At 65.4% G+C, this 56,998-nt stretch carries 48 protein-coding genes and 1 tRNA gene (1 of these 49 cut by a window edge); 34 read left to right on the top strand and 15 right to left on the bottom strand.

What is annotated here, in order from left to right:
* From BMZ97_RS06100 to BMZ97_RS06075, 6 genes are all read left to right on the top strand, one after another.
* Positions 1–277, top strand: the 3' end of a protein-coding gene (locus tag BMZ97_RS06100; RefSeq protein WP_092166772.1) for an aspartate/glutamate racemase family protein. Its footprint begins 431 nt before the window's first position; only the last 277 of its 708 coding nucleotides appear in the window; its start codon lies off the left edge, out of view; it ends in the stop codon at positions 275–277.
* Positions 274–963, top strand: coding sequence for a glutathione S-transferase family protein (locus BMZ97_RS06095; protein ID WP_092166771.1), 690 nt, complete (start codon positions 274–276; stop codon positions 961–963). The genes BMZ97_RS06100 and BMZ97_RS06095 overlap by 4 nt, the downstream gene beginning before the upstream one ends.
* A gap of 36 nt (positions 964–999) precedes the next feature.
* The gene (gene ilvN / locus BMZ97_RS06090; RefSeq protein WP_092166762.1) at positions 1,000–1,542 is read left to right on the top strand and encodes an acetolactate synthase small subunit; all 543 of its coding nucleotides are present in this window, start codon (positions 1,000–1,002) and stop codon (positions 1,540–1,542) included.
* Positions 1,543–1,565: 23 nt separating this feature from the next.
* Positions 1,566–1,763 carry a hypothetical protein gene (locus BMZ97_RS06085; RefSeq protein WP_139221165.1) on the top strand — a complete coding sequence of 66 codons (198 nt, stop codon included), beginning with the start codon at positions 1,566–1,568 and terminating at the stop codon, positions 1,761–1,763.
* A gap of 98 nt (positions 1,764–1,861) precedes the next feature.
* Positions 1,862–2,608, top strand: coding sequence for a helix-turn-helix domain-containing protein (locus BMZ97_RS06080; protein WP_092166760.1), 747 nt, complete (start codon positions 1,862–1,864; stop codon positions 2,606–2,608).
* Between the two features lie 108 nt (positions 2,609–2,716).
* Positions 2,717–3,442, top strand: coding sequence for a haloacid dehalogenase type II (locus BMZ97_RS06075; protein WP_092166758.1), 726 nt, complete (start codon positions 2,717–2,719; stop codon positions 3,440–3,442).
* A gap of 38 nt (positions 3,443–3,480) precedes the next feature.
* Here BMZ97_RS06075 and BMZ97_RS06070 read toward each other — a convergent pair whose 3' ends face one another.
* Positions 3,481–4,032, bottom strand: a complete 552-nt coding sequence (locus BMZ97_RS06070; protein WP_092166756.1) for a DUF924 family protein — start codon at positions 4,030–4,032, stop codon at positions 3,481–3,483.
* Positions 4,033–4,211: 179 nt separating this feature from the next.
* On the opposite strand from BMZ97_RS06070, the gene BMZ97_RS06065 reads away from it, so the two are divergent.
* From BMZ97_RS06065 to BMZ97_RS31165, 5 genes are all read left to right on the top strand, one after another.
* The gene (locus tag BMZ97_RS06065; RefSeq protein WP_092166755.1) at positions 4,212–4,874 is read left to right on the top strand and encodes a TetR/AcrR family transcriptional regulator C-terminal domain-containing protein; all 663 of its coding nucleotides are present in this window, start codon (positions 4,212–4,214) and stop codon (positions 4,872–4,874) included.
* A 16-nt stretch (positions 4,875–4,890) separates the two neighbouring features.
* A complete protein-coding gene (gene ilvC / locus BMZ97_RS06060) occupies positions 4,891–5,910 on the top strand; it encodes a ketol-acid reductoisomerase (protein ID WP_092166753.1) in 1,020 nt (339 codons plus the stop codon).
* 310 nt (positions 5,911–6,220) lie between these two features.
* Positions 6,221–6,412 (top strand): hypothetical protein, encoded by a 192-nt coding sequence (locus BMZ97_RS06055; protein WP_092166751.1) that lies wholly within the window; start codon positions 6,221–6,223, stop codon positions 6,410–6,412.
* A gap of 40 nt (positions 6,413–6,452) precedes the next feature.
* Positions 6,453–6,680 (top strand): hypothetical protein, encoded by a 228-nt coding sequence (locus BMZ97_RS06050; RefSeq protein WP_092166749.1) that lies wholly within the window; start codon positions 6,453–6,455, stop codon positions 6,678–6,680.
* Positions 6,681–6,721: 41 nt separating this feature from the next.
* The gene (locus BMZ97_RS31165) at positions 6,722–6,859 is read left to right on the top strand and encodes a hypothetical protein (protein WP_175525446.1); all 138 of its coding nucleotides are present in this window, start codon (positions 6,722–6,724) and stop codon (positions 6,857–6,859) included.
* Positions 6,860–6,942: 83 nt separating this feature from the next.
* Here BMZ97_RS31165 and BMZ97_RS06045 read toward each other — a convergent pair whose 3' ends face one another.
* Positions 6,943–7,317 (bottom strand): ComEA family DNA-binding protein, encoded by a 375-nt coding sequence (locus BMZ97_RS06045; RefSeq protein WP_175525445.1) that lies wholly within the window; start codon positions 7,315–7,317, stop codon positions 6,943–6,945.
* Between the two features lie 258 nt (positions 7,318–7,575).
* Positions 7,576–8,100: a DedA family protein gene (locus BMZ97_RS06040; RefSeq protein WP_244546272.1), complete on the bottom strand. Its 525-nt coding sequence runs from the start codon at positions 8,098–8,100 to the stop codon at positions 7,576–7,578.
* Positions 8,101–8,350: 250 nt separating this feature from the next.
* Between BMZ97_RS06040 and BMZ97_RS06035 the strand changes: the two genes are divergently transcribed.
* The 11 genes from BMZ97_RS06035 to BMZ97_RS05985 all read left to right on the top strand — a co-directional run bounded on the left by BMZ97_RS06035 (position 8,351) and on the right by BMZ97_RS05985 (position 19,424).
* Complete coding sequence (locus BMZ97_RS06035; protein ID WP_092168610.1) at positions 8,351–9,175, top strand: ABC transporter ATP-binding protein; 825 nt, start codon at positions 8,351–8,353, stop codon at positions 9,173–9,175.
* Positions 9,172–9,963, top strand: a complete 792-nt coding sequence (locus tag BMZ97_RS06030) for an ABC transporter permease (protein WP_092166745.1) — start codon at positions 9,172–9,174, stop codon at positions 9,961–9,963. The genes BMZ97_RS06035 and BMZ97_RS06030 overlap by 4 nt, the downstream gene beginning before the upstream one ends.
* A 67-nt stretch (positions 9,964–10,030) precedes the next feature.
* Positions 10,031–11,392 (top strand): DUF3592 domain-containing protein, encoded by a 1,362-nt coding sequence (locus BMZ97_RS06025; protein WP_092166743.1) that lies wholly within the window; start codon positions 10,031–10,033, stop codon positions 11,390–11,392.
* A 124-nt stretch (positions 11,393–11,516) separates the two neighbouring features.
* The gene (locus BMZ97_RS06020; protein WP_092166741.1) at positions 11,517–12,551 is read left to right on the top strand and encodes an ABC transporter substrate-binding protein; all 1,035 of its coding nucleotides are present in this window, start codon (positions 11,517–11,519) and stop codon (positions 12,549–12,551) included.
* A gap of 58 nt (positions 12,552–12,609) precedes the next feature.
* Positions 12,610–13,017 carry a nuclear transport factor 2 family protein gene (locus BMZ97_RS06015; protein WP_092166739.1) on the top strand — a complete coding sequence of 136 codons (408 nt, stop codon included), beginning with the start codon at positions 12,610–12,612 and terminating at the stop codon, positions 13,015–13,017.
* A 97-nt stretch (positions 13,018–13,114) separates the two neighbouring features.
* Positions 13,115–13,963, top strand: coding sequence for a pyridoxal kinase PdxY (pdxY, locus tag BMZ97_RS06010; protein ID WP_092166737.1), 849 nt, complete (start codon positions 13,115–13,117; stop codon positions 13,961–13,963).
* Between the two features lie 6 nt (positions 13,964–13,969).
* Positions 13,970–15,094, top strand: coding sequence for an endonuclease/exonuclease/phosphatase family protein (locus BMZ97_RS06005; protein ID WP_092166735.1), 1,125 nt, complete (start codon positions 13,970–13,972; stop codon positions 15,092–15,094).
* On the top strand, positions 15,091–15,993 hold the full coding sequence (locus tag BMZ97_RS06000; protein ID WP_092166734.1) for a PhzF family phenazine biosynthesis protein: 903 nt from the start codon (positions 15,091–15,093) through the stop codon (positions 15,991–15,993). Before BMZ97_RS06005 ends, BMZ97_RS06000 begins: the two co-directional genes overlap by 4 nt.
* Positions 15,990–16,724 carry a hypothetical protein gene (locus tag BMZ97_RS05995; protein ID WP_092166732.1) on the top strand — a complete coding sequence of 245 codons (735 nt, stop codon included), beginning with the start codon at positions 15,990–15,992 and terminating at the stop codon, positions 16,722–16,724. The genes BMZ97_RS06000 and BMZ97_RS05995 overlap by 4 nt, the downstream gene beginning before the upstream one ends.
* 157 nt (positions 16,725–16,881) lie before the next feature.
* Positions 16,882–18,957, top strand: coding sequence for a M3 family metallopeptidase (locus BMZ97_RS05990; RefSeq protein ID WP_092166730.1), 2,076 nt, complete (start codon positions 16,882–16,884; stop codon positions 18,955–18,957).
* 98 nt (positions 18,958–19,055) lie between these two features.
* On the top strand, positions 19,056–19,424 hold the full coding sequence (locus BMZ97_RS05985) for a hypothetical protein (protein WP_092166728.1): 369 nt from the start codon (positions 19,056–19,058) through the stop codon (positions 19,422–19,424).
* Between the two features lie 12 nt (positions 19,425–19,436).
* Here the strand turns inward: BMZ97_RS05985 and BMZ97_RS05980 are convergent, their stop codons facing one another.
* On the bottom strand, positions 19,437–19,808 hold the full coding sequence (locus BMZ97_RS05980; protein ID WP_139221164.1) for a hypothetical protein: 372 nt from the start codon (positions 19,806–19,808) through the stop codon (positions 19,437–19,439).
* A 119-nt stretch (positions 19,809–19,927) separates the two neighbouring features.
* Here BMZ97_RS05980 and BMZ97_RS05975 point away from each other — a divergent pair, with 119 nt between their 5' ends.
* From BMZ97_RS05975 to BMZ97_RS05945, 6 genes are all read left to right on the top strand, one after another.
* On the top strand, positions 19,928–20,410 hold the full coding sequence (locus BMZ97_RS05975) for a hypothetical protein (RefSeq protein WP_092166725.1): 483 nt from the start codon (positions 19,928–19,930) through the stop codon (positions 20,408–20,410).
* A 310-nt stretch (positions 20,411–20,720) separates the two neighbouring features.
* Positions 20,721–22,289: a 2-isopropylmalate synthase gene (locus BMZ97_RS05970; protein WP_069692422.1), complete on the top strand. Its 1,569-nt coding sequence runs from the start codon at positions 20,721–20,723 to the stop codon at positions 22,287–22,289.
* Positions 22,290–22,700: 411 nt separating this feature from the next.
* The gene (locus BMZ97_RS05965) at positions 22,701–23,972 is read left to right on the top strand and encodes a solute carrier family 23 protein (RefSeq protein WP_210188217.1); all 1,272 of its coding nucleotides are present in this window, start codon (positions 22,701–22,703) and stop codon (positions 23,970–23,972) included.
* Between the two features lie 145 nt (positions 23,973–24,117).
* Positions 24,118–24,193 (top strand) — tRNA-Lys (locus tag BMZ97_RS05960).
* Between the two features lie 2,009 nt (positions 24,194–26,202).
* Entirely contained in the window at positions 26,203–31,053 is a 4,851-nt protein-coding gene (locus BMZ97_RS05950) for an autotransporter-associated beta strand repeat-containing protein (RefSeq protein ID WP_139221163.1), read from the top strand.
* Between the two features lie 242 nt (positions 31,054–31,295).
* Positions 31,296–31,541: a hypothetical protein gene (locus tag BMZ97_RS05945; RefSeq protein WP_092166717.1), complete on the top strand. Its 246-nt coding sequence runs from the start codon at positions 31,296–31,298 to the stop codon at positions 31,539–31,541.
* Between the two features lie 12 nt (positions 31,542–31,553).
* On the opposite strand, the gene BMZ97_RS05940 is transcribed toward BMZ97_RS05945, so the two are convergent.
* Positions 31,554–32,942 carry a M20 family metallopeptidase gene (locus BMZ97_RS05940; RefSeq protein WP_092166716.1) on the bottom strand — a complete coding sequence of 463 codons (1,389 nt, stop codon included), beginning with the start codon at positions 32,940–32,942 and terminating at the stop codon, positions 31,554–31,556.
* Between the two features lie 152 nt (positions 32,943–33,094).
* On the opposite strand from BMZ97_RS05940, the gene BMZ97_RS05935 reads away from it, so the two are divergent.
* Complete coding sequence (locus BMZ97_RS05935; protein ID WP_092166714.1) at positions 33,095–34,519, top strand: SNF2-related protein; 1,425 nt, start codon at positions 33,095–33,097, stop codon at positions 34,517–34,519.
* 115 nt (positions 34,520–34,634) lie between these two features.
* Here the strand turns inward: BMZ97_RS05935 and malQ are convergent, their stop codons facing one another.
* A complete protein-coding gene (gene malQ, locus BMZ97_RS05930; RefSeq protein ID WP_092166712.1) occupies positions 34,635–36,698 on the bottom strand; it encodes a 4-alpha-glucanotransferase in 2,064 nt (687 codons plus the stop codon).
* 127 nt (positions 36,699–36,825) lie between these two features.
* Positions 36,826–39,033 (bottom strand): 1,4-alpha-glucan branching protein GlgB, encoded by a 2,208-nt coding sequence (glgB, locus tag BMZ97_RS05925; RefSeq protein ID WP_092166711.1) that lies wholly within the window; start codon positions 39,031–39,033, stop codon positions 36,826–36,828.
* A 185-nt stretch (positions 39,034–39,218) separates the two neighbouring features.
* Between glgB and BMZ97_RS05920 the strand changes: the two genes are divergently transcribed.
* Positions 39,219–39,461 carry a DUF2934 domain-containing protein gene (locus BMZ97_RS05920; RefSeq protein WP_092166710.1) on the top strand — a complete coding sequence of 81 codons (243 nt, stop codon included), beginning with the start codon at positions 39,219–39,221 and terminating at the stop codon, positions 39,459–39,461.
* 50 nt (positions 39,462–39,511) lie between these two features.
* Here the strand turns inward: BMZ97_RS05920 and glgA are convergent, their stop codons facing one another.
* The gene (glgA, locus tag BMZ97_RS05915; RefSeq protein WP_244546271.1) at positions 39,512–41,044 is read right to left on the bottom strand and encodes a glycogen synthase GlgA; all 1,533 of its coding nucleotides are present in this window, start codon (positions 41,042–41,044) and stop codon (positions 39,512–39,514) included.
* 221 nt (positions 41,045–41,265) lie between these two features.
* On the opposite strand from glgA, the gene glgX (BMZ97_RS05910) reads away from it, so the two are divergent.
* Positions 41,266–43,353 carry a glycogen debranching protein GlgX gene (gene glgX / locus BMZ97_RS05910; RefSeq protein WP_092166708.1) on the top strand — a complete coding sequence of 696 codons (2,088 nt, stop codon included), beginning with the start codon at positions 41,266–41,268 and terminating at the stop codon, positions 43,351–43,353.
* 109 nt (positions 43,354–43,462) lie between these two features.
* On the opposite strand, the gene glgX (BMZ97_RS05905) is transcribed toward glgX (BMZ97_RS05910), so the two are convergent.
* From glgX (BMZ97_RS05905) to BMZ97_RS05895, 3 genes are all read right to left on the bottom strand, one after another.
* Entirely contained in the window at positions 43,463–45,463 is a 2,001-nt protein-coding gene (glgX, locus tag BMZ97_RS05905; RefSeq protein ID WP_139221162.1) for a glycogen debranching protein GlgX, read from the bottom strand.
* Positions 45,464–45,468: 5 nt separating this feature from the next.
* Entirely contained in the window at positions 45,469–47,946 is a 2,478-nt protein-coding gene (locus BMZ97_RS05900; protein ID WP_244546270.1) for a glycogen/starch/alpha-glucan phosphorylase, read from the bottom strand.
* Between the two features lie 158 nt (positions 47,947–48,104).
* Positions 48,105–48,299: a hypothetical protein gene (locus tag BMZ97_RS05895; RefSeq protein WP_092166705.1), complete on the bottom strand. Its 195-nt coding sequence runs from the start codon at positions 48,297–48,299 to the stop codon at positions 48,105–48,107.
* A gap of 242 nt (positions 48,300–48,541) precedes the next feature.
* Between BMZ97_RS05895 and BMZ97_RS05890 the strand changes: the two genes are divergently transcribed.
* Complete coding sequence (locus tag BMZ97_RS05890; RefSeq protein WP_092166704.1) at positions 48,542–49,303, top strand: SDR family NAD(P)-dependent oxidoreductase; 762 nt, start codon at positions 48,542–48,544, stop codon at positions 49,301–49,303.
* Between the two features lie 311 nt (positions 49,304–49,614).
* Here the strand turns inward: BMZ97_RS05890 and puuE are convergent, their stop codons facing one another.
* The 3 genes from puuE to BMZ97_RS05875 all read right to left on the bottom strand — a co-directional run bounded on the left by puuE (position 49,615) and on the right by BMZ97_RS05875 (position 51,989).
* A complete protein-coding gene (gene puuE / locus BMZ97_RS05885) occupies positions 49,615–51,036 on the bottom strand; it encodes an allantoinase PuuE (protein WP_092166702.1) in 1,422 nt (473 codons plus the stop codon).
* A 5-nt stretch (positions 51,037–51,041) separates the two neighbouring features.
* Positions 51,042–51,398 carry a hydroxyisourate hydrolase gene (gene uraH / locus BMZ97_RS05880; RefSeq protein WP_092166700.1) on the bottom strand — a complete coding sequence of 119 codons (357 nt, stop codon included), beginning with the start codon at positions 51,396–51,398 and terminating at the stop codon, positions 51,042–51,044.
* 66 nt (positions 51,399–51,464) lie between these two features.
* The gene (locus tag BMZ97_RS05875; RefSeq protein WP_092166699.1) at positions 51,465–51,989 is read right to left on the bottom strand and encodes an Imm50 family immunity protein; all 525 of its coding nucleotides are present in this window, start codon (positions 51,987–51,989) and stop codon (positions 51,465–51,467) included.
* A 113-nt stretch (positions 51,990–52,102) separates the two neighbouring features.
* On the opposite strand from BMZ97_RS05875, the gene BMZ97_RS05870 reads away from it, so the two are divergent.
* Together BMZ97_RS05870 and BMZ97_RS05865 are read left to right on the top strand one after the other, a co-directional pair.
* Positions 52,103–53,338, top strand: coding sequence for a urate hydroxylase PuuD (locus tag BMZ97_RS05870; protein WP_092166697.1), 1,236 nt, complete (start codon positions 52,103–52,105; stop codon positions 53,336–53,338).
* A 171-nt stretch (positions 53,339–53,509) separates the two neighbouring features.
* Positions 53,510–56,011: a hypothetical protein gene (locus BMZ97_RS05865; protein ID WP_092166691.1), complete on the top strand. Its 2,502-nt coding sequence runs from the start codon at positions 53,510–53,512 to the stop codon at positions 56,009–56,011.
* Between the two features lie 162 nt (positions 56,012–56,173).
* Here the strand turns inward: BMZ97_RS05865 and BMZ97_RS05860 are convergent.
* A partial coding sequence (locus BMZ97_RS05860) for an NAD(P)/FAD-dependent oxidoreductase (RefSeq protein WP_139221160.1) occupies positions 56,174–56,998 on the bottom strand: 825 nt, incomplete at its 5' end.

The raw sequence follows: 56,998 nt of genomic DNA, 5'->3' as shown, positions 1-56,998 counted from the left end.
TGCGATGGTGCCCGATGCCGCCCAGCGCGGCGACGTCCATCGCATCATCTATGAGGAGCTGTGCCGGGGCGTGATCGAGCCCGCCTCCAAGGCGCGCTATCTGGATATTGTCGCGGAGGCGGCAGGGCAGGGCGCCGACGGCGTCATTCTTGGCTGCACCGAGATCACGCTGCTGGTCTCCCAGGCCGACTTCGCCATTCCGGTGTTTGACACCACAGTGCTGCATGTCGAGGCGGCGCTCGACGCGCTGGTCGAGTCCGCGAGTGCCGCGGCATGAAACTCCTCATCGGCAACAAATGCTATTCGTCCTGGTCGCTGCGCGCCTGGCTGTTGATGCAAGCCAAGGGCATCGCCTTTGAGGAGGTGCTCATTCCGCTCGACCAGCCAGGCTTCAAGGAGGCGATTTTGGCTCATGCGCCCGGCAGCGGCGGGACAATGCCGATGCTGATCGATGGCGAGGTCGCCGTCTGGGAAACGCTGGCGATTTTCGAGTATCTGCACGAGAAGCATCCCACGCTCGGCATCTGGCCGCGCGATGCAGCCGCGCGCGCCCATGCCCGGGCGGCCGTCAGCGAGATGCATGCCGGATTCATGGCGCTTCGCAGCACCTGCCCGATGAATCTCGGCAAGCGCTTCGCGAGCCGCGACCGGGGCGCGCAGGTCGCCAGGGATGTCACCCGCATCAGCGCGCTCTGGCGCGCGGCGCGCGAGCGTTTCGGCATGCCGGCTGGCGGCCCCTATCTCTATGGCGAGTTCTGCGCCGCGGACGCGATGTTCGCGCCGGTGGCCAGCCGGCTCGACACTTACGGGATCGCGGTGGATTCCCTATGCCAGGGTTACTGCGACGTCGTGCTGGCGCATCCCGCTTATCGCGACTGGCTCAAGGCTGCTCTCGTAGAGCCCTGGATCCTCGATCAGGACGAAGTCGATGAGCCGGCTCTTGTCGATCTCCGCCAATCCTAATCCCTGTTTCCTTCCGCGACGCTCACAGGTTGCCCGATGCCCAACTCCGCCACGCATTACCCCAACGCCCCCAAGACCGAGCCCACCGCCCGGCACACGCTCGCCGTGATCGTCGATAATGAGCCCGGCGTGCTCGCCCGTATCGCGGGCCTGTTCTCGGGCCGTGGCTACAACATCGAGAGCCTCACGGTCTCGGAGACCGAGCACGACAAGCATATCTCGCGGATTACGGTGGTGACGTCGGGCACGGCCCACATCATCGACCAGATCAAGGCGCATCTCGATCGGCTGGTGCCCGTCCATCGCGTCGTCGACCTGACCTTGCAGGGCGAGGCGCTGGAGCGCGAACTCGCTCTGGTCAAGGTCGTCGGCAAGGGCGAACACCGGGTCGAGGCGATGCGCCTGGCTGCAGCCTTCGGCGCGCGCACGATCGACGCCTCGCTGACCTCCTTCGTCTTCGAACTGACAGGATCGACCGACGAGATCGAGCGCTTCATCAAGCTGATGACGGTGGTCGGCCTGACCGAGGTCTCGCGCACCGGCATCGCGGCGATGAGCCGTGGCCCGGATGCGATGTAACGATGCCTCCCGAAACCTTGAATATGGTTGCCCTTGGCCTCGGCGTCGTGGGCTTCTCCTGTTTCGCCTGGCCGATCATCCAGCGCATGAGCGGCAAGGCGGAGCCTGAGGCTCCCGGCAGCGGTAAGAGCCTGCGTTCGCCGCTGTGGTGGGTCGGCTTCATCCTGACGATCGCGGCGATCTTCCTGCAGCGGATCGCGAGCCAGCAGATGGGCGGCTAGAGGTTGTTCGGGACTTCGGCGAGGAGCGGTCTGCCCTTGATCGCTCGCGGTGGTTAGCGGCAAATGGGCCGGCATGATCCCGGGCGCATGGGGACGCTATGTCGGTCCATCTCGAAATCCGAAGCTATTGCGGCGGCGACCGCCATCGCCACGACTTCAGCCAGATCCTGCTGCCGATGCATGGCGCCATGAAGCTCGATATCGAGGGACGGTCCGGCATCGTCTCGAGCAATTGCGTCGCGATCGTCCCGCAGGACTGTGAGCACGATTTCCTGCCGAGCCCGGATTGCAGCATGCTCATCCTCGACGTCGAAACGGCGGCGTTCGCCGGCGAGGCGATGCCGACTTTGCTGTGCAATGCGAGCCCCTCGCTCACGCGGATCGAGCCCTGGCTGTGGCGGATGTTCCGCCAACTCGGCGCCGAGGTCGAAGCCGGTGCGTGCCGGGCTCATGATGCCGCCCGCCTGGCGCTGGCGGGGCTGCGTCTCGTCGAGCCGAGCCGGCGGCCTCGGCCCTGGTCGCGGTCCGAGCACCGTGTCCTTGGCGTCGCTGGAGATGCGCCGACGGAGAGCGTGGCGGAGATGGCCCGGATGGCCGGCCTCGGCCAAAGCCAGTTCCATGCCCTGTTTCGAGCGACAACGGGCCAGTCGCCGAAGCAATTGCAACTCAGCCAGCTGTTCGAGCGAGCCGTCGATGCATTGGTCGGCACGTCCACGCCGATATCGGAGATCGCCTACGGACTGGGCTATCAGAACGCCTCGTCCTTCAACCGGCAGTTCAAGCGGCGCTTCGGCCTCACGCCGTCAGAATTCCGTGCCGCCGGCCGCAACCAGGCGGGGAACTGAGCCTAAGGATCGCAGTTTCGGTTAACTCGTTCGGAGTTTCGCCTCATCACGGCCTTGCAGGGCCCCGCTAAGGTCGAGCCTCATGATGCCGTATGAGGAGGCCTTTCGATGAAGCTGACCGAGTTCAAGGTTCTGACATTCGATTGCTATGGGACGCTGATCGACTGGGAAACCGGGATCTGGAACGCGCTGCAGCCGCTGTTGAGCGCCGGGCAGCTCGATCTGGGGCGCGAGGAGGCGCTCGCCCGTTTCGGGCGCTATGAGAGCGAGCAGGAACAAGCGACGCCATCGCTACGCTATTCCACGCTGCTCTCCGTGATTCATGCGCGCTTCGCCAAGGATCTCGGCGTGCGCATTCATGCCGATCTGAATGAGCGCTTCGGTGCGTCCGTGCCGGACTGGCCGGCCTTTCCGGACTCCGCCGAAGCGCTCGCCTACCTCAAGCGGCACTACCGGCTCGTCATCCTGTCGAATGTCGACCGCCAGAGCTTTGCCGCCAGCAACAGGAAACTAGGGGTGAGCTTCGACGGCATCTACACCGCCGAGGATGTTGGCTCGTATAAGCCTGATCCGCGCAACTTCGCTTATCTGCTCGAACATCTCGCGGCCGATCTGGGCCTCGGTCCGAGCGCGGTGCTGCATACGGCGCAAAGCCTTTACCATGACCATGTGCCGGCCAAGGAGGCGGGGCTGGCTTGTGCCTGGATCGACCGGCGTTTCGGCAAGTCCGGCAGCGGCGCGACCCCGCTGCCTGAACACCAGCCGAAGGTGAACTTCCACTTCAAGAGCCTGGCCGAATTGGCGCAGGCCCATCGCGAGGCCGCCGCAGCCTGATCGCGTCCTGGTTCTCGGCGGTTGGTGTCATGCCTGCTTCAGCCGCTGAAGCCGCCTTCATTGAGGAATGCGTGCTCGGCTTCGGTGGTCGTCCGCCCCAGCACCGGGTTGCGATGCGGAAAGCGGCCGAAATCGCGGATGATGTCGCAGTGGATCTCGGCGAATTTCACGCCGTCGGGATCGTCCGAGGCCGTGCAGAGTGCGATGCAGCGCTCCTGATGTCCGAGATCCTCGGCATGCATGAAGGGCATGTAGATGAAGCGGCTCTCGGGCGGTGCGAAGGCGCGGTCGAAGCCCTTGGCGACGGCGCGCTCGGCGATGCCGAGCGCCATGGCGTCGGTGGCGAAGGCGCGCGGGCTGCCGCGGAAAAGATTGCGCGGAAACTGGTCGAGCAGGATCAGCAAGGCGTAGACGCCTTCAGGCGTCGCCTCCCAATCGGTCAGCTTGCCGGCTGCCGCAGCCTCATGCGTCGCCAGGAAGCGCCGGCGGATTTCGGCGTCGAAGGCGTCGTCCTTGGTGAACCATTTGTCCGGGCCGGCTTCGCGCCAGAAGGCGACAATTTGTGCTGCGGAGGGCAGGTTCACGGGCATCTCCTAAAATCAGGCGAAAGCGTTTGAGATCAGGCGAAGGCTCTTGGCGGGACGGGTAGCCCGGGTTCCGCGCGCGGCCAAGGAGAATCCGCGGCAGTGAACCAAGCCGCTTGCATCGCCGCGCCCGCTCCTGTAGACGGCAGAACCGTAACGTACGGTACGCAATCGCGGCTCCTTTCATGGCCAGTCCCATCGACGCACAGCAGGAAGGCCCGACCGCGCGCCAGCAGGCCGTGCTCGACGCTGTGCTGGGGCTAATGGTGGAGAAGGGCGATCACCTGACCATGACGGCGGTTGCCCGCCGCGCGAGCTGCTCGAAGGAAACGCTCTACAAATGGTTCGGTGATCGCGACGGTTTGTTGACGGCGACCGTGCAGTGGCAGGCGTCGAAAGTACGGGCGGGCAATTACGATCGGCAGACGCTCAATGCGCTTGGCCTGCGCGATAGCCTGACGCGCTTCGCCGCGAACTGGCTCGGCGTGATCTCGAGTTCGACCTCGGTTGCCCTGAACCGCATTGCCATCAGCCAGGCCGGCTCCCGGGCCGGCAATCTCGGCGCCATCGTGCTCGCCAATGGGCGCTTCGCGATTGGCGAGCGTCTGAAGCCGGTCCTCGATGCCGGGCGCGAGGCCGGTCTCCTGGCCTATGACGACACCGAGACGGCGTTTCGCAGTTTCCTGGGTCTCGTCGGCCGCGACGTGCAGATCCGGCTGTTGCTGGGCGATGCGCTGACACTCGGACAGGCCGAGATCGAGCGCGATGCGGAGCGCGCGACGCAACAGTTTCTCACCCTCTACGGCACGGCGAAAAACGATCCGGGCCTGGATAAGACCAACGCGTGACAAAAGGAGACACCCAATGCGCGTTTATTACGATCGTGATGCGGACATCAATCTGATCAAGGGCAAGAAGGTTTGCATCGTGGGCTACGGCTCGCAGGGGCATGCCCACGCGCTGAACCTGCGCGATTCCGGCGTCAAAGACGTCATCATCGCGCTCAAGGCTGGTTCGGCGACGCGCAAGAAGGCTGAAGAGGCCGGCTTCAAGGTGATGACCCCCTCCGAGGCCGCCAAGGTTTCCGACGTCATGATGATGCTGACCCCCGACGAATTGCAGGGCGACATCTATCGCGACGAACTGCACGGCAACATGAAGGAGGGCGCCGCGCTCCTCTTCGCGCATGGCCTCAACGTCCATTTCAACCTGATCGAGCCGCGCAAGGACCTCGACGTGCTGATGGTCGCCCCCAAGGGCCCCGGCCACACGGTGCGTTCGGAATATCAGCGCGGCGGCGGCGTGCCGACCCTGATCGCGATCCACCAGGACGCGACCGGCAACGCCCATGACCTCGGCCTCAGCTACGCCAGCGCCAATGGCGGCGGCCGCGCCGGCATCATCGAGACGACCTTCAAGGAAGAGTGCGAGACCGATCTCTTCGGCGAGCAGGTCGTGCTCTGCGGTGGCATCGTCGAATTGATCAAGGCCGGCTATGAGACGCTGACCGAGGCCGGCTACGCCCCCGAGATGGCTTATTTCGAGTGCCTGCACGAGGTGAAGCTGATCGTCGACCTGATCTATGAGGGCGGCATCGCGAACATGAACTACTCGATCTCGAACACGGCCGAGTATGGCGAGTACGTCACCGGCCCGCGCATCATCACGCCTGAGACCAAGGCCGAGATGAAGCGCGTGCTGACCGACATCCAGTCGGGCAAGTTTACCCGAGACTGGATGCTGGAGAACAAGGTCAACCAGACCTCGTTCAAGGCGACCCGCGCCCGCATGGCCGCCCACCCGATCGAGGAAGTCGGCGCCAAGCTGCGCGACATGATGCCCTGGATCAAGGCCAAAGCCCTGGTCGACAAGACCAAGAACTGATCCAGGTTTCTCCCACGACGGTCCGGCTCGCGCCGGGCCTTTGGGATCAAGGCCAAGGCCCTGGTCGACAAGACCAGGGCCTGATCTGGCGCCTGCCAGCTCGCTGACATGCTGATTCAACGTCTTGTCGGTTTGATTCCGCTTCTCAGTGGAAGGTCTTGGTAAGGTTAAGATAGTCCTGATTTCCGAAGGAGGCGGGCGCAGCGATGCGTCCGCCTTTTTCGTTCCGGAGCGCGGTTTGCAATATCGGGCGGAACCGAGGCGCGCTTGGTGCGTTTCTATGGCTAGCAGGATCAACCGGGGCACGGGCATGGCACGGGAACGGGATTCCAGCGAACGGACCATCCGCGAGCGCGACCGGCAGGCGCGCGAGACCGAGGCCGACCCTGGCGATGTCCTTCAGCAGGAGGGCGGTCCGAATTGGCCATTGCTGATCGCGCTTCTTGGCGGCCTCGTAGTCGCACTGCTCGCCAACACCTTCGTCGGCCTGCTGCCTGATTGATCCGTTAGGGCAATCGCGGCTGGGGAGAAGGAGACGAGAGATGACGACCGCGACAGAGGAACGCACCAAGGCGCAATCCGAAGAGCTGCAGGATGGTGGCCGAATTCCACCGATGCGGGCCGACGATCATTCCGATGCCGATCCCGCGATCGAGACGCCCGTCGAGGCGCGTCAAGGGTTCCTCGGCAAGCCTGTCCTGTTAGTGCTCGCCGTTGCCCTGATCCTGAGCGCCATCGCAGGCATTCTCGTCGGAGCGTTTCCGAGCTGAGCCGTAAGGCTCACGGCCTTCGAGGGGCCAAGAATTTCGACATGAAGAATTTCGACATGACAGAGGAGGGCGACATGACGGTTCTGAAACTGCTCGACTCGCAGACCCTCACGCGCATCGTGCTGGGGCTGTGCTTCGGGCTGATGGCGGCGGTCATCGCTGGCCTGATCCGCGGCTGACCGACTTATCCCGACAGCGAAAAGGCCCGGCGGTGTTCCGCCGGGCCTCGCTTCGTCTCGCTGCCGAACCGGCGCGGGCCGGTTCAGAAGGTGATCTTGTCCTTGATCTCGGCTTCGACATTGGAGGGCAGCACGTTGCGCTTCACCAGATCGGCGAAGTCCTTGAACTTCGCCTTGGCGCGCTCCTCGATGATCTTCTTGGAGCGTGCCTCGCCAATGCCCTTCAGCGTGTCGAGCTCGGCGGCGGTCGCCGTATTGATGTTGATCTTCTTGGCCTGGGCGGGCTGCGCCGCTGTCGGGGCGGCCGGCTTGGCGGGCTGAACCGCGGGAGCAGCCGGGGCGGTGACCGGAGCGGTTGGCTTTGCAGGTGTTGCGGGCTGCGTTGCTGTCTGGGCGAAGCCCTGGCTGGCGGTCAGAGCGAGCGCGGCGAGGGGGATCAGGAAACGGGAGATCGTCATGTCATGGACCTCAGTGTTCGGCCCGGATTGTCGCATCTGACGGAGGCCGGGCCCTTCGCCAGACGACGCCGCCGGCTTGAGGCCGGTCCAGCGTGTCACGGCAGTGTCGAACCGCTCGATGGCGGGGTGCCGACGTGACGACGCCATATCGCGCCTGGCGGCGTGAACCCGCGCTGAATGGCGCATTCAGCCAATTGCAGTGTTTCGGGAGCGGGTTTCCGATCGCGGGAAACCGGCGCTTGCTTGTCGCGGCCCGCGCTATTTCGTCATGAATTCAGCGAGGCGCCCGGCTCCGTAAAGCAGCGCAAAACCCCAGGCGGTCGAGGCGACCCAGTTGGCGATCTGGAAAGGCCAGAACGGCATCTGCACGATGCCGGCGACGATCGCGATGACGGCGCGCAGCGGCCCGAAAAAATGGCCGATCAGGATGCTGGCGACACCCCATTTCTCGAAGAAGGCATGGCCGCGCGCCAAAAGCTCGGGGTTCTTGTTGAACGGCCAATGATGGTCGACGCGGGGGCCGAGCACGAGGCCCGCCCAATAGGAGATCCAGAAGCCGCAGCCGGCGCCGACCGACGCCGCAATGGCGAGTGGGACCAGGTTGAGGCCCGAGGCGCCGGCGGCGGCTCCAAAGGCGGTGAAGAACACCGTTGCCGGCACGAGCCAGGACAGGATCGCGACGCATTCGCAGAATGCGACCAGGAAGACGATCGGGATCGCCCATTCCTGATGGGCCCGCATGAACTCGACGAGCGTTTGCATCCAGAGTTCGAGTTGGGCCATGGCGAGCGTGATCTTTCCGGCGGGGGCATCGGCTTATCGCGTCCGCCACAAGGTTATGCAACCGCAGGCTTTGCGCGAATGCCAGCTTCCTTCGCCGAAGGACGGCTTTGCCTTCGCCGGGGGATCGCATAATCTCGGCTGCAAAGATCAAGGCATGAGCGGCGAGCGCGGATCGATGCGCCAGGCCGACGGGGAAACGGATTTCATGGAGTTGCACCACCCCCCGCAGCACGATGCGGGAGCAGGCGAGATGTCGCCTGCGGTCGCCCTCAGCGGGCTCGACATCACCTTCCACATCGATGGCGGCAAGCGCTACAAGGCGGTCACCGGGATCAACCTCTCGGTTGCCGCGGGCGAGTTCGTCTCGGTCGTGGGGCCAACCGGCTGCGGCAAGTCAACCTTGCTCAACGCGGCGGCAGGTCTGCTCGTGCCCTCGGCCGGCACGGTCGGCATCTTCGGCAAGCCGCTCTCGGGCCTGAACCGGCGGGCCGGCTATCTCTTCCAGGCCGATGCGCTGATGCCGTGGAAGACGGCGCTCGACAACGTCAAGGTCGCGCTGGAGCCGATGGGCGTTTCCGATGCGCAGGCCGACGCCCGGGCACGCGAATGGCTTGGCAGGGTGGGCTTGCGCGCCTTTGTCGATCGCTATCCGCATATGCTTTCAGGCGGCCAGCGCAAGCGCGTCAGCCTCGCGCAGATGTTGATCCGCAACCCGGAAATCCTGCTGATGGACGAGCCTTTCGGCCCGCTCGATGCGCAGACCCGACAGATCATGGGCAATCTCCTGCTCGATCTCTGGTCGAAGGACCGCAAGGCGCTGATCTTCGTGACGCATGATCTGGAGGAGGCGATCTCGCTCTCCGACCGCGTCGTCGTGATGTCGGCAGGGCCCGCCGCCGGCATCGTTGCCGATTACCGCGTGCCGCTGCCGCGCCCGCGCGACATCGCCGAGATCCGGCTGGAAAAAGCCTTCCACGAGATCCATCGCGACATCTGGGCCTCGCTCAGAGTCGAGGTTCAGAAGGCCTATGCGATGGGCGACGGTCGCGAGCTGGTCGAGGGAGACGCGCCATGAACCGCGCCAAGCTTCTCGGTCTGCAGGCGCTGGTCATGGTCGTCTTCCTGCTGATCTGGCACGTCGTCACCGCCTATCCGCTGTTCGGTGAGGTCAAGACGATCCAGTTCTTCTTCTCGACGCCCGCTGCCGTGCTGGGGCGGACCTTCAACCAGCTGATCGGGCCCGACATCTACTGGCATCTCGGCATCACGCTGACCGAGACCGTGCTCGCTTTCGTCATCGGCTCGGCCGCAGGCATCTTCTTCGGCTTCACCTTCGCACGGCAGGAATTGCTGGCTGCGGTCTTCGACCCCTATATCAAGGCGGCGAACGCCTTGCCGCGTGTCGTGCTGGCGCCGATCTTCGCGCTCTGGTTCGGGCTCGGCATCTGGTCGAAGGTGGCGCTCGGCTTCACGCTGGTCTTCTTCATCGTCTTCTTCAACGTCTACCAAGGCGTGCGCGAGGTTTCGCCGACCGTGCTGGCGAACGCCCGCATGCTCGGCATGAACGAACGCCAGCTCTTCCGCCATGTCTATTGGCCTTCTGCGCTGACCTGGATGTTCTCCTCGCTGCACACTTCGGTGGGCTTTGCTCTGGTCGGCGCGGTGGTCGGTGAATATCTCGGCTCCTCGGCGGGCTTGGGCTACAAGATCCACGAGGCCGAGAGCGTCTTCGACGTCACCGGGGTGTTCTCCGGCATGCTGATCCTGGCGATCTTCGTGATCGCGATCGATGCGCTGGTGACGCTGGTCGAGAAGCGGTTGCTGGTCTGGCGGCCAGGGCAGAGTTCGACCACGACGACGTAAGGTCATCTTCGCTTGATCGCCGGCGATCGCGGGCTCATGCTCGTCTCCGCGATGGCGGAGGCCTGCCATGGAGCTGGAACTCAACGGCCGCATTATCGAGGCGCCGAAGCCTGCCGACATCACCGCCGCCATCGACGGGCATGGCGGCGAGTCCGGCTGGTTCGTCAATCTCGGCGACGATGACGGCGATGTCGAAGCCTTCCTGAACGGTGACGGCTCGTTCCGGCTGACCTATCATGACGGCCAGAATCGCTTCACCGCCCCCGATCCGGTCGATGCCGCGACATTGAAGGCGATTCTGCTGGCGGCCCTGCGTGGCGAGGTCGGTTGGCGCCGCGACCGGTCCTGGCTGCGCCAATTGTCGCCGCGGAAAGCGGCCGAGGCGGCGGGCGAGCCGCCGGTCTGGGCGATCGCAGCTGTCATCGCCTCGATCGCGCTGATCTTCCTGGTCACCAATCTGCCCGATAGCTGGCTGGAGACGCTGCCGGTCCCCAATACGACGCTGGGCACGATCGGGCTGATCGCCCTTCCGGTCGTGGTCATGATCATCGCGATGGTCGCCCACAAGGCGATCCAGCTGCGCCGGGCCAAGAGCTGGCTGCCGGCGCAGGGGCGCATCACGAGCTCGCGCATGGCGACCCGCCGCTCCGGGGTGGGCGATGACGCCACCATCGTCAACATTCCCGCCGTCGCTTACAGCTTCTCGGTCGGCGGACGGAGCTATCAGGGCAGCCGGATCAGCATCGGCGACATCAGCGGGCCCTTTGCCGAGGAGGCGCTGGCGCGCTACCCGGTCGGCGCGGCGGTGACGGTATATTACGACCCCGCCGATCCCGAGAGCTGCGTGCTGGAACGGGATGCGCCCAAGGGCGCGGTCAAGGGCTGCGGCGCGGTTCTCCTGGTGCTGGCTTTGCTGGGCGCGGGTGGATACTGGGCACTCACGCAAGGGGCGGAAACACTGCAGGCGAGCCTGCCGCAGGCCGAGGTGCCGGTGATGCTGTTCGCCTTCTGCTTCGGCTGCGCGGCGCTGCTGTTCTTCCTCGCCTATCGCCGCTATCTCGCCCGCGCCAATGCCTGGCCGGTCGTGCCGGGCCGCGTCACCGTGAGCCGCGTCGAGCAGCGCAGGAGCACGGAAGACGGCCGGGCCCGTACGAGCTATGCGCCGGTCGTCGAATTCAGCTATCAGGTTCGCGGCCACAGCTTCAGCAGCCGCCAGATCGCGCTCGGCATGCAGATGTCGGGCTCGCAAGGCAGCGCGGAGAAGGTCGCCGACCGCTATCCGGCCGGGGCTGAGGTCGAGGTGCATTACGACCCCGCAAACCCCTCCCAGGCCGCGCTGGAGAACCCGACCGGCGCGAGCTGGATCCTGCTCGGGATCGCGCTGTTCTGCTTCGGCGTTGCGCTCTATGCCAGCCACATCTTTCGATGAAATCGCCGGCTCGATTCGGCAACGCCTTTGACTCAAGGCGGGGTTGGCGCGAGGCCTGCGACTAATCTAGAACTGCTTCCCAACAAGGCTTTCAAAGCAAAGCATCCTCAGGGAAGGAAACCCGATGAACCGCAGACATCTGATCATGGCGGCCGGCGTCGCGCTGGCGGCCTGGAGCGCTCCGGGCTTTACCCGGGCCGCGTTGGCCCAGAACGCCGAAAAATCCAAGCTGACGCTCGGCGTCGGCGGCAAGCAATTGCTCTATTATCTCCCGCTGACGGTCGCCGAGAAGAAGGGCTTCTTCAAGGAGCAGGGGCTCGATGTCGAGATCAATGATTTCGGCGGCGGCGCCAAATCGCTGCAGGCGCTGGTTGGAGGTTCGGTCGATGTCGTCACCGGCGCCTATGAGCACACCATCCGCATGCAGGCCAAGGGCCAGGATGTGCGCGCCGTGGTCGAGCTCGGGCGCTTCCCGGCGATCACCATCGCCGTGCGCAAGGAGCTCGCCGACAAGGTCAAATCGGCCGCCGACTTCAAGGGGCTGAAGATCGGCGTCACTGCGCCGGGCTCCTCGACGGCGCTGACCGCGCAATACGCCATGGTCAAGGCCGGGCTGAAGGCGACGGATGCGCCGATCATCGGCATCGGCGCCGGCGCGAGCGCGGTCGCCGCGATCAAGCAGGGCCAGGTCGACATCATCTCGCATCTCGACCCCGTGACCTCGAAGCTCGAAGCCGATGGCGACATCGTCACGCTGATCGATACGCGCACCGAGGCCGGCACGCGCGCTCTCTTCGGCGGCTCGAACCCCGCCGCGGTGCTGTATCTCAAGGGTGAATTCGCCGAGAAGAACCCGGTGACGACGCAAAAACTCGTCAACGCCTTCGTCAAGGCGCTGAAATGGCTGGAGACGGCCAAACCCGAGGATGTTGCCGACCTCGTGCCGCCGGAATATCTGCTTGGCGACAAGCCGCTTTATCTGCGCGCGGTCAAGAACTCGCAGGAGAGCTATTCGCGCACCGGCATCTCGCCGCCCGAAGGCCAGCAGAGCGTCTATGACGCGCTGAAGCTGCTCGACCCGGAACTGGCGACGTCGAATGTCGATCTGAAGAAGACCTTCATCGATACCTTCGCGAAGAAGGCGGCGTCCGGCTCCTGACCTCTCGACATTGTCCGGTGCGCTGGTCACACTCGCCTCTGACGCAAGGAGAGGCGAGATGACCGGGCGCGCTGCGATCGAGACCCTGATCAAGGATGCCTATGAGGCGCGCCATCGCGGCGACCTCGACGCCGTGATGGGCTATTTCCATCGCGATTGCAGCTATCGGCTCTCGGGAGCGTCGGCGCCCGCGCCGATGTTCATGCAGCCGACCGGCCATGCCGCTGTGCGCGCGCAGATGGCAGAGCTGATCGGCGCCTTCGTCTTCAGCAATCTCGAGACGCTTGCGCTGACGATCGAGGACGACAGGGCGGCATTGCATTGGCGTGCGGATGTGCTGTGTGTCCCAAGCGGGCGCAGCGCGCCCTTCGAGGTCATGGACCTGTTCACGATCGCAGACGGCAAGATCCTGAGCCTGGTCCAGTTCACTGATACGGCCGGCGTCGCCCAGCTGACTGGCTCGTGACCCTGAAGGATTGATCGCGGCCATCACCGCTTTCGATTTGCGGCGAGGCGGGGCGAGCGGGTAGAGCTTTCGTTTCCGTCACCAAGCGCGTTGCCTCATGAACATCCTCTCGATCCAGTCGCATGTCGCTTATGGTCATGTCGGCAATGCCTCCGCCGTGTTCCCGATGCAGCGCCTGGGCGTCGAGGTCTGGCCGATCCACACCGTCCAGTTTTCCAATCACACCGGTTATGGCGCCTGGAAGGGCCGCGTCTTCGACGGCGGCATGATCGACGAGGTGATGGAAGGCATTGCCGAGCGCGGCGTGCTGCCGTCCTGCGACGGTGTGCTCTCCGGCTATATGGGCTCGGCCGATATCGGGCATGCCATCCTTTCGGCGGTGGAGCGCGTGCGCGCGGCCAATCCCAAGGCGCTCTATTGCTGCGATCCTGTCATCGGCGATGTCGGGCGCGGGATCTTCGTGCGGCCGGGCATCCCCGAATTCATGCGCGAGCAGGCGGTGCCGGCGGCTGATATCGTGACGCCCAACCAGTTCGAGCTGGAATTGCTGACCGATATCGCGATCAAGACCATCGCCGATGCGCATCGCGCGACTGAGGCACTGCGCGACAGCGGGCCGAGGGTCGTGCTGGTGACGTCGCTCTCGACCAATGAAACCCCTGACGACGCCATCGACATGATGGCCTCAGACGCCAAGGGCTCCTGGCGGGTGCGCACGCCGAAACTCGATGTCAGCCTCAATGGCGCTGGCGACGCCATCGCAGCGCTGTTCTTCACCCATTATCTGCGCGAGGGATCGGCGGCAGCCGCGCTCGCTAAGGCCTCGGCCTCGATCTACGGCCTGCTGAAGCGGACCAAAGAGGCGGGTTCGCGCGAGATCCTGATGGTCGCGGCGCAGGACGAGTTCGTGACGCCATCGCACCAGTTCGTCCCCGAGCCGGTCTGAACCGGCATGAAGCTGCGCATCGGCACCTTCAATGTCGAGAACCTGCTGACGCGGCATCGCTTCGGGCCGAGCGGGCGGTTCGAGACCGATGCGGCGCTGTCGCTGTTCCATTTTCCGCGCGCGGACGAACGCGATGCTGTCGAGCGCTCGCTGGCGGTGGCGCTGGAGGACGACAAGCGCCAGATGACTGCGCTCGCCATCGCCGAGGCCCAGGCCGATCTCTGGATGCTGCAGGAGGTCGATTCACTCGCGAGCCTGCAGGCCTTCTTCGCCAACTACGTCCATCGCAGCTCTGACCATCGCTATGGCCATTTCGCATTGCTCGACGGCAATGACCGGCGCGATATCGACATCGGCTTTGCGGCGCGGCGCGACCTGCTGGCGCCGCAGGCGGTTACGGTGCACTCCCACAAGGACCTGACCTTCGCGCAGGCTGGCGTGCATGACCGCGATCTCGCCGCGCTGGGCATCGGCCCCGATGGCAAGGTGTTTGCACGCGATTGCCTGGAGGTCGCGCTGGATTTCGGCAGCTGCAAGCTCAGCCTGTTCGGCTGCCATCTGAAGTCGATGGACAATGGCCGCGAGGATGGCCGCCAGGCGACGCTGCCGGTGCGCTGCGCCGAGGCGAGGGCGGTCAAGCATCTGGTCAAGACGCGCTTCGGCGGCGGCTGGCGCGAGGCGAACTGGATCGTGCTCGGCGATCTCAACGCCTATCGCTATGGGCTCGGCCCTCTGGCCGAGATCGTCGACGAGGGCGAGAGTGGCATCGAGCCGTTGCTGGAGGATTTCGCCGTCGATCCGATGGAGGCGCTGCCTGCGTATGAGCGCTGGACGCATTTTCGACGCTTCTGGTCGGAGAGCCAGCAGAGGCTGATCGACAGTCACATGCCGCTCGACCACATCCTGCTCTCGCCGGCGCTGGCGGCGGCGAATCCTAAGCCCGCGATGCAGATGATCCGGCGCGGCCTGCCTTATCGCGTGCCGCTCGATCCGCGCGCGCCCGACCGCTCGATGGCAAGGCTCGCGACCTGCGCCGACCGCTATCCGCGCGTCGGCTGGGACCGGCCGAAAGCCTCCGACCATAGCCCCCTGACCATTGATCTCGTCATTCCCGAGGGACCGTCTCCATGAAGCGCCGCTTCGTCACACTCGACGTCTTCACCACCCAAGCGCATGCCGGCAATCCGCTCGCCGTGGTGCTCGATGCCGAGGGGCTCGATACCGAGGCGATGCAGGCGATCACGCGCGAATTCAACCTGTCGGAGACGGTGTTCGTGGCGCCGCCGGCTGAAGCCGGCCATCGCGCCGCGATCCGCATCTTCACGCCCGGCCGGGAGCTGCCCTTCGCGGGACATCCGACGGTCGGCACGGCAGTGCTGCTCGCCTTGCGCGATGCGGCCGACGGTATGGGGGCCGATCTCCTGGTGCTGGAGGAGAAGGTCGGGCTCGTGCCTTGTGCGGTCTCGGTCGACGGGCCTCGTTCTGGCCGTGCGGTCTTCACCATGCCGCGCCTGCCGCAGGAGATCGAGGCCGCGTCCGCCAACGCCGCGCTCGCGGCCGTGCTCGGGCTCGAGGAGAGCGAAATCGGGTTCGAGGCGCATCGTGCCGCTGTGTTCTCGGCAGGTGTCCCCTTTACGTTCGTGCCGGTGGCCGGCCTCGATGCAATCGGCAGGGTCAAGCTCGACCTGTCCCGCTGGGACGCGGTGATGAAGCCTGCTGAGCATCCCAACGCCTTCGTCTATTGCCGGCAGACCGTTGAGACGGGACATCACTATCACGCACGCATGTTCTGGCCCGGTGCCGGCATCGCAGAGGATCCTGCGACCGGTGGGGCTGCTGCCGCCTTCGCCGGCGTGGTCATGGCCTTCGACAAACCCGCCGACGGCGAGCATCGCTTCGTCATCGAGCAGGGCTATGAGATGGGCCGGCCCTCGCAGATCGTGCTGGAACTGACGGTCGCAAGCGGAGCGCTGGTTTCGGCCCGCATCGGCGGCTCGGCGGTGCTGGTCAGCGAGGGCGTGCTGCTGTGACCTCTCTCGGACAGAACGGCATTGTCGATGGCGCGATTGTCGAGCTTGCCGGCCTGGAGGCGCTGATCGAGCCTCATGACTGGATTTTCGCGCGGGAGCGTGCGGACGAGATCGTGGCGCATTGGGGCCGAATCAGCGCCGGCAAGCCGGCGATGTTCAACGGCAAGGTGATGCTGCAGCACCGCGCGGCGATCGTCGACGGCGTCTTCCGGGCTGGCTATTTCGAGACCGATTATGCCGCTTTCATCAGCTGGCGCGATTTCGGCCATCCGGGTCCGGTGGTGCGCAACGGCTTTGCAATGGCGGCTCTGCGTGCCGCGGACGGTGCGTTCCTGTGCGGCGTGATGGGGCAGCACACCGCCAATCCCGGCAAGGTCTATTTCGCCGCCGGCACGCCCGACCGCGAGGATGCGCGGCCCGACGGCACGCTCGATCTCGCCGGCAGCGTGACGCGCGAGCTTTGCGAGGAGACCGGGCTGACGCTTGACGAGATCACGGTGGAGGAGAGCTGGACGGCGGTGATCCTGCCCGGGCGTATCGCCTTCATGCGGCCCGTCTCCATCGCCATGCCGGCCGAGGCGGCGCGCGCGCTGATGCTCGCGCGCATGGCGACGCAGGATGAGCCGGAGCTTGCCGATATCGCCATCGTCCGCGGCCCCGAGGATGCCGAGCGTCTCGACATGCCACTCTTCATGCGGCCTTATCTTGCCCATATCTGGCGGCGAGACTGATCCTTCAAGAGCATTTCCGCGTTTCTCCGAAGCGCGAGAATGCTCTACCTTCTTGTTTTATCGCATTTTCTTCACGCGAACCGGTGTCCACTTCGCTCGAAAATGCTCTAGTCTTGTGCGTCCGCGTTCTACGCCCTCAATTCAACCGGATACCCCGATGACGCTTGCCCCCGAAGCCCTGTCGCTGCCCGCCAACAATCCGTTTTCGCGTGTTTGGGACACGCCCTTTGGTCTGCCGCCTTTTGCCGCAATCGCGCCCGAGCATATCCACCCGGCCTTCGAGGCAGCACTCTCCAAGCACAGATCCGAGATCGACGCGCTGACCACTGAGGCCGCGGCGCCGGACTTCGCCAACACCATCGAGGCGCTGGAGCGCGCGGGCAGGGCGCTCAGCCGCGTCGGCGGCGTGTTCTACAACCTTGCGGGAGCCGATACGAACGAGGCGCTGCAGGCGATCGAGCGCGAGCTGTCGCCGCTTACCTCGCGGCATTGGTCGGCGATCATGATGGATCCCGCGCTGTTTGCCCGCGTCGATGCGGTGTTCGCCAGGCGCGAGACGTTAGGCCTGGACGCCGAGCAGGCGCGGCTCCTGGAGCGGACGCATCGCGGCTTCATCCGTTCGGGCGCGCAGCTCGGCCCAGAAGACAAGATGCGGCTCGCCGCGATCAACGAACGCCTTGCGGGGCTCGGCACGCAGTTCAGCCAGAACGTGCTGAAGGACGAATCGAGCTATGCGCTGATCATCGAAGATGAGGCGGGGCTCGCCGGCCTGCCGACCTTCCTGATCGCGGCGATGGCGCGCGCCGCTACCGACCGCGGTCATGCGGGCAAACATGCGGTGACGCTGTCGCGCTCGATCATCGAGCCCTTCCTGACCTTCTCGACACGTCGCGATCTGCGCGAGGAGGCCTTCATTGCCTGGAGCAAGCGCGGTGAGAATGGCGGGGAGACCGACAACCGCGCCATCGTCGCCGAGATGGTGAAGCTTCGGGCGGAGAAGGCGAAGCTGCTTGGCTTTCCGACCTTCGCGCATTTCAAGCTCGACGATTCCATGGCGAAGACGCCGACCCATGTCCGCGACCTGCTCGAACTGGTCTGGAAACCGGCCAAGGCGCGCGCCGCGCGGGAGGCAGCCGATCTCGCCGCGCTGGCGCAGAGCGAGGGCGAGAACGGACCGATCCGCCCCTGGGACTGGCGCCATTATGCCGAGAAGGTGCGCCAGCAGACCTATGCGCTCGACGAGGCGGTGCTGAAGCCCTATCTCCAGCTCGACCGCATCATCACTGCGGCCTTCGATGTCGCTGGCAAGCTGTTCGGGCTTGCCTTCGAGGCGAAGCCTGACCTCAAGGGCTATCACCCGGATGTGCGGATCTGGGAGGTCAAGGAGGTGGCGAGCGGCCGGCATATCGGCCTGTTCCTCGGCGATTATTTCGCCCGCGCCTCGAAGCGCTCCGGCGCCTGGATGAGCGCCTATCGCGGCCAGCGCAATTTCGACGGCGAGGTTCGGCCGATCATCGTCAATGTCTGCAATTTCGCCAAACCGGCGGAGGGCAAGCCGGCACTGCTCTCGATCGATGATGCGCGCACGCTGTTCCACGAATTCGGCCACGCCTTGCATGGCTTGCTCTCGGATGTGCACTACGGCTCGCTTGCCGGCACTTCGGTCTCGCGCGATTTCGTCGAACTGCCCTCGCAGCTTTACGAGCACTGGTTCCTGACATCAGAGGTGATGCAGGCCTATTGCCTGCATGCCGAGACCGGCGAGCCCATCCCCGCGGCGCTGATCGACAAGATCAAGACGGCGCAGACTTTCAACCAGGGGTTCTCCACCGTGGAGTACACCTCATCGGCGCTGGTCGATCTCGCCTTCCATTCATTGGAGGATCCGGGCGAGATCGATCCGCTCGCTTTCGAGGCGGCGGAGCTTAAGCGGATCGGCATGCCGGACGAGATCATCATGCGTCACCGCACGCCGCATTTCACCCATGTCTTCTCCGGAGACGGCTATTCGGCCGGCTATTACAGCTATCTCTGGTCGGAGGTGATGGATGCCGACGCCTTCAACGCCTTCATTGAGGCTGGCGACGTCTTCGCGCCTGCGGTTGCGAACAAGCTGAAGCGCTACATCTATTCGGCCGGCGATACGCGCGACCCGGCCGAGGCTTATACGCTGTTCAGGGGCAGGCTGCCGACGCCGGATGCGCTGCTGGAGAAGCGTGGGCTCGCCGCGTGAGTGCGGCAGACTTTGCAACCTCAGGCAAGCCCTTGCGTTATTTGGCTAAATGAGCACGATTGACCCAAGGGGAGGATCTCTCCCCACCGGGGGGATCCATGCTGCGACACTGCCTTGCGGGCCTGCTGACGGCCGCCGTTCTGATGCCGTCGGCCGCATCCGCCGACGTCATGACCTGGAAGCTGCGCAGCTTTTCGGCCAATGCGATCGAAGTCGCCTTCTACTCGCAGAACCGGCGTAATGAATGGCCGGGCGGCGGCAAGGTCTATGTCAACCGCACCTATGACACGGTGAGTTACCCGCTGACCTGCATCAAGGGCGAGAAAATCTGCTACGGTGCCTGGCTCAAGGGCAATGCGGCGCGTTACTGGGGCATGGGCCAGGGCGGCAAGCAGGCATGCACCGAGTGCTGCTACACTTGCGGCGGCAACACCACCACCAAGGTCCATAACCTCAACGAGCGCTAAGGCTCTCCGGCCTCAGCCCGGATAGCCGAACCTCGTCTTGGTCGCGTGGATTTGCCCCATCGCGCCGCCTTCATTGCCTGCAGTGCAGGTCGAGCGGGCGGTTGCGATCTCAGCGCTGACGCGAGCGTGGACGCCCTTGGTGGTATGCCCGGTGGCGAGGTCGTTATCCATCACGGCCTGGAAGCGCTCGACCTCGCCGGAGCATCCCGAACCGCCCGGCATATGGAAGGTGCTCGGCGTCACGCCGGGATAGGCCTGCTCTGGCGGCGGCGCGGGCGGAGCGACGGGCCGAGTCTGACAGCCGGCAAGGGCGATGCCGAGGGTAGCGAGGAGAGCAAAAGCGCGCATGGCGGCATGTCCGATCGACGAAAGACGCGTGACCATGACCGATTCCGGGGCGGCCAACAACATGCCGGCTGCGTGGCGCGACACACTCTCGACATGGTCGCGCTGGAGGTTGCTGGCGCTGTTGCAAGACCGGCGCAGTTTCAAGAGGAGCGCCCATGACGACGGAGACCACGATCGAACTCGCGATCTTCGCCGATTATTTCCAGTTCTACATCCAGGACGAGACGGCCAATGACGATTTCGGCTCGCTCTGGACGGACGAGGCCGTCGAGCGGCTGTTCGCAGCATCGGTGCAATCCATCGGTGTCGGCACAGTGCGCAACATGACCGTGCCGGTCGTCGTCTCGCTCCATGCGCTGGCGCCTCCCGCCGATTTTGGCGAGTGGGACATGGTCAATGAGGGCTCCTTCACCGTCCGCTCCGGCAACGTCGCGATTGCCGGCTGCACGGATTATCTGCCCGATGCGCCGCGCCTCAGCGTGCCGCCGGGAAGCTACCGGGTTCGTGTCTCCTATGCCGGCCTCGACACGCTGAGCGAGGACGGGCTCGAGGGTGACGATTTCTATCGCGTCCAGCTCTGGCCCGCGCCCACGGCGCCACTCGCCGTGGTCAAGGCCCGCAGCAGCGCGGCGGCGTGAGTGCGGATAAGGCGAGATGGAAAACCCTGCCTTGCCTTGCCCCCCTGCTATCGGTTATGCAGTTTGGGTCGATACGAGGAACGCCTGTGGCCGCATCCGCCACCCATGCTCTGAGCCAGAACCGCGCTGCTGCGCGGGCTGCCGGCATGCGCGCTCCGCTCGGTCTTGGACTGCTTCTTCTCCTTAGCCGCCCCTGAGGGCCGGCCGGGCATGCATGCCTGGGCGCTCAGGGGAGTGACGAGAACCGCCTTCCAGACATTCTGCGCCTGCCTTCAACCATAGCGGCGCGGCCCTCTACAGGATCACGACCATGACCGATGCGACCCGCAACGCCTCCTCCTCCAAGGACCGCGTGCTGATCTTCGACACCACCTTGCGCGACGGCGAACAGTGCCCCGGCGCCACCATGACCTTCGAGGAGAAGCTCGAGGTTGCCGACGTACTCGACGCGATGGGCGTCGACATCATCGAGGCCGGCTTCCCGATCGCATCCGACGGCGATTTCGAGGCGGTCTCTGCCATCGCCAGGCGGATCAAGCGTGCGACGGTCGCGGGCCTCGCCCGCGCGATCAGCGCGGACATCGCACGCGCCGGCGAGGCGGTCCGCCATGCCGCCAAGCCGCGCATCCACACCTTCGTCTCGACCTCGCCGATCCATCTGGAGCACCAGATGCGCAAGAGCGAAGACGAGGTTCTGGAGATCATCACGAAGACGGTGGCCCAGGCCCGCAACCTGGTCGAGGATGTCGAATGGTCGGCGATGGACGCGACCCGCACCCCGATCGACTATCTCTGCCGCACGGTCGAGGCCGCCATCAAGGCAGGCGCGACCACGATCAACCTGCCCGATACGGTCGGCTATGCTGTGCCCGACGAGTATCGCGCCATGTTCCGCCAGATCCGCGAGCGCGTGCCCAATGCCGACAAGGCGATCTTCTCGGTGCATTGCCACAATGATCTGGGGCTGGCGGTGGCCAATTCGCTGGCCGGCATCGAGGGCGGGGCGCGTCAGATCGAATGCACCATCAATGGCATCGGCGAGCGTGCCGGCAATGCCGCTCTGGAAGAGGTGGTGATGGCGCTGCGCGTGCGCGGCGATGTCCTGCCCTACGACACCGGCATCGACGCCTCGCTGCTGACGCGCGCCTCGAAGGCCGTCTCGACCGCCTGCTCCTTCCCGGTGCAGTACAACAAGGCGATCGTCGGCCGGAACGCCTTCGCCCATGAGAGCGGCATCCACCAGGACGGCATGCTGAAGAACCAGACGACCTACGAGATCATGACGCCGGAATCGGTCGGCGTCTCCAAGACCTCTCTGGTGATGGGCAAGCATTCCGGCCGCGCCGCCTTCCGCTCCAAGCTGAAGGAGATGGGCTACGATCTGGGCGACAACCAGCTCGAGGACGCCTTCACGCGCTTCAAGGCCTTGGCCGACCGCAAGAAGCATGTCTATGACGAGGATATCGAGGCGCTGGTCGACGAGAATCTGGCCTCGGCGCATGACCGCGTCAGGCTGGTTTCGCTGACCGTGATCGCCGGCACGCGCGGGCCGCAGCGCGCGACCATGAAGCTCGATGTCGATGGCCGCTTCGTCACCGAGGAAGCTGAGGGCAACGGGCCAATCGACGCCGTGTTCAACGCCATCAAGGCGATCGTGCCGCATGAGGCGGTGCTGGAACTCTACGACGTCCACGCCGTGACCGAGGGCACCGACGCGCAGGCCGAGGTGACGGTCAGGCTCTCGCATGAGGGCTCGTCGGTGACCGGGCGCGGCGCTGATCCCGATACGCTGGTCTCCTCGGCCAAGGCTTATCTGGTGGCGCTCAACAAGCTCGTCGCCAAGGGCGTGCGCCTGCATGCGCAGGCCGCGGCGGAGTAGGGCGCCGCGTCATCCCGTGCGCGCTGCGGCATTCATGCCGCGGCGCAGACACGGGACCGCGCGACGAGAAGGCGCCTGTCCTGATGACGGTCCCGCATCTGCGCAGCAGCACTTCGTGCCGCAGCGCGTGCGGGATGACACGCTACGCCCCCTCACACCGGCTAGCCCTTGTCCGGCTTGATCGTCGTCGGGACGAAGGAGGAGCGCATGTCGGCGATGCCGGGCAGCGTGCTGCAGCGCGGCGACGGCAGCCATCACCTTGCTGAGATCACTTCCTGAGGGTGCTGCAGGCTTGGTTTTCCCCTGAAATCGCGCATGCCACGCCAGGGTGCACTTGGCGTGGACAGGATCTTTGCCTGTAGTTCGGCCTCGGCGCGGCCGAAAGAGCGCGCGCCCGCTGGGGAGCGCGCCATGTCATATTTTCCGAACTGGACCTTGAAGACCTCCGGCGCGGTGATGCCGGATGAGCGTCTATCGACCGTCCAGACCTTCATCGCAGGTCTGCAGCATGTCGTCGCCATGTTCGGCGCGACCGCGCTGGCGCCGATCCTGATGGGGTTCGACCCCAATGTGGCGATCTTCTTCTCCGGTATCGCGACGCTGCTGTTCTTCGTGATCACGCGCGGGCAATTGCCGAGCTATCTCGGTTCGTCCTTCGCTTTCATCGGCGTGGTGATCGCGGCGAGCGGCTATGCCGGTTCGGGACCCAATGCGAATATCGGCGTGGCGCTTGGCGGCATCATCGCCTGCGGTGCGGTCTATGCCGCCATCGGGCTGCTGGTCCAGGGCGTCGGCACGGCCTGGATCGAGAAGCTGCTGCCGCCGGTCGTCACCGGGGCGGTCATCGGCGCGATCGGGCTCAACCTGACGGCGGTGGCGATGGGCATGATCTCGGCGAGCCCCTACACCAAATGGATCGCGTTGTTCACGGTCGTCGCGGTCGCGCTGGTGGCGGTTTATGGCCGAGGCCTCGCACAGCGCCTGCCGGTGCTGATCGGCGGTGCCGGCGCCTATATCCTCTACGCGGCGACGGCGCCGAGCTTCGGCGCCCCGGCGGTCGATTTCGGGCGGATCGGAGCCGCCGCCTGGCTCGGGATGCCGAACTTCGTCGCGCCGGTATTCGATTTCAAGGCGATGGCGCTGATCGCTCCGGTCGCGCTCATCCTGGTTGCGGAGAATCTCGGGCACATCAAGGGCATCGCCGTGATGACCGGGCGCAATCTCGACCCGCTGATCGGGCGCGGCTTCATGGCCGACGGGCTCGCCACCATGATCGCGGGCTCCGGCGGCGGCACGGGCGTGACGACCTATGCCGAGAACATGGGCGTGATGGCGGTGACGCGGGTCTATTCGACGCTGGTCTTCGTCGCGGCGGGAATCATCGCGCTGGTGCTCGGCTTCTCCCCCAAGTTCGGCGCGGTCATCGGCACGATTCCGGTCGCGGTGCTCGGTGGTCTGGCGATCGTCGTGTTTGGTCTGATCGCCGCCACGGCGGGGCGAATCTGGGTGGAGAACCAGGTCGACTTCTCGAACCCGAAGAATCTGCTCACCGTCGCGACCGCGTTGATCCTGGGCGCGGGCGATCTGAAGCTGCCGCTCTTCGGCTTCGAGCTCGGTGGAATCGGCACGGCGACCTTCGGGGCTATCGCGCTCTACCACCTGCTGAATCGCCGTCCGGGATGAGGCTGTCTTGCCCATCGCCGAATTCATTTCGGCGGCTTGGCATATTTCTGTCGCAGATGGGTGGACAGGGCGGGGGGCGTTTGCTACATCGCCGGCCTGCCTGACGCGGCCTTGGCCGCAGCGACGGCGACGCTTCGTGGCGTATGGGTGATTAGCTCAGTTGGTAGAGCAGCTGACTCTTAATCAGCGGGTCGTAGGTTCGAGCCCTACATCACCCACCACGGAAACTTCTGCGAGATCGAAAGCATAGACAGATCGGCCGGCGAGACAAAGCCGGGACGGTTTGCGCGGTTTGCTTTTTATTTTGCAATTTCCATACGCCGAACGCCGAAACGGCACGGTTGATCGCTCCGGCGATCTTGCCCTATGGCAGCTTCCGCCGTCGCGATGGCGGCATTCATCGGCGGCTGCAGAAGTATCGACGTGGCGCTGGAGCGCTCTCGGCGACCGGGCCGCGGCTCGGCGAGGCTTGAATGCAGCGCAACCTCCCCGATAAGTTGAGTGGAACGATTCGACGCTCTTCGCGTTATTGGTTGCCCGCCTGATGTGGCACGAGAGGATTCGATATGAATAGGAAGTCTATCTTTGCCGGCTTCGTCGGTGCCATTGCTCTCGCGAGTGCTGCGATTTCTGCCTCAACGGCGGTTCATGCGGCCGAGACATTGCCGGCCACTGTGGCTCATCAGCTCGACGGGCAGGCTGTAGAGTTCACTATGACCGCGGCCAAGCAGCGCCGCCTCATGATTATCGAGGAAACCCAGCGCCAGCAGCGATACGGGCGCAGAGGTTATGGGCGCGGGCCTGGCTACGGGCGCGGACCTGGCTACGGATACGGGCCGCGACGCGGCTATGATGGCCCGCCTCCCGGCTACTACCGCCGTTACGACAGATACTGATCGGGCGGGGAGCCCTGTAACGGCGGGGCATGGTTTCGCTGCACCGTTTGCGGATTGGGGGAGCGCGTTCAGCGCTCCCCTTTTTTGTTTGAGACAGGAGCCGAACCACATTCGATCACGGTCTTTCGCATTCGGACGGAAGCGCCCGAATGCGAAAGACCGTGATCGATTCTAAGAGCTCAGAGCATTGCTCTTGCAAAAACGGGCGTCCACTTTTTCGCCAATGCTCTAGGCGGCTCACGGCACGGAGGTGGCACATATGCCGCGTGGCGGTGCTGGCTAGCATCGCGCCCGCTCGAATCACGCTTTTGCGGCGATCAGGCGCCGAATGTGGCGAGACGCGCGCTCCGTGCGGCGCGCCGGGGTTCGCCGCCAGGCGTAACTTGACCCTGTTGGATGTTCGCGCGGCCTCGATGTCAGAGGCGCGAATACTGCCGGATGCGTGCTCCGGTCAGGTATGTGTGCCGGCAACGTTGAGAAACCAGCGTAAGTTGAGAGATTCACGTCGATTTTCTCTGAATTTGCCAAAACGGCGCGGGCGGCCCGCATGCTGATGAGCGAAGTGAGACGCTGTCATGGGTCGATAAAACGTCGTTTAGCCGGCGTTTGCGTGGTATTTCTGTAACGCGCCTACAAAAACGGCCGCTGTGATCTCGCTCGAGTTCGCAAGTGCGTTGCCGGTTCTTGAGGAAAATGCGGCAACATTTTGATTTAAAAAGAATAAGCCAAATATCGCACTTGCGTCATACGCGCGCAATGCTGGCCACGCCGGCCTCTGACTGTCGGGCATGGTATTGACTTAAGGGGAGCAAACAGGGGATGGATTCAGGTGAAATTTTGTCGATTTGGCGGCCGCCTTGTTTCCACTTCGCTTCTATCTGGCGCCAGGCCGACGAATACGGACACGCTGCAAATACGACTTGAGGTCCTAGATGCTGAAGACGGCCGACGTTCTGGACGCTCGCAGACTGAGCGCGTCTATGCCGACCGGGACCGCTAGCGAAGGTTTGCGGCGACTCGTAGCGACAACCGCCCTGGCGACGGGCGTGATCGTTGGGCTGGTGGGTTTTGCGCCGACTTCTTTGAGCCCGATCGCGACGGCTTTCGCGCAAGGCGGCGCGGCCGGTGCTGCCGGCGGGGGCTCCGGGGGCGGAGGCGGCAGTGGCGCTCTTCCTGGCGCGGGCGGGAACGGCGGCGGCGGTAGCGCTACCGGCGGCGCGTCGCAGGCGACGGGAGCTGGCGGCGCCGGCAACGTTGCTGGTGGCAGCAGTGGCGGCGGCGGCGGCGGGGCCGGACAGACGTTCGGCGCTGGCGGTAACGGCGGAGGCGGCGCCTTGGGTGGCGCGGCGGTCGGCGCCGCAGGTGCTGCCGCAGTCGGAAATGGCGGCGGCGGCGGCGGTGCGGGCGGCGAGCATGGCTCGGTTGCTGCAGGGCTGCCCGGCGCGTTGGTGACCGGTGTCGCCGGCGGCGCGGGCGGCGGCGCCAGCGGCGGCGCGTTCGGCGATGGCGGCGGTGGCGGCGCAGGCGGATTCGGCGCGGTCATCACAGGCCCCATCGTCGCAGGCTCGCTAGCCGGAACGGTGACAGGTGGTGCGGGTGGCGCCGGCGGGACGACAAACCAAACGGGTGTCGGCGTTGGCGGTGGTGGTGGCGGCGGCGGTCTGGGTATCTTGTTCCAGGGCAGTGTCACCGGCCTTACGATTGGCCAGGCCGTTCTGGGTGGCGCCGGTGGTGCTGGCGGCAACACGACGGCAAGCGTCGGTGACGGCGGTGGTGGTGGTGGCGGCGGCTCGGGCGCCACGTTTGCAGCAACTGCGACCGGTATCGTCGTGAGTGCGAATGTGACCGGCGGCGCCGGCGGGAACGGCGGTAGCACGACGGCCGCGACCGGCAATGGCGCAGGCGGTGGCGGCGGGGGCAGCGGTATTGACTTCTCTGCCGGGGGCTCGATTACGGTCAATGCGGCGGTCGCGGGCGGAAATGGCGGAACTGCCGGAACCGGTGGTGTGCCGAAGCCTGCAGGCGTGGGCGGCGTCGGCCTCTCGGGCTCTGGTGTTGCCGTCACACTCGGCGCGACCGGTTCTATCGCCGGCGGTCTTGCGAATGGCGGCGCGGGCGCACGGGCCTTCGCGATCGATTTCACCGGCGGTGCGAACAGCATCACATTCGGTGCTGCGGTGTCCAACCTGACAGGCGGCGTCAACATTGCGGCTGGAGCCACGGCGCAATTGAACGCTGCGGCGGGTGGCACGACTGTTGCCAACGTGATCAGCGGTGCCGGCGGCGTCATTCAAAACAGCGCGAACACGCTGACGTTGACGGGCGTTAACACTTACTCCGGCGGCACAACAGTTGGCGCCGGCCAGCTCACTGCGGGCAACGCTAGCGCGCTCGGCAACGTTGCGAACGCGACGACAGTGACGGGCGGCGTGCTCGATCTCGGCGGCTTCACGGTGACGCAAAATGGCGGGCTCGTGCTCCAGGGCGGCACAGTCCAGAACGGCACATTCGCATCGAGCGGAACATTCGATTTCCAGAACGGGGCGGTCACCGCTATTCTCGCGGGCGCCGGAGCGGTCAGCAAGACAACCGCGGGCACTGTCACGCTGTCCGGCGCCAACACTTATACCGGCGGCACAACGGTTGGCGCCGGCCAGCTCACTGCGGGCAACGCCAGCGCGCTCGGCAACGTTGCGAACGCGACGACGGTGACGGGCGGCGTGCTCGATCTCGGCGGCTTCACGGTGACGCAAAATGGCGGGCTCGTGCTCCAGGGCGGCACAGTCCAGAACGGCACATTCGCATCGAGCGGAACATTCGATTTCCAGAACGGGGCGGTCACCGCTATTCTCGCGGGCGCCGGAGCGGTCAGCAAGACAACCGCGGGCACCGTCACGCTGTCCGGCGCCAACACTTATACCGGCGCGACCACGATCAATGCCGGCACCCTGGCGGGCGGCGCGGCGAATGCGTTCAGCGCGGCGAGCGCGACGGCGATCAATACGGGCGGCACGCTCGATCTGGGCGGCTTCGCGCAGACCATCAACGCAGTTTCGCTCGCGGGCGGCACGCTGACCAACGGCACGCTGACCGGGGCCGTCACTTCGACGGGCGGCACGATCAACGCCATCGCCGGCGCTGCCACAGTGACCACGACGGCCGGGCTGACGACCGCAACGGGCGCCAACACCTATACCGGCGCGACCGCGATCAATGGCGGCGAGTTGCGGGTCAATGGCTCGCTCGGCGCGACTGCGGTGGCGGTCAACAACACCGGCACCTTGTCCGGCATCGGCACGATCGGCGGCGCCGTCACGGTCAATGCCGGCGGCACGCTCTCGGCCGGGCAGAGCCCGGGCACGCTGACCGTCGGCTCGCTGACCCTGAACGCCGGCTCCAACTCGGTGTTCGAGCTCAACACGCCGGGCACGGTCGGCGGCGTCACCAACGATCTCGTGATCTCCAACGGGCCGGTCCAGCTCGGTGGCACGCTGACCGGGACCGCCGCATCCGCGGGCTTCTATCGGCTCATCAACGTGGTCGGCGGCGGAGCGATCACCGGGAACTACGCCACGGTTAATGTCGCGGGCTTCACGGGGCAGGTCTACACCAACGCTCCGGGGGCGGCCGAGCAGGTCAACCTCGCCGTGCTCGGTGCCGGGCAGATCATGCAGTTCTGGGATGGGGCCGACACGCTCGGCAACGGCACGGTCGATGGCGGCCCGGGCACCTGGAACGCCACCGACACGAACTGGACCGGCCTGCCGGGGCAGGCCGGGGTGAACGCCGCCTGGCTGGGCTCCGTTGGCGTATTCCAGGGCACAGCCGGCACCATTACGGGCTCGGGCACGCGGGCTTTCGACACGCTGCAGTTCAATGTCGACGGTTATGTCCTGAATGGTGGCCAGCTCGGTATCGGCGTCGCCGGCGGAGGCACGATCAACGTCAACGGTACGGGCCTGACGGCAACCATCAATTCGGCGATCGTCGATGGCGTGGGGACGAGCCTGAACAAGGTCGGCGCCGGCACGCTCAATCTCGGCGGCGTCAACACCTTCACCGGCGGCACGACGGTCTCCGCCGGTACGCTCGGCCTTCTCGCCGGCGGCGTGCTGGCTTCGAATGTGACGGTGGGCTCCGTCGGCACCTTCAGTAATGCCGGCACGGTCAACGCCTCGGTGATCAATAGCGGCACGCTGACAACGACGGGCACGATCCAGAGCGGCGTCACCAATAGCGGTACGGTGAGCGCGGCCGGCACGATCAATGGTGCGATCGCCAACAACGCCGGAACCTTCACGGTGGCCGGCGTGCTTGCCGGAAACGGCGCCTTCGGCAATGCCGGTGGCGCCTTCCTTGCCGTGAATGGCGGCAATTTCACGGGGCTCGCCAGCCTCGTCAACGCCGGCTCGATCACGATCGGCGCCGGGCGGACGCTGTCGGCCGGTACGATCAACAACAATGCCGGCACGATCGCGCTTGATGCCGGCGCGATTCTGCAAGGCACGGCCAACACGCTGAACAACGCCGCGACGATCAATGTCGGCACGAACGGCGCGATCCTCGATGCGGGGGCGATCAACAACCTCGCCAGCGGCGTGATCAACTTCAACGGGCCCGGCGGGACGGCGACGCTGAGCAGCGGCCTGCAGATCAACAATGCCGGCGCGATCAACCTCATCAGCGGCAATCTCAACGTCGTCGGCCCTCTCAGCAACAGCGGTCAGGTGACCATCGCGAACAATCTCGCGGCCAATCTCGCCTCGCTCTCGAATGCGGGCAGTGTCAGCCTCGGCCAGGGCGCGAGGCTGACAACCTCCGGCAACCTCGCCAACACCGGCATGATCGATCTGCGCAACGGTGCCACCAACAACCTCGTCACGGTCGGCGGTGGCTGGTCCGGCAATGGCCGGGTCGGGCTCGATCTCGACATCGTCAACGCAGCCGCGGACCGGATCAGCGTCGTCGGGGCGTCCTCGGGCCTGACGACGGTCAGTTTCGCACAGCTGACCTCGACATCGGCGGTGCTCAATCGCGACGTCCAGGTGGTCAACGGCGCGGCCGGCGCCCAGTTCGTCGCCGCCAATGCGCTGCCTGCGAGCGGGCCGAGCCCGTTCCCGAATGGCGCCGGCCAGCTCATCACCAATAACGGCCTGGTGCAGTACTGGTTCGGCGAGGCTACGCCGGGCTCGGGCAATTATGTCGTGCGGCCGGATCTCAACGTCGTCGCGGCCACGGGCTTCGTCGCCTCCGTGTCGAGCGCCTTGTCCTCGATCAACGCCTTCAGCGAGCCGGCCTCGGCTTTCATCAACGGCCCATCCGACCCGCAGCCTAACACCTTCTCTCTCGGCACCTGGGGGCGTGCGCGCGGCGGGCATTTCGACATCACTTCGAACAGCACCGTCGGCAGCCTCGGCGGCGTCTCGCGTTCGTTCCGCAGCGTCAACGAGGCAGGCTTCAGCGGTTTCCAGCTCGGCATCGACGCCGGCCTCTACAACATCAACGGCACCGGCTGGACCGCCAATCTCGGCGTCCATGGCGGCAAGGTCGATGCCAAGGTCACGACACCCGATACGCGCCTCGAGGTCGAGCAGCCCTTCTATGGCCTCTACGGCGCGGTCCGGAGCGGCTCGGGCTTTGCCCTCGACGTGCTGGTGCGGCGGGACAATTTCGACCTGAAGCTGAATTCCGCTTCAGCCGGCATCACCAATGCGAAGTTCAAGGCGGATGGCTGGAGCGGTCTGGCCTCGATGAGCCAGCGCTTCAACATCACCGACAGCATCTATATCGACCCCTCCGTCGCGCTGCTCTATTCGCGTGCCGAGGTCGACTCGCTGCGGACGCTGCAGGCCAATGTCAGCTGGCAGCCGATCGAGAGCGTCACCGGCCGCATCGGCGTGCAGCTCGGCACCTTCATCCAGCCGACGGAGACGATCGTGCTCGCGCCCTATATCGCGGCCAGCGTCTGGCGCGAATTCGCCGGCAAGAGCAAGGCGACGGGCGAGATCGGCGGCCTGAGCTTCCCGACGAGCACGGACCGGGTTGGGACCTATGGGCAGTTCAGCGCGGGTATGGCCGTCTCCTCGACGACGCCCGGCTTGTCGGGCTTCGTACGCGCCGATCTGCGCTTCGGCGAGCGGGTCGAGGGCTACGCCTTCAACGGCGGATTGCGCTACCAGTTCTGAGCGGCTTACGATCCGCCTCGAGATGACGGCCGCGCTCCAGCGCGGCCGTTTGCTTTTCTGCCCTGGCGCAATTTCCCATCCGACTGGACCGTTAAAATGCTCCAGCTCCTTGTCTTAACGCGTTTTCTCCGCGCAAACGCTTCGCGTTTGTCGCGGGGGGAACCGGTGGCCAATGCGCTCGAAAACGCGCTCGTTGCGAACCTTCGGCCGGATCAGGCGTTTCCTCCGGCGGAGGACAGCACATGATCGATTTGCTCCGACACAGCGCCGCCGATCCAGGCGGCACGCCGGCGGCGCCGAATCCGCCACCCTTGACGCCGACCGAGATTCCACCGGCGCCTCCGGTCGAATCGCCGCCGATTGAGGCGCCGGCCGGCATCCCGACCGAGCCGCCGCCCGAGCTGCCGCCGGACGCGCCGCCTGAAGGACCGCCAGCGACGCCGATCGACTTGCCGCCCGGCCGCGATCCGCGCCGGCCGCAGGAATAGGCGCCCGAACCCTCAGACCGGAGGGGCCGAGCCGCTGCCGATATCCCAGTAGAGACCGGCCATCAGCGTCAGCCCCTCGCGGGCGATCGCCACCGGCAGATGCTCGTCCGGCGCATGCTGCGAGCAGCCGGGATAGGAATGCGGCACCCAGATCGTGCGCAAGCCCAGCACATCCGCGAAGATGTCGTTGGGCAGAGAGCCGCCGAGATTGGGCAGGAGCGCCGGCTTCTTATTGGTGCTCCTGGCGATCGAAGCGAGGGCGAAATCGACCCAGGGGTCTTCCGGGTCGAGCCGGGTCGCGCCGAAGATCGCCTCGCGCGACAGCGAAACCTCGACCATCGGGAAGCCGTTGCGCTGCAGGTGGCGGCGCAGGGCCGGCACGATGTCGTTCTGATCGATGCCGACGACGAAGCGCAGCTGGCAGCGCGCCCAGGCGCTCGGCGGCACGGCGTTGACCGGTGTCTCCGGCACGCCGGACTTCATCGCCAGCACGTCGAAGGAGCACCAGCCGAAGACCTGCTCGGCCGGGGTCAGGCCGGGCTCGCCCCAATTGGGGTCGATCGTCGGGCCGTCGGGGCCGCCATCGATCTCGCAGCCGACCAGCGCCTTGCGCACGGCTGCCGGCAGCTCCTTGGGCACCCATTCATGAATGCGGATCTGGCCGTTGGGGGAGGTGATCGAGGCGATGGCGTGGGCGAGCTGGATCGCCGGGTCGGAGAGGATGCCGCCCCAATTGCCGGAATGATGGCCGCCTTCGCGCGCGACGATCGAGAGATCGAAAGTGACGCCGCCGCGCGCGCCGAGAAAAACCGTCGGCCGCTCCGCATTGAGCCGCGGCCCGTCGGAGGCGATCAGCACGTCGGCCTTGAACAGCTCCTTCTGCTCGGCGCAGAGCTCGCGCAGTCCCGGCGAGCCTGATTCCTCACCCATCTCGATCAGGTATTTGACGTTGAAACCGAGCTTGCCGCGGGTTTCGAGCACGGCGCGCAAGGCGTTGATGTTGATGACGTGCTGGCCCTTGTTGTCGACAACGCCGCGGCCATACCAGCGCCCGTCCTTCTCGACGAGCTGCCAAGGCGAGAGCCCTTCGCTCCATTGCGCGTCGAGTCCGCGAATGACGTCGCCATGACCATAGCCGAGGATTGTCGGCAGGGCCGGGTCCTCGATGCGGGTGGCGAGCAGGAAGGGGCCGCGCGACAGCGGATGGGTCAGCGTCTGGCAGGTGAAGCCGAGCCCTTCCAGCAGCGGGCGCATCTCGGTCTCGAGATACTCCGCCAGGACCGGGGCGCGGTCGGGATTCTGACTTTCCGTCGGCATGGCGACGAGCCGGGCAAGATCGGCCTTGAAGTGGCCGGAGTCGAAATAGTCTTGCGCATGCGCGATCGCCTGGGCGCGGGTCATCTGTGGTCTCTCCATCGGGATCGGCCGCGCCTGCGCGCGGTCGGCGGCGACTTTGCCGGTGGACGCGCGTCTCGGCCAGTGCAAAAGAAGGACGGCACAGTCTCATCCACGCATCGCAGCCGGCGGCGGCGCCTCATTTCGCAGCACAGAGCATGGCCGACGACGGCGTTTCCCCTCGCTTGATCCCCCACGCCCATCAGCTTGTCGCGCGCGACGCGATTCTGGCCGCGCGCGACAAGGCTGCGCCGGGCTTCCTGCTTGGTGACCTGACCGGGCTTGGCAAGACGCTCTCGGCCTGGCTCGCGCTTTCCGCGATGCCGGAGGAGGAGGTGCTGGTGATCTGCCCGAAGGGGGCGATCCCGCAATGGCGCCGGACGATGGCGTTGTCGGGCCTGCCAGCCAAACGCGTCACACTGATGAATTTCGAGCGGACGAAGTCGCTGCTGGCAGCCCCGGCAGATAGCAAGAAGCGCTCGATCCGGGCAAAGAACAATGAACTCGCCAAGCATGGTGCGCCCAAGCGCGTCTGGCCGCTCGTCGTGATCGACGAGGCGCATCGCATCCGCAACCCGAATTCGCAACAGGGGCTGGTCTGCCGCCAGATGGCGGCAGCGGCGCGCTTCACGATCTATATGAGCGCCACCGCGGGCCAATCGCCGCATGAGCTCTCCTATCTCGGGCCGCTGCTGGCGCGGGCAGCGGGCATGCCGAGCGCCGATCTCGACGGGTTTCGCGTGCTGATGAAGCAGCTCAGGATCGGCCGGGCGAAAGGGCGCTGGAAGAACTGGAGCTGGGAGCCCAACGAGGCCGATCGCAAGGTGATGGCGTCTCTGCTCTATCGCGGCGAGCGCGCCATCGGCCTGCGCCGCCGGCCCGAAGAGATCGCGGGCTGGCCGGAGGTGCAGCGCGAGCTTGCGCCGGTGGCATTGGATAGCGCGGCGCGAAAACTCTATGACGCGACCTGGCGCGAATTCCGGCGCGAATTGGGCCTGGCTGGCGGGAGCACGCGCAAGCCGCAGGGTTGGGCCGCCGATCTGCGCTTCCGCCAGAAGGCAAGCCTGCTGCGAATTCCGGGAACGGTCGATTTCTGCGACGATCTGCTCGGCAATGACGAGCAGGTCGCGGTCTCGGTCGCCTTCCTGGAAACCAGCGCGATGTTGGCCGAGGCCTTGCGCGGGCGCGGCTGGAAGGTCGGCGAGATCAATGGCGAGCGCTCCGGCGCGGTCAATGAGGAGACGCGCATCGCCTTCCAGACCGGCCGCCTCGACGCGGTGATCTTCACCGTGACGGAATCGATCTCGCTGCATCGCGGCGAGATGCCGGGCGGCGAGCGCGAGCGCTCGCTGGTGATCCACGACATGCGCCACTCGGCGATCCAGCTCCAGCAGATCGAGGGCCGCTGCCATCGTGACGGCCAGCACGCGACGATCTTCTATGCCTATGCCGAGGACACAGTCGAGGAGGCGGTCGCCGGCACCGTGATCGCGCGCATGGCGGCGATGGAGGGGCTGGCAGGGGACGATACGCGCATGCTGGAGGCGATAGCGGGCATCGTCGAGGCACGGGCGGCGGCTTGAGAGCGGCTACAGAGCGCCTCACCGTCATTGCGAGGAGCGCAGCGACGAAGCAATCCAAAGGGACTGCGCGAGACCTCTGGATTGCTTCGCTTCGCTCGCAATGACGGGTCGTGCGTCACGGTTCCTCGCGCGGCGGGCCGAGGTGGCGCAACCTTGCCTGCACTTTTGGATCATCGAGCAACTGCCCCGCCTTGCCGTCGAGCCGATGCCGCCAATTCGGCTTCTCGGTTGTCGTGCCGGGCACGTTGGGCTGCGTCCTGATGCCGAGTGCGTCCTCGATAGGCAGCATTTTCAGCGTGCAGGGCGTCCGGGCGATATAGCGGATCGCGGCGTCGACCACCGGGTCTGTGTCGTCGGGCGCCGGGCGCTCGCCCTGGACCAGCCCGGCATTCTGGAAGGCGCCCCAGAGCACGCCGCGATCCCAGGCGCGCAGGTTGTCCGGGTCGATACTGTCACCGCCGGAATCGATGTCGGCTCCGGCCCACCAGCCAGCGGTCGGCGGCAGGTCATGGGTCGTGGTCAGGGCGACCGCACCGGCATCCCATTGCTCTGGCGGCACATAGCTGTGCTGCGTCTTCTCGAAGCGCAGCACGCGCAAGCCTGCGACGCCCTGCGCGCGAAGATCATCGCGAAAACCGTTTGGGAGCGTGCCGAGATCTTCGCCGATGACAATCGCGCTGTGCCGCCAGGATTCGAGCGCGATCAGGCGAAACAGTGTCTCCGAGGGGAAGCTGACATAGGCGCCGTCGAGCGCGCCCGCGCCTTCGGGGATCAGCCAGAGCCTGCTCATGCCCATGACATGGTCGATGCGGATGCCGCCGACATAGCGCAGGCTCGCGCGCAGCGTCTCGATGAAGGGCGCAAAGCCCGATGCAGCGAGGCCGCGCGGCGAGAAGGTGGTCAGGGCCCAGTTCTGCCCTTCCGCAGCATAATAGTCGGGCGGTGCGCCGATGCTGAGGCCGCCCAACACCTCGTGCTGGCGGCTCCAGGCGTGGCTGCCGGATCCGTCCATGCCGATGGCGAGATCGGCGATGAGCCCGACATTCATGCCGCTCTCGCGGCAGACCCGCTGAGCCTCGCCATAGGAACGGCCCGTCAGCCATTGCAGGAAGATCTGATAGGCGACGTCGTCCTGGTGCTCGGTGGCGAAGGCGGCGACTTCGGGGCTGTCGGGATCGCGATAGGCCGGTCGCCAGTCGCGCCAGTTCCTGGCGGCCGGGTCGCGGCGCAGCTCAGCCGCGTGCAAGACCTCGAAGACGGCATGGGCCTTCAGAAGTGGCGAGGCTTCAGCCAGATGGCGTTCGAAATCGGCTCGCGGAGCCTCGGCCGCGCAGGCGGGATCGCGCAGGGCGTCGAACAGAGCGCGCAGCAGCGTCCAACGCTGCGCTGTCGCGGCAAGCCAGTCGACCTGCGGCAGGGATCCGAGCTTCGCCATCTCGTCGGCGAGGCCGAGCTTCGCGATCACATCCTGAACCAGATCGCCTGGAAGCACGGCTCCGGGGTCGGCGTGAAGCGGATTGTAGAACAGGCGCGTCGAGGGTGAGTAGGGACTGAAGAGGGCGGGTTCGGCTCCATAAAGCGCATGGACAGGACTGATCGCCAACGCATCGGCTCCCCGCCTGGCGGCGCTGCGGCCCAAGGCCGCGACGCCGGCGAAGTTGCCGATGCCGCCATCGCTGGCTGTTCGCAGCGAATAGATTTGCGCCGCCAGCCCCCAGCCGGGGGGGTCCGCATTAAGGTCCGCGAAGGTGATACAGCGCTCGGGCGCGGTCGCGACGGAGAAATCGCCCTCCGAGGTCCGGACGGTATGATAGCCGGGCTCGGCGAAGGCTGGCAGCGTCAAAGCGCCATCATAGCCCTCCTCTGAGGTCACGACACGATGCGCGCCACCCTCCAGCATGATCTCGACCGTCGTCCCGCCCGGTGCGCTCAGCGGCAGGCTGACCGGCTGGCCGACACGCGCTGTGGTGAAGCGCGAGGTTGCTGCCGCATTCACTCCGCTCTCCAGCACCGAGAGCGAGTTGCGCAAGGCTGAATCGCTGTCGGCCGGCAGGCCGAGCGCCGACAGAATGGCGCGCAGGCTCTCGGGCGAAACCGCGCGCTCCGCCCCAGTCTGGTCTGTCCAATGCGGTGCGACGCCGGCCTTGGCCGCAAGTTGGCGCAGGGTTTCGTCGCTCATCGAAATCTCCGCAAGGGTGGTCCCGCGCAGTCCTTGCTTCTGCGAGCAGCGCTGCGGTCAGAGGTTGCGGGCTTTTCGCCAACGCGAAGGCCGAGGATCACGGTGGATGGTTCCAGTTCAACCATCTCTAGGCGCCGGTACTTTCATGCTCGAGCACGAGCAAGCCGAGCGGCGGCAGGGTCAGGGAGAGGCTCTGGCGCTGGCCGTGCCGGGCGGTCGGACTCGTCCGGCATTGCCCGCCATTGCCGATATCGGCGCCGCCATAGGCGCCGGCATCGCTGTTGAACCGTTCGCGCCAGAGTCCGGCCGCTGCGACTCCGATGCGATAATCATGGCGCGGGACCGGCGTCATATTGGCCACCACCAGCAGCGGTGGCGCACCGTCCCCGGCCGAGCGCGTGAAGGCGAAGACCGAGTTGGCGCTATCGTCGGCGATCACCCAGGCGAAGCCTTCGGGCGCATGGTCGAGGCGGTGGAGGGCGGGCGTCGAACGGTAGAGCGCGTTGAGATCGCGTACGAGTTGCATCGCGCCGCGGCGTCGCGCGTCATCGGGGCGAGGCCAGGGGAAGGGAGCGTCGACGTTCCACTCGTCCTCGGCTCCGAACTCGCAGCCCATGAAGAGCAGCTTCTTGCCGGGATGGCTCCACATCAGCGCCAGGCAGAGGCGCAGATTCGCGAAGCGCTGCCAGTCGTCTCCCGGCATGCGCGCGAGCAGCGAGCCTTTGCCGTGCACGACCTCGTCATGCGAGATCGGCAGCACGAAATTCTCGGAGAAGGCGTAGAGCAGCCCGAAGGTGACGTCGTCGCCATGATGGCCGCGATGGATCGGATCACGCGCGAAGAAGCGCAGCGTGTCGTGCATCCAGCCCATGTTCCATTTGAAATGGAAGCCGAGCCCGCCATGGTGGACCGGCGATGTGACGCCGGCCCAGGCGGTCGATTCCTCGGCGATGGTGACTGCGCCGCGCCCGCGCGCGCCGATCAGCGTGTTGAGCTCCTGGAAGAAGCTGACGGCCTCCAGATTCTCGCGGCCGCCATATTGGTTGGGGACCCATTCGCCCGGCAGGCGACTGTAGTCGCGGTAGAGCATCGAGGCGACGGCATCGACGCGTAAGCCATCGAGATGGAAGGTCTCGACCCACCACAGCGCCGAGGCGATCAGGAAGCCGCGCACCTCGCGCCGGCCGACATTGTAGATCAGCGTGTTCCAGTCGCGGTGGAAGCCCTCGCGCGGATCCTCATGCTCGTAGAGCGCGCTGCCGTCGAAGCGGGCGAGGCCGTGCTCGTCTGAGGGGAAATGCGCCGGCACCCAGTCGAGGATCACGCCGATGCCGGCGGCATGGCAGCGATCGACGAAGCGGGCGAAGGCCTCGGGCGGGCCGAGCCGCGCGGTCGGGGCGTACATGCCCAGCGGTTGGTAGCCCCAGGAGCCTCCGAAAGGATGCTCGGTGATCGGCATCAATTCGACATGGCTGAAGCCCATATGTTGGAGATAAGGGATCAGCCGGTCGACCGCCTCGTCCCAGGAGCCCATCTGGCCCCATTGCGTGCGCAGCCAGGAGCCGACATGGACCTCGTAGCAGGCCATCGGCTCGGCCATCGGGTGGGCGCGCTCGCGATGTGCGAGCCAGGCTTCGTCGCTCCAGTTGAACTCGGCGGGAGCGGCAACGACGGAGCCGGTGCGCGGTGGCGCCTCGGTGCGGCGAGCCAGCGGGTCGGCCTTCCAGGGCAGGTGTTCCCCCGACGTCGCGTTGATCGCGTATTTATAGACCGCGCCCGCCTCGACGCCGGGGATGAACAGTTCCCAGACGCCTGGGCCGAGCCTGCGGCGCATCGGATGGCGGCGGCCGTCCCAGCCGTTGAAATCGCCAACGACCGCGACATGGGAGGCGTTGGGCGCCCAGACGGCAAAGAGTGCGCCCTCGACGCCGTCGATCATGCGCAGATTGGCGCCGAGCCGCGTCGCAAGGTCGAAATGGCGGCCCTCGGCGAAGAGATAGATGTCGTCTTCGGAGAGCAGCAGGCCGAAGCTGTAGGGGTCGGCGCTCTCGGTGATGCCGCCCGGCCAGGCGACCCGCAGCCGGTATGGCCCCTCAGCAGGGGCGGGCGCTTCGAACAAGCCCGTGCCCTGGCCGACCATGGCAATGGCGTCGCGGCCTTCGCCGAGGATCAGCTCGACATAGTTCGCGCCGGGCAGGAAGGCGCGCACGACAGTGACGTCGCCCACGGTATGGCGCCCCAGCACGGCGAAGGCATCGGGGTGGCGCCCCTCTTCCAGCAGGGCGAGATCGCGCGCCGGCAGGCTAGGGAGGCGGAGCTGAATCTGGCGCGTCATCTATCCTGGTCCCATCGTGAACCGAACCCCGCCAACGGTGCGGAATTCTTGATGATGCAACGCAACAGAGTCACCTTGCGTTCCGCGCTGGGGAGATTGTGTTCGGTGCCGCGCTGGACATGGAACCAAGCTTTGCAATTGCGGTTGAGATACGGCGCGGGCGGCGCGCGAAAGGGAGACATGCGATGAGCCGAGAACAGATCGTTCGTGACACGGCCTATGCGATCTGGGAGGCGGAAGGAAAGCCCGAGGGGCGCGATCTGGCGCATTGGCAGCAGGCCGAAGCGCGCGTCGCCGCGAGCGCGGCTGCGAAAGTCAAATCCGTGGCCAAGGGCAAGGCGCCCGTCTCTGCCGCGAAAGCCCCGGCCAAAGCCGCGCCACCCGCCAAGGCAGCTGCAACCAAGGCCGCGCCCGCCGGGAAGGGCTGAGCTGGAAAGTGCGATAGGCTTCTGTCCGGCGAGCCAAAGAGCGGGCAAATTCAAGCCGCGAGTGCCCTGGCATAAACATCGGCATAGCGATGGGTCGGGCGGGCCCAGTCGAAGCGCTTGGCCATGGCGTGCTCGCGCATCTGCTTGAAGGCCCGCTTCGTCTTGAACGCCTGCAGGGCGCGCGTCACGGCCGCGGTCAGCCCGGCGCCGGTCGGCGAGGAGAACAGGAAGCCGGAGAGCCCGTCCTCGATGGTGTCGACCAATCCCCCGGTGCGGTATGCGATCGGCAGCGTGCCGAAGCGCTGAGCATACATCTGGCTCAGCCCGCAAGGCTCGAAACGTGACGGCATCAGCAGGAAATCGCTGGCGGCGAAGATGCGCCGCGCCTCGGCATCGTCGAAGCCGATGCGGGCGGCGATGGCATGCGGATTCTGCCGGGCGAGCCGCTCGATCGCGTCCTCCAATCGCGGCTCCCCGCGCCCGGTGACGATGAGCTGGCCGCCATTGGCGACGATGGTCTCGGCGGCCTCGATCGACAGGTCGATGCCTTTCTGGTGGACGAGCCGGGAGATGATCGAAAAGAGCGGACCGCGCGATTGCGGCAGATCGAAGGTTTGGCGGATATCGGTCGCGTTCTTCTGCTTCCACTGGCGGATCAAACGCGCAGGCGTCTTTTCTCCGGTGATCGGCGAGCTCCAGCTATCGTCGATGCCGTTGACGATGCCGGTCAGGCGGCCTTCGTCCATCCGTGTCTTGAGCAGGCCCTCGAGGCCGCAGCCATGCTCGGCAGTGGTGATCTCGCGGGCATAGGTCTCGCTCACCGTGGTGACATGCGAGCCATAGAAGATGCCGGTCTTCAGGAACGAGATCTTGCCGTGGAACTCGGCGCCGTTGACCGAGAAGGCGAGATCGGGAATGCCCAGCGCACTCATGCGAGCCGGCTGGTAGAGCCCTTGATAGGCCAGATTGTGGATGGTCAGGATCGAGGGGGTGCTGAGCCCCTTCCAGCGCAGATAGCCCGGCGCCAAGGCCGACGGCCAGTCATTGACGTGGATGATGTCGGGCTTCCAGTTCGGATCGGCCTCGCCGGCCGCGATCTCGGCCGCGGCCAATGAAAGCCTGGCGAAGCGGATATCGTTGTCGGTGAAATCGCCGCCCGCGAAGGGGCCATAGGGAGAGCCTTCGCGGTCATAAAGCTCGTCGCAGAGCACGGCGTAGATGGTGAGCCCGTCAGACGTGTTGAATCGGCCGAGCGACCAGGGCGGCAGGCTCGCCGTGCGCGGCAACTGCGCGACGATGTCCATGGCCGGCTTGGCAGCGCGCACCTTCCTGAAGCCGGGAATGAGGACGCGAACATCGCAGAGCGCGCGCAATTGGCGTGGCAGGGCCGAGGAGACCTCGCCGAGGCCGCCCGCCTTGATGAAGTCGCCCATCTCCGAGGTTACGAAGAGAAGTCTGGTGGCCGAGGGCAGGGCGGAACGAGGATCGGGGGCTCCGCCCTTGACTGCCGCGGCATAGGTCAAAGCGTGGCCGGAGGTTGCGGAACTGGTGTCGATCACGGCCTGCATAGGCACTTCGGACATCGTCGCAATTCCCGCCTGAACGCTGTTTTGAGAACACTTCGGAAAGGTTAAGGTTCCATGTTGCAATGCAAAATATTGATGCAATTTCTGGGCCGATCTCCGGGAACCGCTTGGGCGGGGAGACGTTGCAGATCTCGCGGCAGGTGTAATGCACGATGCGGCGGATAAGGAGCAGTTGCCGCTGCTACTGTCGCCGCGCCTGCTCCGCCAAGAGGGCAGGCATGGCTGACAATAATGGCGCGCGCTTCGATATCGAGGCTGGGCAGGCGGGAGATCTGGGCGCTGTCTTCGACGGAGGCGGCACGAATTTCGCGCTGTTCTCGGCGTCTGCCGAGCGCGTCGAACTTTGCCTTTTCGATGAGGGCGGGCAGAGCGAGATCGCCCGCATCACTCTGCCGGAATACACCAATGAGGTCTGGCACGGCTATTTGCCGGGCGTGAGGCCGGGGCAACGCTATGGCTATCGCGTCCATGGCCGTTTTGCGCCGGAAGAGGGCCATCGTTTCAACCCCAACAAGTTGCTGCTCGACCCCTATGCCAGGGAATATGCCGGCGATATCGCCTGGAACGACGCCCATTACGGCTATGACGTCAACGCTGAGGTCGACAAGGATTTGAGCTTCGGCGAACTCGACAGCGCGCCATTCACGCAAAAATGCGTCGTTTGCGATCTGTCAGCCGATTCCGCGGCGCCGGCGAGGCCGTTGATTCCGTGGGATCGGACGATCTTCTACGAAACCCATGTGCGCGGTTTCACCAAGCTGCATCCGGCGGTGCCCAAAGACATGCGCGGAACTTTCGACGGGCTCGGGCAGCAGGCGATCGTCGACTACATCAAGAGCCTCGGCGTCACCTCGGTCGAGCTTCTGCCGGTCCATGCCTATCTCGACGACCACCATCTCGTCGCCAAGGGCCTGACCAATTACTGGGGCTACAACACGATCGGCTTCTTCGCGCCCGAGCAGCGCTATGAGGGGCGGGCTGGATTGGCGTCCTTCCGCGACATGGTGCGCAAATTCCACGATGCCGGCCTCGAGGTCATTCTCGACGTCGTCTACAATCACACTGCCGAAGGCAATGAGCTCGGCCCGACGCTCTCCTTCAAGGGCATCGACAACTTCTCCTATTACCGCACACTGCCGGACGAGGCGCGCTTCTACATCAACGACACCGGCACCGGGAACACGGTCAACACCAGCCATCCGCGCGTTCTGCAGATGGTGCTGGATTCGCTGCGCTACTGGACTGAGGTGATGGAGGTCGACGGGTTCCGCTTCGACCTCGGCACCATCCTGGGCCGCGAGCCGCACGGCTTTGACCAACGCGGCGGCTTTTTCGATGCGATCGGCCAGGATCCGGTTCTGCGCAAGGTCAAGCTCGTCGGGGAGCCCTGGGACATCGGGCCTGGCGGCTATCAGGTCGGCGGTTTTCCGCCCGGTTGGGCCGAGTGGAACGACAAATATCGTGACACCACGCGAGCCTATTGGAAGAGCGAAGAGGGCATCATCCGCGATCTCGCGGCGCGCGTGACGGGTTCGGGCGATGTTTATGATCTGCGCGGGCGCAGGCCTTGGTCGAGCGTCAACTTCATCACCGCTCATGATGGTTTCACGCTGAACGATGTGGTCTCCTACAACGAGAAGCACAACGACGCGAACGGCGAGGACAACAAGGACGGTCACGGACATAATCTGTCCTTCAACTTCGGCGTCGAGGGACCAAGCGATGACGAGAGCGTCATCGCCGCGCGCGAACGCCAGAAGCGCAATCTGCTCGCGACCCTGCTGCTCTCGCATGGCACGCCGCTGATCCTGGCAGGGGACGAGCTCGGCCACTCGCAGGATGGCAACAACAACGTCTACTGCCAGGACAACGAGCTCGCCTGGATCAAATGGGACAAGCTAAGCGAGCGCGACAAGGCGCTGACCGCCTTCGTGCGGCGCGTCAGCAGCTTGCGCGCAGAGCACGCGATCTTCCGTCGCTCCAGCTTCCGCGATGGCTGCGTGCTGCGCTGGGTCAATCCGGCCGGCGGTGATCAGCAAGAGGAGCATTGGGACGATGAGGGCGTGCGCGCCATCGGGCTCCTGATGCACACGCCAGACGTCGAGCAAGGCGGCGACGAGGCGCTGATCCTGTTCAACGCCTTCGACGGCGAGGTGGTGTTCAAGTTGCCGGCGCGAGTGAAGCAGGGGGCCTGGTCTGTTGTGCTCGACACCGAGACGGGACCGGGTTCGGACGAGGGACGCAAAGGTTTGAAGGCCGAGAGTGAACTGACGCTCTCGGCAAGGTCCCTGATCGTCCTGATGTAAGCGAGCATCCGAGCAGATCTGATCAGAGATTCTCAGGTCTGCGCGGAGTTTATCCTTGGGCCGATCGAAGATCGGACCCGAGGGCTTCGCCCGAGAATGATGGCGGAGGTCAGGAGATCTCTGCGAACAGCGAAACGCCGCGTGGCGGCAACCGGGCTGCTTCTCCAGCAGAGGAGCTGCAGAAGACTTGACGCCAGGCTCTTCCCGCCAAGGCGTCCGGCGGCGCAAAGATCGTCGGTTCATGCCGGCGATTGAACGCGATCAGCACGGCATCATTGGGACCCGTAAGCAACAGCCCAAAAACATCGAGCCCGCGCCAGTCGGCGTCAGTGAGAGGCGCCCCATCGGCGCGCAGCCAGGTCGCGTCTGGACGCTCCGAGCCCTCCGAAGGCTGCCCCGTCAGAAAGCTCTCGCCACGGATCAGGGGGTACTCTTCGCGCAGGGCGGCCAGCCGGGCGACGAAGGCGATCAGCTCCTGATCCGCTCCGGCCCAATCCAGCCAGAACCTGTCATTGTCCTGGGCATAGGCGTTGTTGTTGCCGAATTGAGTCCGGCCGAATTCGTCGCCGGCCGTCAGCATCGGAATGCCGCGCGAGAGAAACAAGGTCGCCAGCAGCGCGCGGATGTCGCGATCGCGCGCGGCCTTCACTGCCGCGTCGTCGTTGACGCCTTCGATGCCGTTGTTCCAGCTGTGGCTGTCATTGTCGCCGTCGCGGTTGTCTTCGCCATTGGCCTCATTGTGCTTGGCGGCGTAGGCGACGAGGTCGGCGAGTGTGAAGCCGTCATGGGCGGCGATGAAATTGATGCTGGCATTGGGGCCGCGATGCCGGCCGGCGAAGAGATCGGCCGAGCCCGACAAGCGCGTCGCTAGCGCGCCTGCCGCTCCTTCGTCGCCGCGCCAGAAGCGGCGGATATCGTCGCGATAGCGGCCGTTCCATTCGGCGAAGGGAGAGGGGAATTCGCCGAGCCGGTAGCCGCCGGGGCCGATGTCCCAGGGCTCGGCGATCAAGAGGGCGTTGGCGAGATCGGGATCCTGCAGGAGTGCGGCGAACAGCGGCGCTTCGGCTGAGAAGCCGGTATCGGAGCGGCCCATCACCGTGCCGAGATCGAAGCGGAAGCCCGCGACGCCGCAGGCCCGCCAATGCCGCAGCGCATCCGTCGCCATGCGCAGGACCGGCGCGCGGTCGAGCGCCAGCGTATGGCCGCAGCCGGTGTCGTTGATCAACTTGCCGGGATCGTCCGTGGCGTGACGGTAATAGACAGCGTTATCCAGGCCGCGCAGGCAGATCGTCGCGCCATGCTCGTCGCTTTCCGCGGTGTGGTTGAGGACGATGTCGAGGATGACGCCGATGCCGGCTTGGGCGTAGGCCGCGCAGAGCGCGCGCAGATCGGCCTCGCCGCCGGGAGCGAGGCGCGGATCGAGCGCAAAGAAATTGACCGGGTTGTAGCCCCAGGCATTGCTCAGCCCGAGCGGCGGCAGATGGCGCTCATCCATCCAGGCTGCAACCGGCATCAATTCGACATGGCTGACGCGGAGCCGTTGCAGATGGGCAAGGACAGGTTCGGCGGTGAGCGCCGCCAGCGTTCCGCGCAGAGGCTGCGGGACGCCGGGATGGCGCATCGTCAAGGATTTGACGCCGAGTTCGTAGATGAAGGCGGGCGTAGGCTCTCGGCCCGGCCTGATCCAGGCTGGCTCGGATCCGGTGATGATGCAGCGCGGCACGAATGCGGCCGTGTCTATTCCGGCCGAGGGTGGAGCCGCCAAGGCGAGATCCCAGCGAAAGGGCCGGTCGATCAGCGTCGCATACGGATCGACCAGCAGCTTGGTTGCATCGAAGCGGTGGCCGCGTTCGGGCTGCCAGGGCCCTTCGACACGCAGGCCATAGCGCAGGCCGGGCTTCGCGCCCGGCAGCAGGCCATGATGGATATCGCCACTGCGGCAGGGCAGGGGCTGGCGGGCGATCTCGCGCTCGCCGTCATCGTCGAACAGGCAGAGCTGAACGCTGTCGCTATTGCGGGAGAACACCGCGAACGCGACGCCGTCCTGCGTGAGGCTCGCGCCCATTCGCGCCGGCAGGGCGCAGGGCGCGGTCCGCCAGGCGTCGGCCAAGTGGGTCAGCCTTGCGGTGCCGGGCGCGCCGGCACATGCCAGATGCGCTCGGCATATTCGCGGATCGAGCGGTCGGCGCTGAACCAGCCGCAATGAGCGGTATTGATGACGGAACTCTTCCACCAGCCCGCCTGGTCGGCCCAGAGCGCATCGACGCGGCGCTGCGCCTGACGGTAGCTCTCGAAATCGTTCAACACCATGAACCAGTCATTGGCGCGCAGGCCCGCGACAAGGCCCTGATAGCGGTCGCGCTCGCGCGGCGAATAGGCGCCGTCGGCGACGGCGTCGAGCACGCCTTCGAGATGCGGGGCGGAACGGATGATCTCCTCGGTCGAGCGCGGATTGCGCTTGGCGGCCTCGACCTCTTCTGCGGTCATGCCGAAGATGATGATATTGTCGGCGCCGACGCGCTCGCCGATCTCGATATTGGCGCCGTCGAGCGTGCCGATGGTCAGCGCGCCGTTGAGCGCGAACTTCATGTTGCCTGTGCCCGATGCCTCCATGCCGGCAGTCGAGATCTGCTCGGAGAGGTCGGCGGCGGGAATGATGACCTCGGCCGCGCTGACATTGTAGTTTGGCAGGAACACGACCTTCAGCCGGTCGCGGGTGGTGATGTCGTTATTCACCACATTGGCGACGTCGTTGATCAGGTTGATGATCGCTTTCGCCGTGCCGTAGTTCGAAGCGGCCTTGCCGGCGAAGATCTTCACGCGCGGTGCCCAATCACGATAGGGCTCGGAGCGGATCGCGTCATAGAGCGCGATCGTCTCTAGAATGTTGAGCAGTTGGCGCTTGTATTCGTGGATGCGCTTGATTTGCACGTCGAACAGGGCCGCAGGATCAACCACGACGCCGGTCTCGTGACGGATCATCTGCGCCAGCTTCAGTTTGTTCTGGCGGCGGATTTCAACCAGGCGCTCATGCAGGGCGGTCTCTCCGGCATGGGCCGCGAGCTTATGGATCTGGGTGATGTCGTCGCTCACGCCTGGGCCGCAGACATCCTGCAGCAGCTTGGTCAGGCCCGGATTGGCGCTGAGCAGCCAGCGGCGCGGCGTGATGCCGTTGGTGACGTTGGTGATGCGGTCGGGGAAGATGGCGTGGAGCGGCGCGAAGACCGTTTCCTGCATCAAACGCGAATGCAGGGCCGAGACGCCGTTGACCGTATGCGAGCCGACGAAGGCGAGATGAGCCATCCGCACGCGCCGGCCATGGGATTCGTCGATCAGCGAGATGGTTGAAAGCTCGACCTTGTCGCCGCCGGCCGAGCGGCGGACGCCGTCGAGAAAGCGCGCATTGATGCCGAAGATGATCTGCATGTGGCGCGGCAAGAGCCGCTCCATCAGGGCGACGGGCCAGGTCTCCAGGGCCTCGGGCAGAAGGGTGTGGTTGGTGTAGGAGATCGTGCCGTTTGTGATCGTCCAGGCGTCCTCCCAGGCGAGGCCGTGCTCGTCGACCAGCAGGCGCATCATCTCGGCGACGGCGAGCGCCGGATGGGTGTCGTTGAGCTGGATCGCGACCTTGTCGGGCAGGTTGTCGAGCTTGCCGAACTGGCGGTAGTGCCGGCGCACAAGGTCCTGCAGCGAGGCCGAGGTGAAGAAGAACTCCTGACGCAGGCGCAATTCCTGTCCGACCGGCGTGGAATCGTTCGGATACAGAACCTTGGAGATCGCCTCGGCGCGGTTTCGCTCGGCGACGGCCCCTATCAGGTCGCCCTGGTTGAAGGCGTCGAGTTTCAGCGGGTGCATCGCGCGGGCGCGCCAGAGCCGCAACGTGGTGGCGTCGCGGCCGCGCCAGCCGATGATCGGTGTGTCATAGGCGACGGCGAAGACCGTCTCTTCCGGCTCCCAGACGACCTCTCCCGGTTTCTCCGTAGCGGCGACCGAGCCGCCGAAGCCGATCTGATACGCGCTTTCGCGGCGTTCGAACTCCCAGGGGTTGCGGAAGGAGAGCCAGTCTTCGGGCACCTCGACCTGCTTGCCTCCATCGATCACCTGCTTGAACAGGCCGTGGTCGTAGCGGATGCCGTAGCCGAGTGCGGGAACACCGGTAGAGGCCATGGCCTCAAGATAGCAGGCGGCCAGACGTCCCAGGCCGCCATTGCCCAGCGCCGCGTCGGGCTCGATCGTCTCTATCGCGCCGAGATCGACGCCGAGATCGGCCATCGCCTGCGCCACCGGGCCGGTGAGGCCGAGATTGTTCAGCGCGTCGGCGAGCGAACGGCCGATCAGGAATTCGAGCGAGAGATAGTAAACCCGCTTGCGCCCGGTCTGGTAGCTCTCATGGGTCGAGCGCTGCCAGACATCGACGACATGGTCGCGCACGGCGAGGATGACCGCGGTCACCCAGTCATGCGGCTGCGCGACGGAGGGGTTCTTGCCGAGCGAATAGGTCAGCTTCCTGACGATCTCGGCCTTCAGCGTTTCGACCAGATCTTTCGATTCAGCGGCGGATGTCGGCCTTGCTTCGGCGGCTGTCTCGGTCAAGCGTGGAATCCCAGCTGTTTCGCTGCCGCGAGTGTCGAGGCAACGCCCGATCAAGTCCAGCCGAAACCACCGCATTGCAGCATCTTTCGCGGCGGGCTCGGCCAGGCGGATGAGAGCCGGCGACCATCCGGCTGCCGGTTTTCGCGCATGCGCCCCGCTCAGTTGGTCTGGCTGCGGGGTTCCTCGCGCGCTGTCTCGCCCATGTTTTTCTCGCCCATGTTCTTGGCGTTGGTCACTGCTGAATCGGCGAGGCCGACGATGCTGACCCAGGCGCTACGTGTATAGGCGCCCTGATGCACGACGGCGTCATAGCCGATCGCGAGCACAGCGATGATTAGAAGAAGACGGAACATCAACTATCCCTCCCATGTCCACCCAGTCCGATCAACGCGCCCCGGCCGGGACGGTTCCTTTTCGCCTAGCCCGGCGGGAGCGATTTAACGATCCAATTGGATCGCTCAATTGCTCTAATCTTTTGTTTTAGCGCGTTTTCTTCACGCGAACCGGTACCCACTTCGCTCGAAAACGCTCTAGCTGGTTGACCCGCCCGGCCTCGCGGTGTCCCCTCGCTGCGGGGATGAAACAGGGAACCGGCATGTTCGAGGATTTGAAGGGAAAGCGCGTGCTGGTGACGGGCGCGTCGTCGGGCCTGGGCGCGCATTTCGTCACGCTGCTGGCGGGGCAGGGCGCCGAGGTCGTCGCGGCCGCACGACGGCTCGACCGCCTGAGCGCGCTGGCGCGGTCCTGCGAAGGCCTTCCCGGCACGGTGAGGCCGCTTGCCCTGGATGTGTCCTCCGTCGCTGCGATCGAGGTCGGGCTTGCCGAGGCGAGTGCGGCGATGGGTGGGCTCGACGTGCTGATCAACAATGCCGGGGTTGCCGCGCCGGAGCGCGCGCTCGAGCTCAGCGAGGCGCAATGGGATGCGCATCTCGACGTCAATCTGAAGGGCTGCTTCTTCGCCGCGCAGGCCGCAGCACGGATCATGGCCAGGCAGGATGGTGGTGGTGCGATCGTCAATATCGCCTCGATCCTGGGCGAGCGGGTCGCCATCTCGGTCGCGCCCTATGCGGCGGCGAAAGCCGGCCTGATCCAGCTCACCAAGGCGCTGGCGCTGGAATGGGCGCGCCACAAGGTCCGGGTGAATGCGCTGGCGCCGGGCTATGTCATCACCGATCTCAACCGCGATTTCTTCGAGACCGAGGCGGGACAGGCGCTAATCAAGCGCATTCCGATGCGCCGCGCCGCCGATCTCGGCGATCTCGACGGAGCGCTGTTGCTGCTTTGCGCCGATGCCTCGCGCTTCATGACCGGGTCGGTCATCGCTGTCGACGGCGGGCATCTGGTCAGCGGGCTGTGAGTTTGTCGCAATGGCGGCGAGGCACGGAACCGCGGGGAACCCTCTCCAATCCAAGTCGGATGCTTCCGACTTGGAGCACTATCTCTGCCAATCTCGGGCAAGCCCGAGATTGGTGGGAGAGGGCAGGGTGAGGGGTCGGCCGTTTGACGTTTGACCGCCCTGACCACCGCTCCATCGTCATTGCGAGCGCAGCGAAGCAATCCAGGAGGCCTCGCTCTACGTCCCCTGGATTGCTTCGCTGCGCTCGCAATGACGGCAAGGGCGTCACGTGACTGGTCCAGGGGCCGGCACTTCACTCCTGTCCCTCTCCACTAAACCGGCAGCAACTCCTTCAGCCGCAACAGCGCGATCTTTTCCACCTGTCCGAGTGCTGTTTCGAATTCCTGTTCCGGCGAGCTCTTCAGGCGCGCTTCGAAAGCCGCGACGATCTCGTCTTTGCCCATTCCCTTCACGGCGATGATGAAGGGGATGCCGAAGCGGGCCTTGTAGGCCTCGTTCAATGCGGTGAAGCGGACGCGCTCGTCGCTGGTCAATCGGTCGAGCCCGGCGGAGGCCTGCTCCTGACACGATTCTGGCGTCAGTTCGCCTGCAGCAGTGAGCTTGCCGGCAAGGTCGGGATGGGCGAGCAGGAGCGCCTTCCGCTGGTCGCGCGAGCCGGCACGCATCGCTTTCGCCATCGCCGCATGCAGGCCGGTGGCGCTGTCCTCGCTCGCAGCCAGGCCGGCGTCATGGGTGGCTGCCGCGACCCAGGGCGAATGCTCCCAAACCCGGCCAAAAACCTCGATAAAGAGCGCCTTGGGCAGTTTCGAGGGCACGTAGTCGCCGGCAGGCGGATGGTGCCTGATCCAGTGCCGAGCGATCTCGAGCCTTGTTGCGACCCAGACGCGATCATGGCTCTGAACGTAGTCGAGGAAGCGCGCCAGCGCTGCGGCGCGTCCGGGTCGGCCGACAAGCCGGCAATGCAGCCCGACCGACATCATCTTGGGCGCCGTCTCGCCCTCGGCATAGAGCGTGTCGAACGAGTCCTTCAGATAGGCAAAGAATTGGTCGCCGGCATTGAAGCCCTGCGGCGTGGCGAAGCGCATGTCGTTGGCGTCGAGCGTATAGGGCACGGCGAGCTGCGGGCCGCTCGGGCCGGCGAGCCAATAGGGCAATTCGTCGGCATAGACGTCGGCCGTGTAGAGGAAGCCGCCTTCCGCCATGGTGAGCGGAATCGTGTTCTGCGACGTGCGGCCCTGATAGCAGCCGAGCGGACGCTCGCCGGTGAGTTCGGTCTGGATGCGGATGGCCTCGAGAATGTCGGCGCGTTCGCGCTCTGCGGGCACATCGCGATAGTCGATCCATTTCAGGCCATGGGTCGCGATCTCCCAATGGGCTTCCTGCATCGAGGCGACGATCTCGGGATAGCGTGCGAGTGCGCTCGCCACCGCGAAGACGGTGACCGGCATCTTCCGTTCGGTGAACATGCGCCAGAGCCGCCAATAGCCGGCGCGCGAGCCGTATTCGTAGATCGACTCCATGTTCATGTGGCGCTGGCCGGGCCACGGCGCCGCGCCGACGATCTCGGACAGGAAAGCCTCCGAGGCTGCGTCGCCATGCAGAATATTGTTCTCGCCGCCTTCCTCGTAGTTGATCACGAACTGGACGGCGATGCGGGCCTGGCCCGGCCAATGCGGATTGGGGGCGTCGCGGCCATAGCCCTTGAGGTCGCGCGGATAGGCGGTGTCGGTCATGAGGGTCAGCTGCCGCGATAGGTGGAGTAGCTCCAGGGCGAGGCCAGGAGCGGGACGTGATAATGGCCTTGCGCGTCGGCGATGCCGAAGCGCAGCGGCACGATATCGAGGAAGGCTGGCTCGGGCAGGGGGGCCCCCAGCGCGCGGAAATAGGCGCCGATCGCGAAGCTCAGTTCATAGGTGCCGATGGTGAGCCCGTCTCCGCTCAGGAGCGGCGCATCGGTGCGGCCATCGGCATTGGTCCGGGTCTCGACGAGGCGGCGGCGGGAACCATCCGGCAGCAGGCGGTCGAGCGTGATCGCTACGCCCGGCGCCGGCCTGCCGTTGACCGTGTCCAGCACATGGGTGGAGAGGCGTCCCATTCAGCCTTCCTTCCGGCTTCTCATCATCAACCCAGAGAACGAGTTACGCTGTCCGTCGTAAAATGCCTACGTGCTGCCAGCGCCAGCGCCAGCTTCTGGCTTTGAAGGTGGCAATGAACCGACCGGGCGAAGGGGCTCGGGTCTGCCTGAGACTAGCGACAATCTCACGGATCTCGCTCGAATTTTTCCGGACAGCCCATAGCAGGGATCCAATTCGATCTCGTAGTCGTCAGGCGACGAGTCGATGCCGAAGTAGGGAGCTCGTTCAGGGTTCGGCTTGGCCCGTCCTAGCCTGAGACCAAAGATGACGTTCTGAGGGCTGAAGCCTTCGAGGCTGAGATCTACGATATGGTCGAATTCGAACGTGATGATCGCGTCGCCGGTGGGTTCTAGGACATTGGGCTTGAACATAGGCGATTGTTGCAGGCGAAAGAAATAGACGTCCAGCCGACTGGGGCCTCCGCGATCAAGCTTCAAGCCGACTATCTCAGCGTCGTGAAAATCGGGAACAGCGCCGAACCATGAAATGATTTCGTTGCCGCCGGGCAGCTCTGACCAAAGGCTGAGTTCTTCCGATTCGTCCTTCTTCATCCCGGCTTCCTCGCTCACTCAATGAGGCCCGTTGCGGACGAGCCCTTTCATGATTCTTCCGAACGGCCCCATACTCGCTATTGAAGGGCAAACTGGTCCAGGCTGGAAGTGCGATGCTTGACGCCTATCTCGTCGAATGGGGCGGCATGCTGCTGCGCTGGCTGCATGTGATCACGGCGATCGCCTGGATCGGCTCGTCCTTCTTCTTCATCCATCTCGACGCCAGCTTGCGGCCCGCGGCGGACATCCCTCCTGGAGAGGGCGGGCGCGCTTGGCAGGTCCATGGCGGCGGCTTCTACGAGATGCGCAAATACCTGGTTGCTCCCGCTGTGATGCCGGCCGAGCTGACCTGGCATAAATGGCAGAGCTACTGGACCTGGATCTCGGGCTTCTTCCTGCTGGTCTGGGTCTATTATGCGCAATCGGAGCTCTATCTGATCGATCCGGCGGTGATGTCGCTGTCGCCGCTCGCGGCGGGTGCGATCGGCATCGCGGCGCTGGCCTTGGGCTGGCTGTTCTACGACTTCCTGTGCAAGTCACCTTTGGGCCGGAACGATGCGCTGCTCGGGCTCTTCGGCTTCGGCTATGTCGTCGCCGCGAGCTGGGCTTTCGCCAGCGTGTTTTCCGGGCGCGGCGCATTGATCCATACCGGTGCGCTGATGGCGACAATCATGACCGCCAATGTCTTCTTCAACATCATGCCGGGCCAGCGCAAGGTCATCGCGGCGCTGACGGCGGGCGAAAGGCCCGATCCGAAATACGGCAAGGCGGCCAAGCAGCGCTCGACGCACAACAACTACATCACCCTGCCGGTGCTGTTTTTGATGCTGTCGAACCATTATCCGGTGACCTACGCCAATTCGGCGGTGATCCCGGCGCTTGTGGCGCTGATCATCGTCGCGGGCGCGCTGATCCGGCATTTCTACAATCGCCGCCACGCCGACCATGCGAAGTCGCCCTGGTGGTGCTGGGGCGTCGCGATCCTGGCGCTCTGGCTCGCCTTCTGGCTCGCGATGGCGTCCTCGCCGGGCGGACGCGAGCGGCTGGGGCTTTCGCCGCTGGCGACAGCCAAGCCCGTCCTGCTGGCGGGAATGGCGTTGCCGCCGGTCGAGATCAGCAACATCGTCAGCGGGCGCTGCGCCATGTGCCATGCGCCGGAGCCGTCCTGGCCCGGCATCCAAATCGCGCCCAAGGGTGTGCTGCTGCACGAGCCGGAACTCATCGCCGCCCATGCCCGGGCCATCAGGGTGCAAGCGGTGATGACGCATGCGATGCCGCCCAATAATCTCTCCGGCATGACCCAGGATGAACGCCGGGTGCTGGCTGCCTGGCTTGGGAATACCCGCTGAAACGGATGATGGCGCTCACCAAGCCTTGACCTTGTCGGGCGGAAGCTGAACGCCGCGCCGATTTCATTCAGTTTCGGTTCACGTCGACCACTGCATTTTCCCCGCACTGACAGAATGGAGGCTGGTTCCGAATCCGGGATCGTCCAGTACTGAGGGGACCGGGGGGTCCGCTTGAACACTTTTCTGAAGAAGGGCGTCAGCTATCGGCTGGCGGCCGTGGGTTTTGTTTGTGTCTGGGTGATCCTGTGCTGGCCATGGCTTTCAGGTTCCGTCACGATTCCGTTCGACGCCAAGGCGCATTTCCAGGCGCAGATCCAGTTCCTGGCGCAGGCGCTGCACAGCGGCCAGTCACCATTTTGGACGCATAACGTCTTCGGCGGCTCCCCCCAGGTCGCCGACCCGCAATCGCTGATCTTTTCGCCCGCGATCCTGCTCGCCTTGCTGACCTCCTCACCGAGCTTCCGCGAGGTCGATGCCTATGTGCTGGCGCATCTGCTCGCGGGCGGCCTTGCCCTGCTGATGTTCTTCCGCGACCGCAAATGGCATCCCGCCGGCGGCCTGCTTGCGGCGATCGTATTCGCTTTCGGCGCCTCGGCCGCCTGGCGCGTGCAGCATGTCGGGCAGATCGCGAGCCTTGCCTTCTTCGCCATCGCGTTCTGGTTGACGGCGCGCATGCTGCAACGCTCCTCGCTGCTCTCCGGCGCACTCGCTGGCCTCGCTGGCGGCATGATGGTGCTGGAGCCGGACCAGGTTGCGATGTTGGGCGCCTATGTGCTGATCGGCATGGTTCTGGCGCACTGGCTCTCGGGCGGTTGGCCGGCTGTCCGCGCCAGTCTCGCGCCGATCACGGTCGCGAGCGTGGCTGGTATCCTGACCATCGCGCTACCGCTGCTCTGGACCTGGCTCTTCGCCGAGGCGACGACGCGGCCGGAGATCGATTTCGTCGAGGCAGGCCGTGGCTCGCTGCATCCGGCCTCGCTGCTGACCGCCTTCGTTGCAGATCTGTTCGGCGCACGTGATCCCGCGGTCGACTTCTGGGGCCCCTACAGCCCCGCCTGGAATGCCAAGGAGCTGTTCCTGTCGCAGAACATGGGGCAGGTCTATATCGGTGCACTGCCGCTGCTGCTGCTGATCGCGCCCGGCCTGACGCGAGGCTGGCTCTGGGACAAGGCCGTCCGGCCGTTCAGCCTGCTCTTCCTCTTCATGGTGCTGTTCGCGCTTGGCCGCTACACGCCGGCCTTCCACCTGTTCTACGAATATCTGCCGGGCGTGAAGGCCTTCCGCCGGCCGGCGGATTCGACCTTCCTTATCGGTGGGCTCGGCGCGATCCTCGCGGGCTATGTGCTGCATCGCCTGCTGTCGGAGGAGAATCTGAGCTCGCTGAAGCGCGATTTCGCGATCGGAGCCGGAATTGTCGCGGCAATGATCATGCTGGCGCTCGTGGTCTCGGCCGATGAGCAGCATCTGAGCGATGCCTGGTGGCCGGCAGCATCCGCCGTGGCGTGGTTCGGCGCGTCGCTTCTGGTGGTGGGCGTCCTGATGCGCTGGCGCAATGGCATCGGCCCGCTTGCCGCGGCCGTGCTGGTCACGGGCGTCATCGGCGCCGATCTCGGCCGTAACAATGGCCCTAATGAATCGACCGCATTGTCGCCCGACATGTATGACGTGCTGCGCCCCGACACGCAAAACGAGACCGTCCGGGCGCTGAAGCGGCTCGTCGCGCAGCCCGCGGGCTCGTCGCGCCGCGACCGGGTCGAGCTGCTCGGCATGGGCTTCGAATGGCCCAATGTCGGCATGGTGCACGGCTTCGACCATACGCTGGGCTATAATCCCCTGCGGCTGGCCGATTTCTCCGAGGCGGTCGGTACGCGCGATTCGATCGGCGACCCGAAAGAGCGCAAGTTCACGCCGCTTTTCCCGTCCTATCGCTGCCGCCTCGCCGATCTGCTCGGCCTGCGCTATATCGCGACGCCGGTGCCGATCGGCCAGGTCGATTACAAGCTCCATGACGGGGACCTCAAGCTCGTCGCGCGCACCAAGGAGGGGTACATTTACGAGAACCCTCGCGCGCTGCCGCGTGTGATGTTCGTCGGTGGCTGGCAGATGGCCGATTTCGACGGCATGAAGGCTGGCGGGCGCTGGCCGGATGTTGATCCGCATCAGGCCGTGCTGCTCGATTCCGAGCCGGCCGATGCGTTGCCGGAAGGGCCGAGCACGGCGCAAGGCGAGGTCAAGCTCGGTCGCTACCAGAATACCGAGATCGAGATCGAGGTCACGGCGACACAAGCCGGCTTCGTCGTGCTGAACGACATCTGGCATCCCTGGTGGCAGGCGCAGGTCGACGGTGTCGACACCGAGATCCTGAAGGCGAATGTGCTGTTCCGCGCCGTGCAGGTGCCAGCCGGAACGCATAAGGTCCGCTTCAGCTTCCATCCGATCGAAGGCGCGCTGGCCGAATTCCGGGATCGCGTCGATCCGCCGCGCGAGATCGAGGACGATCTGCCGGTGCCCGGGCCGCTGCAGCCGCAAATCGCGTCCGGAGATGCCGCCGGCCGCTTCCAGCCTGCGCTGGCGACGCCGTCACGCGTGACGCTGGAGACGCTGCGTCTCGGTTCGGTGCCGCAGCCTCAGATTGGCGAACGCTCGCACATGTCCTCGACGCGGGAGTACTGAACGCGAGAGCAGGATGCGAAAAAGTGGGAACCGGTTTTTCGCATTGATCCTGCTCTCACTTTTAGATGAGAGACGGATTCAGATTTCAGCTGGGATCACTTGGTGATCCCAGCTGAAATCATCCGGCTCTAGACGGGGCGCGTGGCCCCGTCCGTCGTCCGCTCACGCGACTCCGAGCTTTTTTTGGAGGGATGTTGAGGAGGTCGTGTACTGGAAGGTCAGTCGCTTGTCGGGATAGACGTAGCGATGGGCTTTTTGGGCGGCGAGCGCGGCCTCGTGGAAGCCCGAGAGGATGAGCTTGAGCTTGCCGGGATAGGTGTTGATGTCGCCGATGGCGAAGATGCCAGGCGTCGAGGTCTCGAACTTCTCGGTATCGGCCGGGATCAGGTTCTCGTGGAGATTGAGGCCCCAATCGGCGATCGGCCCGAGCTTCATGGTCAGCCCGAAGAAGGGCAGAAGCGTATCGCAGGCGATCTCGAAGGTCTGACCTTCGCTGTCCCGGCAGATCGCGGCCTGGAGCGCCGAGCCTTCGCCCTTGAGGCTGGTGACCTGGCCGAGCTTCATCTCCATCTGGCCGGATGCGACGAGCGCGCGCATCTGCTCGACCGAATGGGGCGCGGCGCGGAAATCGTCGCGGCGATGCATCAGCGTGACGCGTTTGGCGATCGGCTGCAGGTTGAGCGTCCAGTCGAGCGCTGAGTCACCGCCGCCGACGATCAGGATGTCGCGACCGCGGAAGGCCTCCATCTTGCGCACGGCATAGAACACCGCGTTGCCCTCATAGGCCTCGATGCCGGGGATCGGCGGCTTCTTGGGCTGGAACGAGCCGCCGCCGGCGGCGACGATGACGGTCTTGGTCTCGAACACCGTGCCGGCATCGGTGGTGACGCGGAAGCGCGGGGCGTCTGCCGTGCCGATCGGCTCCAGCGCCTCGATCATCTGGTTCAAGTGGAAGGTCGGGCCAAACGGCTTGATCTGCTCGACGAG

Origin of the sequence: Allobosea sp. OK403, assembly GCF_900113835.1 — a bacterium.
Taxonomy (GTDB): Bacteria; Pseudomonadota; Alphaproteobacteria; order Rhizobiales; family Beijerinckiaceae; genus Allobosea.
The sequence above is the reverse complement of the archived record's forward strand: the minus strand, read 5'-3'. Positions and strand labels throughout refer to the sequence as shown.

Bases quoted from the DNA above. Each gene is read 5' to 3' on its own strand.
- BMZ97_RS06095 (WP_092166771.1), top strand. From the start codon at position 274: ATGAAACTCCTCATCGGCAACAAATGCTATTCGTCCTGGTCGCTGCGC.
- ilvN (WP_092166762.1), top strand. From the start codon at position 1,000: ATGCCCAACTCCGCCACGCATTACCCCAACGCCCCCAAGACCGAGCCC.
- BMZ97_RS06085 (WP_139221165.1), top strand. From the start codon at position 1,566: ATGGTTGCCCTTGGCCTCGGCGTCGTGGGCTTCTCCTGTTTCGCCTGG.
- BMZ97_RS06080 (WP_092166760.1), top strand. From the start codon at position 1,862: ATGTCGGTCCATCTCGAAATCCGAAGCTATTGCGGCGGCGACCGCCAT.
- BMZ97_RS06075 (WP_092166758.1), top strand. From the start codon at position 2,717: ATGAAGCTGACCGAGTTCAAGGTTCTGACATTCGATTGCTATGGGACG.
- BMZ97_RS06070 (WP_092166756.1), bottom strand. From the start codon at position 4,032: ATGCCCGTGAACCTGCCCTCCGCAGCACAAATTGTCGCCTTCTGGCGC.
- BMZ97_RS06065 (WP_092166755.1), top strand. From the start codon at position 4,212: ATGGCCAGTCCCATCGACGCACAGCAGGAAGGCCCGACCGCGCGCCAG.
- ilvC (WP_092166753.1), top strand. From the start codon at position 4,891: ATGCGCGTTTATTACGATCGTGATGCGGACATCAATCTGATCAAGGGC.
- BMZ97_RS06055 (WP_092166751.1), top strand. From the start codon at position 6,221: ATGGCACGGGAACGGGATTCCAGCGAACGGACCATCCGCGAGCGCGAC.
- BMZ97_RS06050 (WP_092166749.1), top strand. From the start codon at position 6,453: ATGACGACCGCGACAGAGGAACGCACCAAGGCGCAATCCGAAGAGCTG.
- BMZ97_RS31165 (WP_175525446.1), top strand. From the start codon at position 6,722: ATGAAGAATTTCGACATGACAGAGGAGGGCGACATGACGGTTCTGAAA.
- BMZ97_RS06045 (WP_175525445.1), bottom strand. From the start codon at position 7,317: ATGACGATCTCCCGTTTCCTGATCCCCCTCGCCGCGCTCGCTCTGACC.
- BMZ97_RS06040 (WP_244546272.1), bottom strand. From the start codon at position 8,100: ATGGCCCAACTCGAACTCTGGATGCAAACGCTCGTCGAGTTCATGCGG.
- BMZ97_RS06035 (WP_092168610.1), top strand. From the start codon at position 8,351: ATGTCGCCTGCGGTCGCCCTCAGCGGGCTCGACATCACCTTCCACATC.
- BMZ97_RS06030 (WP_092166745.1), top strand. From the start codon at position 9,172: ATGAACCGCGCCAAGCTTCTCGGTCTGCAGGCGCTGGTCATGGTCGTC.
- BMZ97_RS06025 (WP_092166743.1), top strand. From the start codon at position 10,031: ATGGAGCTGGAACTCAACGGCCGCATTATCGAGGCGCCGAAGCCTGCC.
- BMZ97_RS06020 (WP_092166741.1), top strand. From the start codon at position 11,517: ATGAACCGCAGACATCTGATCATGGCGGCCGGCGTCGCGCTGGCGGCC.
- BMZ97_RS06015 (WP_092166739.1), top strand. From the start codon at position 12,610: ATGACCGGGCGCGCTGCGATCGAGACCCTGATCAAGGATGCCTATGAG.
- pdxY (WP_092166737.1), top strand. From the start codon at position 13,115: ATGAACATCCTCTCGATCCAGTCGCATGTCGCTTATGGTCATGTCGGC.
- BMZ97_RS06005 (WP_092166735.1), top strand. From the start codon at position 13,970: ATGAAGCTGCGCATCGGCACCTTCAATGTCGAGAACCTGCTGACGCGG.
- BMZ97_RS06000 (WP_092166734.1), top strand. From the start codon at position 15,091: ATGAAGCGCCGCTTCGTCACACTCGACGTCTTCACCACCCAAGCGCAT.
- BMZ97_RS05990 (WP_092166730.1), top strand. From the start codon at position 16,882: ATGACGCTTGCCCCCGAAGCCCTGTCGCTGCCCGCCAACAATCCGTTT.
- BMZ97_RS05985 (WP_092166728.1), top strand. From the start codon at position 19,056: ATGCTGCGACACTGCCTTGCGGGCCTGCTGACGGCCGCCGTTCTGATG.
- BMZ97_RS05980 (WP_139221164.1), bottom strand. From the start codon at position 19,808: ATGGTCACGCGTCTTTCGTCGATCGGACATGCCGCCATGCGCGCTTTT.
- BMZ97_RS05975 (WP_092166725.1), top strand. From the start codon at position 19,928: ATGACGACGGAGACCACGATCGAACTCGCGATCTTCGCCGATTATTTC.
- BMZ97_RS05970 (WP_069692422.1), top strand. From the start codon at position 20,721: ATGACCGATGCGACCCGCAACGCCTCCTCCTCCAAGGACCGCGTGCTG.
- BMZ97_RS05965 (WP_210188217.1), top strand. From the start codon at position 22,701: ATGTCATATTTTCCGAACTGGACCTTGAAGACCTCCGGCGCGGTGATG.
- BMZ97_RS05945 (WP_092166717.1), top strand. From the start codon at position 31,296: ATGATCGATTTGCTCCGACACAGCGCCGCCGATCCAGGCGGCACGCCG.
- BMZ97_RS05940 (WP_092166716.1), bottom strand. From the start codon at position 32,942: ATGACCCGCGCCCAGGCGATCGCGCATGCGCAAGACTATTTCGACTCC.
- BMZ97_RS05935 (WP_092166714.1), top strand. From the start codon at position 33,095: ATGGCCGACGACGGCGTTTCCCCTCGCTTGATCCCCCACGCCCATCAG.
- malQ (WP_092166712.1), bottom strand. From the start codon at position 36,698: ATGAGCGACGAAACCCTGCGCCAACTTGCGGCCAAGGCCGGCGTCGCA.
- glgB (WP_092166711.1), bottom strand. From the start codon at position 39,033: ATGACGCGCCAGATTCAGCTCCGCCTCCCTAGCCTGCCGGCGCGCGAT.
- BMZ97_RS05920 (WP_092166710.1), top strand. From the start codon at position 39,219: ATGAGCCGAGAACAGATCGTTCGTGACACGGCCTATGCGATCTGGGAG.
- glgA (WP_244546271.1), bottom strand. From the start codon at position 41,044: ATGTCCGAAGTGCCTATGCAGGCCGTGATCGACACCAGTTCCGCAACC.
- glgX (WP_092166708.1), top strand. From the start codon at position 41,266: ATGGCTGACAATAATGGCGCGCGCTTCGATATCGAGGCTGGGCAGGCG.
- BMZ97_RS05895 (WP_092166705.1), bottom strand. From the start codon at position 48,299: ATGTTCCGTCTTCTTCTAATCATCGCTGTGCTCGCGATCGGCTATGAC.
- BMZ97_RS05890 (WP_092166704.1), top strand. From the start codon at position 48,542: ATGTTCGAGGATTTGAAGGGAAAGCGCGTGCTGGTGACGGGCGCGTCG.
- puuE (WP_092166702.1), bottom strand. From the start codon at position 51,036: ATGACCGACACCGCCTATCCGCGCGACCTCAAGGGCTATGGCCGCGAC.
- uraH (WP_092166700.1), bottom strand. From the start codon at position 51,398: ATGGGACGCCTCTCCACCCATGTGCTGGACACGGTCAACGGCAGGCCG.
- BMZ97_RS05875 (WP_092166699.1), bottom strand. From the start codon at position 51,989: ATGAAGAAGGACGAATCGGAAGAACTCAGCCTTTGGTCAGAGCTGCCC.
- BMZ97_RS05870 (WP_092166697.1), top strand. From the start codon at position 52,103: ATGCTTGACGCCTATCTCGTCGAATGGGGCGGCATGCTGCTGCGCTGG.